The 57,671-nt window shown below is 53.9% G+C and carries 54 protein-coding genes (1 of these 54 running past the window's edge); 26 read left to right on the top strand and 28 right to left on the bottom strand.

What is annotated here, in order from left to right; all coding sequences use genetic code 11:
- Window positions 1–202: 202 nt before the first annotated feature.
- Window positions 203–1,063, top strand: a complete 861-nt coding sequence (gene tesB, locus JWF83_RS08255) for an acyl-CoA thioesterase II (RefSeq protein WP_413649699.1) — start codon at window positions 203–205, stop codon at window positions 1,061–1,063.
- A 131-nt stretch (window positions 1,064–1,194) separates the two neighbouring features.
- On the opposite strand, the gene amtB is transcribed toward tesB, so the two are convergent.
- The 5 genes from amtB to JWF83_RS08230 form a co-directional block, all read right to left on the bottom strand.
- Complete coding sequence (gene amtB, locus JWF83_RS08250) at window positions 1,195–2,481, bottom strand: ammonium transporter AmtB (protein WP_413649698.1); 1,287 nt, start codon at window positions 2,479–2,481, stop codon at window positions 1,195–1,197.
- Between the two features lie 34 nt (window positions 2,482–2,515).
- A complete protein-coding gene (gene glnK, locus JWF83_RS08245) occupies window positions 2,516–2,854 on the bottom strand; it encodes a P-II family nitrogen regulator (RefSeq protein WP_009114005.1) in 339 nt (112 codons plus the stop codon).
- A 265-nt stretch (window positions 2,855–3,119) separates the two neighbouring features.
- A complete protein-coding gene (locus JWF83_RS08240; protein ID WP_413649696.1) occupies window positions 3,120–4,889 on the bottom strand; it encodes a SmdB family multidrug efflux ABC transporter permease/ATP-binding protein in 1,770 nt (589 codons plus the stop codon).
- Complete coding sequence (locus tag JWF83_RS08235) at window positions 4,882–6,651, bottom strand: SmdA family multidrug ABC transporter permease/ATP-binding protein (protein WP_413649695.1); 1,770 nt, start codon at window positions 6,649–6,651, stop codon at window positions 4,882–4,884. Before JWF83_RS08235 ends, JWF83_RS08240 begins: the two co-directional genes overlap by 8 nt.
- 48 nt (window positions 6,652–6,699) lie before the next feature.
- Window positions 6,700–7,161: an Lrp/AsnC family transcriptional regulator gene (locus JWF83_RS08230; protein WP_413649694.1), complete on the bottom strand. Its 462-nt coding sequence runs from the start codon at window positions 7,159–7,161 to the stop codon at window positions 6,700–6,702.
- 112 nt (window positions 7,162–7,273) lie between these two features.
- On the opposite strand from JWF83_RS08230, the gene JWF83_RS08225 reads away from it, so the two are divergent.
- Window positions 7,274–8,314, top strand: coding sequence for a PLP-dependent cysteine synthase family protein (locus tag JWF83_RS08225; protein WP_413649693.1), 1,041 nt, complete (start codon window positions 7,274–7,276; stop codon window positions 8,312–8,314).
- A gap of 96 nt (window positions 8,315–8,410) precedes the next feature.
- On the opposite strand, the gene cof is transcribed toward JWF83_RS08225, so the two are convergent.
- Window positions 8,411–9,232: an HMP-PP phosphatase gene (gene cof, locus JWF83_RS08220; RefSeq protein ID WP_413649692.1), complete on the bottom strand. Its 822-nt coding sequence runs from the start codon at window positions 9,230–9,232 to the stop codon at window positions 8,411–8,413.
- A gap of 99 nt (window positions 9,233–9,331) precedes the next feature.
- Here cof and JWF83_RS08215 point away from each other — a divergent pair, with 99 nt between their 5' ends.
- Both JWF83_RS08215 and queC read left to right on the top strand, forming a co-directional pair.
- Window positions 9,332–11,032 (top strand): SgrR family transcriptional regulator, encoded by a 1,701-nt coding sequence (locus JWF83_RS08215; RefSeq protein ID WP_413649758.1) that lies wholly within the window; start codon window positions 9,332–9,334, stop codon window positions 11,030–11,032.
- Between the two features lie 119 nt (window positions 11,033–11,151).
- A complete protein-coding gene (gene queC / locus JWF83_RS08210; RefSeq protein ID WP_413649691.1) occupies window positions 11,152–11,847 on the top strand; it encodes a 7-cyano-7-deazaguanine synthase QueC in 696 nt (231 codons plus the stop codon).
- Between the two features lie 39 nt (window positions 11,848–11,886).
- Here the strand turns inward: queC and JWF83_RS08205 are convergent, their stop codons facing one another.
- The 9 genes from JWF83_RS08205 to bolA all read right to left on the bottom strand — a co-directional run bounded on the left by JWF83_RS08205 (window position 11,887) and on the right by bolA (window position 22,381).
- A complete protein-coding gene (locus JWF83_RS08205) occupies window positions 11,887–12,285 on the bottom strand; it encodes a YbgC/FadM family acyl-CoA thioesterase (RefSeq protein ID WP_413649690.1) in 399 nt (132 codons plus the stop codon).
- A 123-nt stretch (window positions 12,286–12,408) separates the two neighbouring features.
- Window positions 12,409–12,753, bottom strand: a complete 345-nt coding sequence (locus tag JWF83_RS08200) for a ComEA family DNA-binding protein (protein WP_413649689.1) — start codon at window positions 12,751–12,753, stop codon at window positions 12,409–12,411.
- A gap of 143 nt (window positions 12,754–12,896) precedes the next feature.
- On the bottom strand, window positions 12,897–14,762 hold the full coding sequence (ppiD, locus tag JWF83_RS08195) for a peptidylprolyl isomerase (protein ID WP_413649688.1): 1,866 nt from the start codon (window positions 14,760–14,762) through the stop codon (window positions 12,897–12,899).
- 256 nt (window positions 14,763–15,018) lie between these two features.
- Window positions 15,019–15,291 carry a nucleoid-associated protein HU-beta gene (gene hupB, locus JWF83_RS08190; RefSeq protein WP_026111673.1) on the bottom strand — a complete coding sequence of 91 codons (273 nt, stop codon included), beginning with the start codon at window positions 15,289–15,291 and terminating at the stop codon, window positions 15,019–15,021.
- A gap of 215 nt (window positions 15,292–15,506) precedes the next feature.
- The gene (gene lon, locus JWF83_RS08185; RefSeq protein WP_413649687.1) at window positions 15,507–17,861 is read right to left on the bottom strand and encodes an endopeptidase La; all 2,355 of its coding nucleotides are present in this window, start codon (window positions 17,859–17,861) and stop codon (window positions 15,507–15,509) included.
- Between the two features lie 188 nt (window positions 17,862–18,049).
- A complete protein-coding gene (clpX, locus tag JWF83_RS08180; RefSeq protein WP_413649686.1) occupies window positions 18,050–19,324 on the bottom strand; it encodes an ATP-dependent protease ATP-binding subunit ClpX in 1,275 nt (424 codons plus the stop codon).
- Window positions 19,325–19,454: 130 nt separating this feature from the next.
- Window positions 19,455–20,078: an ATP-dependent Clp endopeptidase proteolytic subunit ClpP gene (clpP, locus tag JWF83_RS08175; RefSeq protein WP_413649685.1), complete on the bottom strand. Its 624-nt coding sequence runs from the start codon at window positions 20,076–20,078 to the stop codon at window positions 19,455–19,457.
- Between the two features lie 347 nt (window positions 20,079–20,425).
- Entirely contained in the window at window positions 20,426–21,730 is a 1,305-nt protein-coding gene (gene tig, locus JWF83_RS08170; RefSeq protein ID WP_413649684.1) for a trigger factor, read from the bottom strand.
- A gap of 336 nt (window positions 21,731–22,066) precedes the next feature.
- Window positions 22,067–22,381, bottom strand: a complete 315-nt coding sequence (gene bolA / locus JWF83_RS08165; RefSeq protein WP_413649683.1) for a transcriptional regulator BolA — start codon at window positions 22,379–22,381, stop codon at window positions 22,067–22,069.
- Between the two features lie 299 nt (window positions 22,382–22,680).
- Here bolA and JWF83_RS08160 point away from each other — a divergent pair, with 299 nt between their 5' ends.
- The 9 genes from JWF83_RS08160 to JWF83_RS08120 all read left to right on the top strand — a co-directional run bounded on the left by JWF83_RS08160 (window position 22,681) and on the right by JWF83_RS08120 (window position 33,233).
- Entirely contained in the window at window positions 22,681–23,259 is a 579-nt protein-coding gene (locus tag JWF83_RS08160) for a lipoprotein (RefSeq protein ID WP_413649682.1), read from the top strand.
- 105 nt (window positions 23,260–23,364) lie between these two features.
- On the top strand, window positions 23,365–24,840 hold the full coding sequence (gene ampG / locus JWF83_RS08155; RefSeq protein ID WP_413649681.1) for a muropeptide MFS transporter AmpG: 1,476 nt from the start codon (window positions 23,365–23,367) through the stop codon (window positions 24,838–24,840).
- A 444-nt stretch (window positions 24,841–25,284) separates the two neighbouring features.
- Window positions 25,285–26,211: a cytochrome o ubiquinol oxidase subunit II gene (gene cyoA / locus JWF83_RS08150; protein WP_413649680.1), complete on the top strand. Its 927-nt coding sequence runs from the start codon at window positions 25,285–25,287 to the stop codon at window positions 26,209–26,211.
- A 4-nt stretch (window positions 26,212–26,215) separates the two neighbouring features.
- Window positions 26,216–28,198, top strand: coding sequence for a cytochrome o ubiquinol oxidase subunit I (cyoB, locus tag JWF83_RS08145; protein ID WP_413649678.1), 1,983 nt, complete (start codon window positions 26,216–26,218; stop codon window positions 28,196–28,198).
- Window positions 28,198–28,812: a cytochrome o ubiquinol oxidase subunit III gene (locus JWF83_RS08140; protein ID WP_413649677.1), complete on the top strand. Its 615-nt coding sequence runs from the start codon at window positions 28,198–28,200 to the stop codon at window positions 28,810–28,812. Before cyoB ends, JWF83_RS08140 begins: the two co-directional genes overlap by 1 nt.
- A complete protein-coding gene (locus JWF83_RS08135) occupies window positions 28,812–29,147 on the top strand; it encodes a cytochrome o ubiquinol oxidase subunit IV (RefSeq protein WP_413649676.1) in 336 nt (111 codons plus the stop codon). The genes JWF83_RS08140 and JWF83_RS08135 overlap by 1 nt, the downstream gene beginning before the upstream one ends.
- Window positions 29,148–29,160: 13 nt before the next feature.
- On the top strand, window positions 29,161–30,048 hold the full coding sequence (gene cyoE, locus JWF83_RS08130) for a heme o synthase (protein ID WP_413649757.1): 888 nt from the start codon (window positions 29,161–29,163) through the stop codon (window positions 30,046–30,048).
- Between the two features lie 189 nt (window positions 30,049–30,237).
- Window positions 30,238–31,602: an MFS transporter gene (locus JWF83_RS08125; protein ID WP_413649675.1), complete on the top strand. Its 1,365-nt coding sequence runs from the start codon at window positions 30,238–30,240 to the stop codon at window positions 31,600–31,602.
- A gap of 365 nt (window positions 31,603–31,967) precedes the next feature.
- Complete coding sequence (locus tag JWF83_RS08120) at window positions 31,968–33,233, top strand: hypothetical protein (protein WP_413649674.1); 1,266 nt, start codon at window positions 31,968–31,970, stop codon at window positions 33,231–33,233.
- Between the two features lie 48 nt (window positions 33,234–33,281).
- Here JWF83_RS08120 and JWF83_RS08115 read toward each other — a convergent pair whose 3' ends face one another.
- Window positions 33,282–33,773, bottom strand: coding sequence for a YajQ family cyclic di-GMP-binding protein (locus JWF83_RS08115; RefSeq protein ID WP_413649673.1), 492 nt, complete (start codon window positions 33,771–33,773; stop codon window positions 33,282–33,284).
- 130 nt (window positions 33,774–33,903) lie between these two features.
- Here JWF83_RS08115 and panE point away from each other — a divergent pair, with 130 nt between their 5' ends.
- Entirely contained in the window at window positions 33,904–34,824 is a 921-nt protein-coding gene (gene panE / locus JWF83_RS08110) for a 2-dehydropantoate 2-reductase (protein ID WP_413649672.1), read from the top strand.
- Complete coding sequence (yajL, locus tag JWF83_RS08105; RefSeq protein WP_413649671.1) at window positions 34,778–35,383, top strand: protein deglycase YajL; 606 nt, start codon at window positions 34,778–34,780, stop codon at window positions 35,381–35,383. The genes panE and yajL overlap by 47 nt, the downstream gene beginning before the upstream one ends.
- 135 nt (window positions 35,384–35,518) lie before the next feature.
- On the opposite strand, the gene thiI is transcribed toward yajL, so the two are convergent.
- On the bottom strand, window positions 35,519–36,967 hold the full coding sequence (thiI, locus tag JWF83_RS08100; protein WP_413649670.1) for a tRNA uracil 4-sulfurtransferase ThiI: 1,449 nt from the start codon (window positions 36,965–36,967) through the stop codon (window positions 35,519–35,521).
- Between the two features lie 233 nt (window positions 36,968–37,200).
- Here thiI and xseB point away from each other — a divergent pair, with 233 nt between their 5' ends.
- The 4 genes from xseB (at window position 37,201) to JWF83_RS08080 (ending at window position 41,274) form a co-directional block, all read left to right on the top strand.
- Window positions 37,201–37,443 (top strand): exodeoxyribonuclease VII small subunit, encoded by a 243-nt coding sequence (xseB, locus tag JWF83_RS08095; protein WP_413649669.1) that lies wholly within the window; start codon window positions 37,201–37,203, stop codon window positions 37,441–37,443.
- Window positions 37,443–38,342, top strand: coding sequence for a (2E,6E)-farnesyl diphosphate synthase (gene ispA / locus JWF83_RS08090; RefSeq protein WP_413649668.1), 900 nt, complete (start codon window positions 37,443–37,445; stop codon window positions 38,340–38,342). Before xseB ends, ispA begins: the two co-directional genes overlap by 1 nt.
- 19 nt (window positions 38,343–38,361) lie before the next feature.
- Window positions 38,362–40,227 carry a 1-deoxy-D-xylulose-5-phosphate synthase gene (gene dxs / locus JWF83_RS08085; RefSeq protein ID WP_413649667.1) on the top strand — a complete coding sequence of 622 codons (1,866 nt, stop codon included), beginning with the start codon at window positions 38,362–38,364 and terminating at the stop codon, window positions 40,225–40,227.
- A gap of 72 nt (window positions 40,228–40,299) precedes the next feature.
- Window positions 40,300–41,274: an aldo/keto reductase gene (locus JWF83_RS08080; RefSeq protein ID WP_413649756.1), complete on the top strand. Its 975-nt coding sequence runs from the start codon at window positions 40,300–40,302 to the stop codon at window positions 41,272–41,274.
- A gap of 49 nt (window positions 41,275–41,323) precedes the next feature.
- Here the strand turns inward: JWF83_RS08080 and pgpA are convergent, their stop codons facing one another.
- From pgpA to nrdR, 6 genes are all read right to left on the bottom strand, one after another.
- The gene (gene pgpA / locus JWF83_RS08075; RefSeq protein ID WP_413649666.1) at window positions 41,324–41,830 is read right to left on the bottom strand and encodes a phosphatidylglycerophosphatase A; all 507 of its coding nucleotides are present in this window, start codon (window positions 41,828–41,830) and stop codon (window positions 41,324–41,326) included.
- Complete coding sequence (gene thiL, locus JWF83_RS08070; RefSeq protein WP_413649665.1) at window positions 41,808–42,785, bottom strand: thiamine-phosphate kinase; 978 nt, start codon at window positions 42,783–42,785, stop codon at window positions 41,808–41,810. Before thiL ends, pgpA begins: the two co-directional genes overlap by 23 nt.
- 53 nt (window positions 42,786–42,838) lie before the next feature.
- Window positions 42,839–43,258 (bottom strand): transcription antitermination factor NusB, encoded by a 420-nt coding sequence (gene nusB, locus JWF83_RS08065; protein WP_017800916.1) that lies wholly within the window; start codon window positions 43,256–43,258, stop codon window positions 42,839–42,841.
- Window positions 43,259–43,280: 22 nt separating this feature from the next.
- Window positions 43,281–43,751 carry a 6,7-dimethyl-8-ribityllumazine synthase gene (ribE, locus tag JWF83_RS08060; RefSeq protein ID WP_017800915.1) on the bottom strand — a complete coding sequence of 157 codons (471 nt, stop codon included), beginning with the start codon at window positions 43,749–43,751 and terminating at the stop codon, window positions 43,281–43,283.
- An 89-nt stretch (window positions 43,752–43,840) separates the two neighbouring features.
- Window positions 43,841–44,944, bottom strand: a complete 1,104-nt coding sequence (gene ribD / locus JWF83_RS08055; protein WP_413649664.1) for a bifunctional diaminohydroxyphosphoribosylaminopyrimidine deaminase/5-amino-6-(5-phosphoribosylamino)uracil reductase RibD — start codon at window positions 44,942–44,944, stop codon at window positions 43,841–43,843.
- 3 nt (window positions 44,945–44,947) lie between these two features.
- Window positions 44,948–45,397 carry a transcriptional regulator NrdR gene (gene nrdR / locus JWF83_RS08050; protein WP_413649663.1) on the bottom strand — a complete coding sequence of 150 codons (450 nt, stop codon included), beginning with the start codon at window positions 45,395–45,397 and terminating at the stop codon, window positions 44,948–44,950.
- Window positions 45,398–45,608: 211 nt separating this feature from the next.
- Here nrdR and JWF83_RS08045 point away from each other — a divergent pair, with 211 nt between their 5' ends.
- A complete protein-coding gene (locus JWF83_RS08045) occupies window positions 45,609–46,181 on the top strand; it encodes a DUF3251 domain-containing protein (protein WP_413649662.1) in 573 nt (190 codons plus the stop codon).
- A 69-nt stretch (window positions 46,182–46,250) separates the two neighbouring features.
- Here the strand turns inward: JWF83_RS08045 and secF are convergent, their stop codons facing one another.
- The 5 genes from secF to queA all read right to left on the bottom strand — a co-directional run bounded on the left by secF (window position 46,251) and on the right by queA (window position 51,766).
- Window positions 46,251–47,219: a protein translocase subunit SecF gene (secF, locus tag JWF83_RS08040; protein WP_413649661.1), complete on the bottom strand. Its 969-nt coding sequence runs from the start codon at window positions 47,217–47,219 to the stop codon at window positions 46,251–46,253.
- Window positions 47,220–47,229: 10 nt separating this feature from the next.
- Entirely contained in the window at window positions 47,230–49,077 is a 1,848-nt protein-coding gene (gene secD, locus JWF83_RS08035; protein WP_413649660.1) for a protein translocase subunit SecD, read from the bottom strand.
- A 27-nt stretch (window positions 49,078–49,104) separates the two neighbouring features.
- On the bottom strand, window positions 49,105–49,437 hold the full coding sequence (gene yajC / locus JWF83_RS08030; protein ID WP_052899247.1) for a preprotein translocase subunit YajC: 333 nt from the start codon (window positions 49,435–49,437) through the stop codon (window positions 49,105–49,107).
- A gap of 24 nt (window positions 49,438–49,461) precedes the next feature.
- Window positions 49,462–50,586 (bottom strand): tRNA guanosine(34) transglycosylase Tgt, encoded by a 1,125-nt coding sequence (tgt, locus tag JWF83_RS08025; protein WP_413649659.1) that lies wholly within the window; start codon window positions 50,584–50,586, stop codon window positions 49,462–49,464.
- 109 nt (window positions 50,587–50,695) lie between these two features.
- Window positions 50,696–51,766 carry a tRNA preQ1(34) S-adenosylmethionine ribosyltransferase-isomerase QueA gene (queA, locus tag JWF83_RS08020; RefSeq protein ID WP_413649658.1) on the bottom strand — a complete coding sequence of 357 codons (1,071 nt, stop codon included), beginning with the start codon at window positions 51,764–51,766 and terminating at the stop codon, window positions 50,696–50,698.
- 245 nt (window positions 51,767–52,011) lie between these two features.
- On the opposite strand from queA, the gene JWF83_RS08015 reads away from it, so the two are divergent.
- The 6 genes from JWF83_RS08015 to JWF83_RS07990 all read left to right on the top strand — a co-directional run.
- The gene (locus JWF83_RS08015) at window positions 52,012–52,593 is read left to right on the top strand and encodes an ACP phosphodiesterase (RefSeq protein ID WP_413649755.1); all 582 of its coding nucleotides are present in this window, start codon (window positions 52,012–52,014) and stop codon (window positions 52,591–52,593) included.
- Between the two features lie 196 nt (window positions 52,594–52,789).
- Entirely contained in the window at window positions 52,790–53,392 is a 603-nt protein-coding gene (locus tag JWF83_RS08010) for a peroxiredoxin C (protein ID WP_413649657.1), read from the top strand.
- A 120-nt stretch (window positions 53,393–53,512) separates the two neighbouring features.
- Entirely contained in the window at window positions 53,513–54,502 is a 990-nt protein-coding gene (locus JWF83_RS08005) for a LacI family DNA-binding transcriptional regulator (protein ID WP_413649656.1), read from the top strand.
- A gap of 131 nt (window positions 54,503–54,633) precedes the next feature.
- Complete coding sequence (locus tag JWF83_RS08000; protein WP_413649655.1) at window positions 54,634–55,443, top strand: inositol monophosphatase family protein; 810 nt, start codon at window positions 54,634–54,636, stop codon at window positions 55,441–55,443.
- A gap of 138 nt (window positions 55,444–55,581) precedes the next feature.
- Window positions 55,582–56,943, top strand: a complete 1,362-nt coding sequence (locus JWF83_RS07995) for an MFS transporter (RefSeq protein ID WP_413649654.1) — start codon at window positions 55,582–55,584, stop codon at window positions 56,941–56,943.
- A gap of 38 nt (window positions 56,944–56,981) precedes the next feature.
- A protein-coding gene (locus JWF83_RS07990) for a histidine-type phosphatase (RefSeq protein WP_413649653.1) crosses the window boundary here: on the top strand, window positions 56,982–57,671 show its 5' portion. It continues 597 nt past the right edge of the window; only the first 690 of its 1,287 coding nucleotides appear in the window; the start codon lies at window positions 56,982–56,984; the stop codon falls past the right edge of the window.

The raw sequence follows: 57,671 nt of genomic DNA, 5'->3' as shown, positions 1-57,671 counted from the left end.
ATGTGTTCCGCCAGTTACCGGCCGGAACCGCGCTGCAAAACAGCGTCACAAACCTAAGCCTGGCACAAGTTACTGATTTTTTCCTGTTAACAACTTTTCATCATCCCCCAGTGAAAAAAGAAGAGGATTCCGCTCTATCACAGTTGACGATAACTGGTCGGATCTGCAAACTGATCGCTGAACCATTTTCGAGGATGTCGCTATGAGTCAGGCACTGCAAAACCTGCTAAATCTGCTTAATTTAGAAAAATTAGAACAGGGCCTGTTTCGCGGCCAGAGTGAAGACTTAGGGCTACGTCAGGTGTTTGGCGGCCAGGTTGTCGGCCAGGCGCTGTATGCGGCGAAACAGACCGTTCCCGCCGGGCGTATGATTCACTCGTTTCACAGTTACTTCCTGCGCCCTGGCGACAGTCAGAAAGCGATTATCTACGATGTTGAAACCCTGCGTGACGGCAATAGCTTCAGTGCGCGCCGTGTCAGCGCCATTCAAAATGGTCAGCCGATTTTCTATATGACCGCCTCTTTCCAGGCTGCCGAAAGCGGGTATGAGCATCAGAAAAGCATGCCGTCAGTACCCGGCCCGGAAACCCTGCCGTCGGAAACCGATATTGCTCACCAGCTGGTGGAATTTATTCCGCAGAACGCCCGTGAGAAGTTTCTGGCGGAAAAGCCGCTGGAAATGCGGCCGGTAAAATTCCATAACCCACTCAAGGGGCATGTTGATGAACCAGCGCGCCAGGTCTGGTTCCGCGCCAATGGTCAGATGCCGGAAGATCGCGGCATCCATCAATATTTGCTCGGCTATGCGTCTGATTTCAACTTTTTACCGGTGGCGCTGCAGCCTCATGGCAAAGGTTTTCTGGAGCCGGGAATGCAGGTAGCGACCATTGATCACTCCATGTGGTTCCACCGTCCTTTCGATCTGAACCAGTGGCTGCTGTACAGCGTGGAAAGTACGTCCGCATCCGGGGCGCGCGGTTTTGTACGCGGCGAATTCTACACCGAGGAGGGTACGCTGGTGGCTTCGACCGTGCAGGAAGGGGTAATACGCCTGCGCAGTTAATCACGCCAGATATCCGGGGCGCTGGTGTGAAATAGCGTGGCCAGAGCAACAAAAAGGGCGATATCGTTGATATCGCCCTTTTGCATTTATAATTTTTTTAGCACACTGCTCTCTTCGAGCTATTTCACAGATTACTGGTTGTAAGCGTTTTCGCCGTGGCTGTTAACATCCAGACCTTCACGTTCCTGATCTTCCGGAACACGCAGACCTACAATCATGTCAGCCAGTTTGAAGCCGATAAAGGCAACCACACCAGTCCAGACGATAGTCACGCCCACACTGAACAACTGTACCGCAACCTGGTGACCCATGGTTACGCCTTGTGCGTAGCCCACGCCGCCCAGTGAAGAGGAAGCAAACACACCGGTCAGAATACAACCGACGATGCCGCAGACGCCGTGCACACCGAACACATCACACGGGTCATCAACACGCAGCCATTTCTTCAGGATGGTGACACCCCACAGACCAGCGATACCACCGGCGATACCGATAATCAGAGCACCACCGACGCCGACGTAACCACATGCCGGGGTAATCGCAACCAGACCGGCAATCACACCAGAGCTTGCGCCCAGCAGTGACGGTTTGCCACGGAACATCCACTCACCAAAGGTCCAGGCCAGCACCGCACCCGCGGTAGCCATTACGGTGTTAAGGAATGCCAGCGCCGCGATTTCGTTCGCCGCACTTGCCGAACCGGCGTTAAAACCGAACCAGCCGACATACAGGATTGCAGTACCGGTAAATACCATTGGCAGGTTGTGTGGTTTAAAGGCTTCTTTGCCGAAACCAGCACGTTTGCCCAACAGGTAAGCACCCACCAGACCCGCCACAGCGGCGTTAATATGTACCACCGTACCGCCAGCGAAGTCCATCGCGCCGTCAGCAGCCAGGTAGCCGCCGGCCCACACCATATGTGCGATAGGCAGATACGCCAGCGTCAGCCACACCGCAACGAAAATCAGTACCGCGGAGAAGCGGATACGTTCGGCGATAGAACCCACAATCAGGCCCACGGTGATACAGGCAAATGAAGCCTGGAACGCCACGTGGATATACTGATAGAAGGTGCCGGTTAAGGCCGTCAGTTCGATATTTTTCAGCATCGCCCAGTTGAAGCCGCCGAAGAAGGCGTTACCTTCACTGAAAGCAAGGGAGTAGCCATACAACATCCAGAGTACGCAAACCAGAGAGAAGGTCACCGCAACCTGAGTCAGCATGGAAAGCACGTTTTTACCGCGAAGCAGGCCGCCGTAAAACAGCGCAATCCCGGGTATGGACATAAAAAGCACCAATGCGGTGCAAATCATCATAAATGCGTTATCAGCTTTATCTGCAACGGCAGGTGCAGCCATCGCGAGCGATGGTAACAATGCCAGGCCTGCCAGACCCAACTTAGTCAGTACTTTATTCATTTTATTCCATCCCTTCACAATTCAGAGCCCGAAATTACAGCGCGGCTTCGTCAGTTTCGCCGGTACGTATACGGATAACACGCTGCAGTTCTGCAACGAAGATCTTACCGTCGCCAATTTTGCCTGTATAGGCAGCTTTGCTTATCACATCAATGACTTCATCGAGCTGATCGTCTGCAATAGCAATATCAATTTTTACTTTTGGCAGGAAATTCACGCTGTACTCTGCACCGCGATAAAGTTCTGCATGACCTTTCTGGCGACCGAAACCCTTCACCTCGGTGACGGTCAGGCCCTGAATGCCGATTGAAGACAATGCTTCACGCACATCTTCCAGTTTGAACGGTTTGATTACCACGGTAACCAGCTTCATAGGATCCCCTCCGAGTAGATAATTTGTTTGCCACACCCGACACGAGTTGATTAAAGCAAAGCCTGTGCCACAAATTAAAAACGCGAAAATTTCAGGGGATTAGCCAGACGGCGACTGATGCGCAGCTGTGATGCGGCGAGTGGTCCCTTGCGGGGCGCGGTTTCGCCGACAGAAAAAACGCACCATAAAGGTGCGTTACGCGTTAACAGAGTGCATCAATATAGACGTTTCTGAAAAAATTGAGCAAAAAAGGTGCAAACCGGCTTTAGGCTTCCGCTGCGATGCCCGACGTAAGTTCATCGCCAACCAGCTGCAACTGATACATCTGCCAGTAACGCCCCTGCTTAGCCAGTAATTCGCGATGGGTGCCCTGTTCGACGGCCTGACCACGATGCAGCACCATGATTTTATCCGCTTCGGTAATCGTCGACAGACGGTGTGCAATTACCACCAGGGTGGTTTGCTGACGAATCGCGCGCAGCGCGCGCTGGATAGCCTGTTCAGTACCGGAATCGATATTGGCAGTTGCCTCATCGAGGATCAGGATTTGTGGCGACGCCACCAGCACCCGCGCCATCGCCAGCAACTGCTTCTGTCCTACCGACAAATTATTGCCCTGCTCACCGAGACGCGTATGAATGCCATCCGCCAGTCCGGCAGCCAGTTCGGCCAGCTGTACCGTCTCCAGCGCCTGCCAGACCTGCTGCTCGCTGATATCCCGCCCAAGCGTGACATTGGCGAAGAAGCTGTCGGCCAGCACCACCGGGTCCTGCTGCACCATCGCCACGCCCTGACGCAGGCTCTGATGACTGAGGCTGCTTAGCGGACGACCATCCAGATAGATCTCCCCGTGCGCTAACGGGTAGTAACCCATCAGTAAATTGGCGAGAGTACTTTTACCACTGCCGGTATGGCCGACCAGCGCGACAAAATGGCGTGAGGGCACCTGCAGATTGATATCACTCAGCACATTACGGTCGCCACGATAGGCAAAGCTAAGATTATTCACCGCAATGCTGCCGCTGGTTAACGGCCGCTGGTCATCGCCATATTGCTGACGCGGCGCATCCATCAGTTCAAAAATGCGCTCGCCAGCCACCACCGCCTGCTGCAGCATCGACTGCTGGGTCGTGAGTTCGATCAGCGGCTCGTTAAGCCGTCCGAGATAGTTAATAAAGGCATACAGCACCCCGACTTCAATACTCCCGACCTGAGAAAAGCCAAACAACAACATCAGGCCGCACAGAATCATCGCCGAGAACAGACTCAGCAACGGCCGCAGCAGAAAACCATCCAGCCGCAGCGTCTGCATGCGGGCCAGATAGTGCGAGCGGCTGGCTTCGCCCATGCGTTCGCCAAAGCGCGCCTGTTGGCGAAACTGCTGGATCACGCTCATGCCGTTAATCACTTCGTTAAAACCGTTATTGATATCCGCCAGATAGCTGCGTACGCGGCGCACAATCGGCGTGCTGTAGCGCTGATAGATCAGCATTACGGTGATCACCGCCGGGAAGATGGTGATCGCCACCAGCGCCATGCGCCAGTTCAGACTAAACATCGCCACCAGCATCGCGCCAATCAGCGCCGCGCTGCGCAGTACCGTCGCCACCACGGTCACGTAAAGATCGCGCACCACTTCGGTATCGTTAGTGACGCGCGAGATAATCTGCCCCACCGGCTGAGTATCAAAGGCGCTCAGCGGCTGACGTAATGCCGCATCCATCACGTCACTGCGCAAACGCTGGACCACGCCCACCGCCGCCTGGTTAAACAGCAGCGACTGAGAGTAGTGCAGCGTCGCCGCCAGTATCTGCAACAGAATATAGCCGGCCACCAGCCCGCTCACTAGCGCCAGCGGCATCTGATGTTTAGCCACCATATTATCAATAAAGTAGCTGACCAGAATCGGCCCCAGCACTTCTGCCGCCGCGGCAATCCACAGCAGCAGCACCGCGATGCCCAGCGATTTGCGCCACGGCTTACCATAGGCGAGCAGGCGTTTAACCGTGGGCCACAGCTGCGACAGACTAGTCATGGGGAACTCCCTTTTCGTTCTCATCTTCTTCCAGCGCCGCTTCCAGCTGCTGATAGCGATACATATCGCTATACCAACCCGATTGTCCGGCTAATTGCTCATGACTACCGCGTTGCGCCACGACACCGTGCTGCATCACCAGGATTTCATTTGCTTCGGTCAGTGCCGACAAGCGATGGGCGCTGATAATCACCGTGCGTCCTTCACCCCAGCTGCGTAAATTATGCAGAATCTGATGTTCGGTGCGGCCATCCACTGCCGATAGCGCATCGTCCAGCAGCAGGATCTCGGCGTTCAGCAACAGCGCGCGGGCAATGGAAATACGCTGCTTCTGGCCGCCGGAAAGCATCACGCCACGCTCGCCTACCTCGGTGTCATAGCCCTGCGGCAGACGCAGAATATCCTCATGAACGCTGGCCAGACGCGCCACCTGCTCAATGTCACTCTGGCTGGCATTGGGACGACCGAGCGCAATATTATTCGCCACGGTATCGGAAAACAGGAAAGGCGTTTGATTCACTACCGCCAGGCGGCTGCGCCAGTTGTCGATGCGTAACTGCGTCAGCGGGATACCGTGGTAACGGATATCCCCCTGCGCGCAGTCAAAATGGCGCTGAATCAGACTTAGCAAGCTGCTTTTACCGGAGCCGGTCGGGCCACACAGCCCTAACATTTGCCCCGGTTTAAGGTTGAGATTGATATTACGCAGCGACGGCTGCCGGCTGCCGGGATAACTGAACTCCCGAATAGCCACCTGCAGCAGGCCGCGCCCTTCCGGCAGCGTTTTTTCGCCATCGGCCACCGTCGGCACTTCGGTCAGCAGCGTCTGAATACGGCTCCATGCCGCGCTACCGCGCTCAACGATATTAAACATCCATGCCAGCGCCAGCATCGGCCAAATCATCAGGCCAAGGTACATGACAAAACTGGTCAGCTGACCGAGCGTCATCTGGCCATGCCATACCAGCCAGCTGCCGCCGCCAATCGCCAGCAGATTCGACATGCCAATGGCAATATAGATGGTGGGATCGAAGCGCGCGTCAACACGCGCCACGCGCATATTCTTCTCCCCGGTATCACGGGCAATGGCGGAGAATTGGGCGGACTGATGATCTTCCAGGCCAAAGGCTTTGATCATGCGAATACTGGTCAGGCTCTCCTGGGTTTGATCGTTCAGCGAGGAGAACGCCGCCTGCGCCAGTTTGAAGCGGTTATGCAGTTGATCGCCGTAGCGTTTAATCACCAGCGCCATTACCGGCATCGGCAATAACGCCAGCAGGGTTAGCTGCCAGCTAATCTGGGTGCTCATCACGATCAATACCGCCAGCCCCATCACCAGGGAGTCCACCAGCGTCAGAACCCCTTCACCGGCGGCGAACACCACCCGATCGACATCATTGGTGGCACGGGCGATCAGATCGCCGGTGCGATGACGCAGGTAAAATTCGGGGTGCTGACGGCTAAGCTGCCGGTAAAAATCCTCGCGCAGTTCCACCGCCAGTTGATAGGAAGCGCCGAACAGCAGCACGCGCCAGACATAGCGTAGCAAATAGACCACCACCGCGGTCGCCAGCATGATGCCTATCCACATCAGGATCTGCCCGGCACTCATCTGCCGTTGCGTGACGCCATCAACGATTTCACCGACTACCTTCGGCGGCAACAGTTGCAAAATCGCTATCACTATCAATAAAGAAACCGCGCCCAGATAACGACGCCATTCCCGGGCAAAATACCAACTTAATTGGCTAAACAATCGCACGCAATATGTCCTGAATAAGCTCGAATGAGGTTAAAATTTCTCATTAAATTAAGGATTCACCGGCAAAGCCGTGGTGTATTTTATCTCTTCCATGGCAAAACTCGAAGTGACATCGATTAATCCCGGAACGCCGTTCACTAAACGTTTGTAAAACGCGTCATAGCATTTCATATCCGCCACCTGAATACGCAACAGGTAGTCGTATTCACCGGCCATGCGATAAAACCCCATCACCTCTGGCAGGCTTTGCACCACCGCAACAAACTGTTGATACCAGGCGCTACTGTGCTGCTGAGTCTTGATTAGCATAAAAGCGGTCAGTGACAAACCAATTTTCTCGCCATCCAGCAGCGCAACTTTGCCACGGATTATGCCGTCATCTTCCAGTTTTTTCAGTCGTTTCCAGCACGGCGTAGTGGTGAGATTAACCGCATCGGCCAGCACCTGCAGGGAAAGAGTGCAATCCTGTTGCAGCATCTCCAGCAGTTTTCGATCAGTTTTATCTAGCATGTGCTGACTCCGGAGAAAATATTTCTCTAATTTCGCCATTATACAGGAAAGAAGGCAAACTTTTTTTCCCGTGAATGCCTTAGTCTTAATCGACTATTCTCAGGAGCCGATCATGACCAGCCAGTGGGTAAAACACGCAATTAACGAAATTAATGCCGACTTTCAGCGTTCAGCCGATACACATCTGATCCGTCTGGCGTTACCTGACTATCCCGGTATCTGGCTCTACCTGAAAGATGAAAGCACCCATCCTACCGGCAGCCTGAAACACCGACTGGCGCGCTCGCTGTTTTTATATGGCCTCAGTAACGGCTGGATCAAACAGGACCGGCCGATCATTGAAGCCTCGTCGGGCAGTACCGCCGTGTCAGAGGCCTATTTTGCCCGCCTGGTCGGTTTGCCGTTTATTGCGGTAATGCCCGCCAGTACCGCCAGACGTAAGGTTGAACAGATTACTTTTTATGGCGGTCAATGCCACTTTGTCAGTGACCCCTGCCAGCTGTATGCCGAATCCGAGCGACTGGCGCGCGATCTTGATGGCCACTTTATGGATCAGTTTACCTATGCCGAACGTGCGACCGACTGGCGCGGCAATAACAATATTGCCGACAGCATTTTCCGCCAGATGGCCAGCGAACCCTTCCCGATCCCGGACACCATTGTGATGAGCGCCGGTACTGGCGGTACCTCGGCCACCATTGGCCGCTATCTGCGCTATCAGGGACATGATACCCGGCTGCTGGTGGTGGATCCGGAAAACTCGGTGTTTTACGACTACTGGCAGCAACGGGATCCACAGTTAACCAGTGCGGTCGGCAGCCGGATCGAAGGTATTGGTCGCCCGCGTGTCGAACCGTCATTTATTCCGGATGTGATTGACGCGATGCTGAAAGTGCCGGATGGCGCCAGCATCGCCAGTATGCTGTGGCTGGAAAAAATGCTGGGACGTAAAGTCGGCGCCTCAACCGGCACCAATATCTGGGGTGCGCTGCAGGTCGCTAAAGAGATGCGTCAGCAGGGACGGCAGGGGGCGATTGTTACCCTGTTGTGCGACAGCGGCGAACGCTATCTCGACAGCTATTATCATCCTGAGTGGGTGCGCGAACATATCGGTGATATCAGCAGTTGGCAGCAGAGCATCGGCAGCCATTAATCGCTGCCGGTTCACTGACAGCGGCGGAATAGGTTCCGCCGCTGGCGAGCGGGCATAAAAAAACCGGACATTCCTGTCCGGTCAGCTGAAAAGACCTCAGAATTCGGGGGAATAATTAAGGTGTGGTGTCGTCAGCCAGTGGTTAAGATAATGCGACACGCCCTGTGTCGCGCAATGTCCGATAACCGGCAGATGCGGCAGTTCATGTTTCAGCTGATGCATTGCGTTACCCATAATAAAACCACGCCCTACCCCGGCCAGCATTTCACGATCGTTCATCGCATCGCCAAAAGCCATGCAATCAGCCATCGTCAGCCCCAGATGGCTGCTGAGAAAATTCAGCGCAGTGCCTTTATTGCAATTCAGCGGCAGCACCTCCAGACACTCCCAGGCTGAGAAGCAGAGGTGCGCCTGCTCGCCGAGGGCTGCGCGCAGCTGGATTTCCAGCCGGCGCAACTCGCTATGGTCGGCAATAAAGCAGATTTTAGTGATCTGATCCGCCGGAATACGCCGTACATCGGTCAGGTGATAACTGAAACCGCTGACCAGATGCGCCAGCAAAATCTCCGGCAACTCGCTGGCGGTAAACCAGCCGTCGTCATTAAACACATGCATAGTGGCCGTGGTATCCCACTGCGTATCGGTCACCTGCCGGGCAATGGCCGGCGCCAGATCGCAACCATACAGTTGCTCGCCATTTACCGTATTGATACGCGTGCCATTGCCGGTGATCAGCCAGGCATCCAGCGCCAGGTCGGCCACCAGAATTTTCATTTCCAGCAAATGTCTGCCGGTGGCGAATGCGAGGATAACTTGTTTTTCCTGTAACGCGCGTAGTGCCGCGACCGTTTCAGCCCCTAACTGGTGATTGGGCAGTAATAGGGTGCCATCCATATCAAAAGCAGCTAAACGCGACATCTTATCTCCCGGCGGTGGCTTATTTATCAGACGCCAGTATCGCCTGGCAATTACGGAACTAATAGTGAATACTTTGTGAAAACACTGCCGGGTTTCGCCATGCGCCAGCTCAATCACCTGAATCAGTTCGCCCGCCTGTGGCAGCACAGCAGCGGTGCGCCGCAACAGACCAGCGTCGCTGAAATGGCCGGGCGCTGCTTTTGCAGCGAGCGCCACGTCCGTACTCTGCTGCGCCAGTGGCAACAGGCGCAGTGGCTTGACTGGCAGGCCCGGTCCGGGCGCGGTAAACGTGGCACCCTGCGTTTTTTACAAACGCCGGAGCATCTGCGCACCGGCTTGCTGCAGCAGCAGTTGGATCGCGGGCAGACTCAGCATGCCCTGCAACTGGTACAGCTGGCACCGGAACAACTGGGACAGCTATTGCAGCCGTTTATGGGCGGCCAGTGGCTGAATGACGCGCCGACGTTGCGCATTCCTTACTATCGCACGCTGGATGAGCTCCACCCCCTGACGCTGAGCGGGCGTGCGGAGCAGCATCTTTGCCGCCATATTTATGCCGGTCTGACCCGCTTTGATAAAGACCAGGTGGTGGCTGACCTGGCGCATCACTGGGTATGCAGCGACAATCAGCGCGAATGGTTTTTCTTTTTGCGTCCGCAACTCCACTGGCACAATGGCGAGCTGATTAGCGCCGCCCAGCTGCAGCAGCGACTGCAACTGATCCTCGACAGCGACGCCGGAAGTAAACTGCTGGCCAGCGTGAAATGCGTCTCACTGGCGCATGCGCTCTGTCTGCGCTTTGAACTGCATAGCGCGGATCACTGGCTACCCCACCGTCTGGCCAGTGTACTGTGTCTGCTGCCTCATCCGCTAGATGAAAAACTGGGAGCCGGGCCTTACCGGCTCAGCCACTTCACCCCGGCGCTGGTGCGAATTGAGAGCCATGGCTGGTACCATTTGCGGCTACCGCTAATGCAGGCTATTGAGTACTGGATCACGCCACAACTGTTTGACAGCCAGACGGGAACCAGCTGTCGTCACCCGGTACAGATTGCGATTGGCGCGCGCGAGGATCTGGCGCTGCTGCGCCCGGTAAGTAACAGTATCAGCCTCGGCTTTTGTTATCTGGCGATTAATCAGGGACGCGCGCTAAATCCGGCTCAGGCGGCAAAACTGATGCGCCTGATACATCAGGCAGAAATCATCGGGCAATTACCGATCGAAGAGGGCCTGATCACCCCGAGCCGCGAAATGCTGCCAGGCTGGCCGCTGCCTGACTGGCCCGCAGAAGATGATATCGCGCTGCCAGCGCAACTCAGCCTGCACTATCATCTGCCAGTGGAGCTGGATGCGATGGCGCATAAATTACAGGAGCTGCTGGCCAGCCATCATTGCCAGCTGCAACTGCATTTTCACCCTGCCAAAAGCTGGGCAGGCTATGCCGATCTGGCCGACGCCGATATACTAATGGGCGACCGGCTGATTGGTGATGCACCGGAATTTACCCTTGAGAGCTGGCTGCGCCTCGACCCGCTATGGCCAGCGATTCTGCCTGAGGCGCGTTATCAGCAACTGATGGCCGGTCTGCGGCAGATTCAGGCTGAAGAGCAGCAGTCAGTGCGCTTTACCGGACTGCAACAGACTTTCCGCCAGCTGATGAACGATGCGGTAATCACGCCGCTGTTTAACTATCGCTATCAGGTAAGCGCGCCACCGGGAGTGAAAGGTATTCATCTGAATGCCTGGGGCTGGTTTGATTTTACCCGCGCCTGGGTGCCGCCACCGGTGGTGATTGAGTGAGGCGGCGCCAGGCAGTACCCTATGGCCGCGGCTGCCTGAAGCGTCGGCTGGTATAACTCCCGCCGCCACATAAGGCAAGCGTGGGGCAAATAACAGACAAAACATTAACAAAGGCAAATATGAAACGTGCAGTAGTGGTTTTTAGCGGTGGACAGGATTCAACAACCTGCCTGATACAGGCACTTCAGCAATATGACGAGGTGCATTGCGTCACTTTCGATTACGGCCAGCGCCATCGCGAAGAGATCGCCGTTGCACAGGCGCTGTCACAGCAGCTGGGGGCGCGTGCGCACAAAGTGCTGGATGTCACCCTGCTGAATGAGCTGGCAGTCAGCAGCCTGACGCGCGATAACATTCCGGTGCCGGTTTATGACGCCAGCGCCAGCGGGTTACCCAGCACCTTTGTACCGGGACGCAATATTCTGTTTCTGACGCTGGCGTCAATTTATGCTTATCAGGTAGAAGCAGAGGCGGTGATCACCGGCGTCTGCGAAACCGATTTTTCCGGCTACCCCGACTGTCGCGATGAGTTTGTGCAAGCACTGAACCATGCCGTCGAACTGGGCATGGCGCGCAAGGTACGTTTTGAAACGCCCCTGATGTGGCTGAATAAAGCGGAAACCTGGGCGCTGGCCGATTACTGGCAGCAGTTGCCGCTGGTGCGCCAGCAGACCCTGACCTGCTATAACGGTATTCAGGGCGATGGCTGTGGCGCCTGCGCCGCCTGCCATCTGCGGGCGAAAGGTTTAAGCGACTACCAGCAGCACGCCGAAGCAGTGATGGCCAGTATGCTGGCAAAAACCGCGCTGGCATAATCCGCTGCCGGGCCGTGCCCGCCGGCACGGCTTAGCTATTTATTCGGTGAGCATCGATTCCAGCCGCGCTTTCAGCTCCCCCTCCAACGGCAGAGCTTTGCTGGTACGCAGGTCAATACAGACAAATGTGAGCGTGGCATCCGCCACCTGCGTGCCGTCCGCCAGCGACACATTCTGGCTCAGTGTCCCACTTTTACCACTCAGTTGCAGCAGCTGGCTGTCGATAGTCAGCACCTCTCCCAGCACGGCCGGACGGCGGTAGTTAATATTGATATTCACCACCACAAACGCCATCTGCTGCTGCGTCATCCAGTGGAATGCCTCTTTTCTTTCCAGCCACTCCCAGCGCGCCTCTTCGAGAAACTCGAGGTAGCGTGCATTATTCACATGTTGATAAACATCCAGATGGTAGCCGCGAACCTTAATCGTTGTCTGCATAGCCTCGTTGCCCCGGTTATCTCGTGCCGCCAAAAGAAAAGGCCATACCAACTGGTATGACCTCTACAGGTTAGCAGCCTGCCCGGGTGCTTTCGCGGGGAAAATGCATGCTTGCGAGAGCGATCACAATTTCAGCCGCCCGGCATTGCGCTCCACCAGCGCACTACCGATGCCCGGAACTTCCTTCAGCTGATCCACCGCGCTAAACGGACCATACTGTTCGCGATAACTGACTATCGATTCGGCTTTCTTTATCCCCACGCCGTTCATTGCCGCCGCCAGCTGCTCCGCGCTGGCGCTGTTAATACTCACCACCGTCTGCTCACTCAGCGCCACACTGCTGTTCTCAGCCAGCGTTTCCGGTTTGGTCTGCACGCTGCTGTGAGGCCCGGCGGCAAAGGCGGCTGACAGGGTGCTGAGCCCGAGCATTAGCGTAAGAGCGATGGCATTAAGCCAGTGTTTAATCATGCTGTTGTTCCTCCATGTTGTGACAGCACGGCTAACTTACGCGCATTGCGGTGAGGGAAACAAATGGCAAACTTCAGAAATGGAAAAGGCCGCGAAAGCGGCCTTTAGAGTTGCAGCGTGTTGCATTTGCGCTACGAGGCAGGTTACTGCTGCGCCGCGCTACCATACTTGATTTTGGCTTCTTTACGCAGGTTGCTCATCAGTGCTTCAAACGCAATTTGCGCATTATTCTGGGTAACCCCCTGAATCATCGCCTGCCGTTGCTGTTCAGGTATGGTGCCGGCATGAACCTGATCCAGTGATAACAGCAGCACATTGCCCTGCATATCCTCACTGACGCCGTAAGAGGCTTTATCTTTCGCCGGTTGCGGCAGGCTAAACGCCGCCTGAGTCACCGCATCCTGACCATTACGCGTCAGGGTTTTCGCCGCACCAAAGCTCAGACCGGCGGCTTTAAACGCCTCATCCTTGCCAGCCTTCAGCTCGGCAATAATGCTATCCGCGTTGGCTTTCGCCTGTTTTTCCGCTTTATTGTGCTTAATGCTGTCGACAATCTGCGCCTGAACCTCAGCAAAAGGTTTGACCGCTTCCGCTTTATGTTCACTGATACGCACAATAAAGGCCCGGTCGCCATCAACGGTAATGATATCGGAATTGCTGCCCGGCGCGCCGTTTTCACCGACTAAGCCGCCGTTGAAAATCGCCTGCTCTACCGGTTTGAAATTCAGTTCGGCTGGCAGGTTATCACGGCTAAACCAGCCGGTTTCCACCGCTTTAACGCCCGCGGCCTGTTCGGCACTGGCCAGCGACTCGTTATCATTACTCGCCGCATCACTCACTTTCTGCTGCAGTTTGTAATAGGCGTCGATACCTTTTTCCTGCTTCACTTTATCAGCAATCGCATCACGCACTTCAGCCAGCGGTTTAATCTGCTCTGGCTGAATATCGTCGAGGCGCACAACCAGGAAACCGACGGAGGATTTGATCACCCCGGAAAGCTGGCCTTTGCTGGTCAGATTGGCGTCTGTCAGCTCGTCAGGTGTGGTCGACGGCTCCAGCCAGCCCATATCACCGCCCTTACGCGCAGAGATAGGATCGGCAGATTTCTCTTTTGCCAGCGTGGCAAAGTCAGCGCCTTTTTTCAGTTCATCGACCAGCGTCTGGGCTTCCGCTTCGGTTTTGGTCTGAATGATGCTGTAGCGATTGCGCTGCGGCTGGCCGTAATCCGCTTTATGTTCGTCATACCAGCTCTGGATCTCGCTGTCGCTGGCGGACTCCTGCATGCTGGCCGCATCCAGCTTGATATAGCTCACGCGGAACTGTTCCGGCGCCATAAAGCTGTTTTTATGCTGCTCGTAGTAGTTTTTGCTCTCTTCGTCGCTGACCTGCTGCTTCGCCGCCAGCTGACCGACGTCGATAGTGGCAGTACGCACCACACGTTGCTGCGATACCAATGCCGCCAGCGAGTCCGACTCATTGCTCAGCATAAAGTCGGTGTCAGTCAATGCCTTGATCAGCTGCTGGGTGGTCAGCTGCTTACGCAGCGCCTCAGCGTACTGATCGGCGGAGAAACCCATATTGCTAATCAGGTTCAGGTATTTCGCATTGTCGAATTTACCGTCGGTCTGGAACGCGGGCTGGGTGAAAATTGCCTGTTTGATTTGCTCATCGCTGATAGCCAGTTTCAGATCTTTGGCATACTGGTCGAGTAACATCTCGTCAATCAGCTGTGACAGCGCCTGCTGGCGTATCTGCTGCATATATCCTTCGTTACTGGCCAGCTGTGAAAACTGATCGCCCAGCATCTGCTGCTGGCGGCTGCGCTCATTGGAGAACGCACGCTCCAGTTGTGTCCGGCTGATTTCATGTCCGTTAACCTTGGCGGCATAATCACCGTTGCCACCCACTAAAAAGTTGCCGACGCCGGTCAGCACGAATGACACGATAATCAAAGCCAAAATAATTTTGAGCGCGACATGGTTCGACGCCGCGCGTAAATTGTCCATCATGGTATGCCAACACTCCGCTGTATGTAGTGTGAATGTAAACCTTACGCTTGCGTCCGCATCCTCGCGGGCGATCTACGTCGCTGCCTTTCAGGCCTGCAGCTATCGGCCTGCTTTTGACACGCGCATACCGCGTTTGTCACGTATCACGATAAAAAAAGGCACATCATTTGCCTGATGTGCCTGGTATGTTACATGAGAACGCTTTGTCAGTCCTCAATCCACCGAAGAAATTGCTTCAATGGAGGCTTAACCACTCTTAGTTGACAGCGTCTTTCAGCGCTTTACCGGCGCGAAAACCAGGTACTTTACCCGCTGGAATAGTAATTTCTTTACCGGTCTGTGGGTTACGGCCAGTACGCTCTGAACGTTCACGTACCGAGAAAGTACCAAAACCAACCAGCGCGACTTCATCGCCTGCTTTCAGAGAATCGGAAACGGAAACCATAAAAGCATCTAATACACGTCCAGCCGCTGCTTTAGAAATGTCAGCATTTGCAGCAATTTTGTCGATCAACTGTGACTTATTCACTCTATTCATCCCCTCTTTATTATTCACATCGTACCCGAGCATCCAGGCCCTGTACGCACGCGCAGCAAGTTATATCAAGCCTGATGGGTCGAAACAACGTTTAATAGTGAACGTTGTTACCTCGACCAGCCATCTAAATTAGCGACACAAAAAAAAGCTGGCAAGTCCCATTTGACCTGCCAGCCACACTTTTTGACTGTTTTTGCCAAAAAACGCTATTTAGCGGTCACAACCTGCATGCCATAAGGGGCATTTTGCAATGCCAGCGCCAGAACTTCCTCGATGCGCTTCACAGGATGGATTTCCAGATCGGCAATTACGTTGTCAGGAATCTCTTCCAGGTCACGTTTATTTTCGTCAGGAATTAACACCGTCTTGATACCGCCACGGTGTGCCGCCAGCAATTTCTCTTTCAAACCACCGATTGGCAGAACCTGGCCGCGCAAGGTGATCTCGCCGGTCATCGCCACATCAGCACGCACCGGGTTACCGGTCAGGCAAGAAACCAGCGCGGTGCACATCGCAATACCGGCGCTTGGGCCATCTTTCGGCGTCGCGCCTTCCGGTACATGGACGTGGATATCACGTTTTTCGTAGAAGTCGCCGTTAATACCCAACTTCTCCGCGCGCGCGCGTACCACGGTCAATGCCGCCTGGATTGACTCCTGCATCACTTCGCCGAGTGAACCGGTGTAGGTCAGTTTGCCTTTACCCGGTACGCAGGCGGTTTCAATGGTCAGCAGCTCGCCGCCCACTTCCGTCCACGCCAGGCCGGTCACCTGACCTACGCGGTTTTCGTTTTCCGCACGGCCATAGTCGAAACGCTGCACGCCGAGGAAATCCTTCAGATTATCGCCATTGATCGCGATATGTTTGAGGTTCTTATCCATCAGCAACGCTTTCACTGCCTTACGGCACAGCTTCGACAGTTCACGTTCCAGGCTACGTACCCCCGCTTCACGGGTATAGTAACGAATAATGCCGATAATGGCGCTGTCATCTACCGAAATTTCATGTTGTTTCAGTGCGTTACGCTCAATTTGCTTCTGCAGCAGATGCTGTTTGGCAATATTCAGTTTTTCATCTTCGGTATAGCCGGAAAGACGAATCACTTCCATACGGTCCAGCAGCGGCGCCGGAATGTTCATGGAGTTTGAGGTCGCCACAAACATCACATCGGAAAGATCGTAATCCACTTCCAGATAGTGATCGTTAAACGCGATATTCTGTTCCGGATCCAATACTTCCAGTAACGCGGAAGCCGGATCGCCACGCATGTCCGACGACATTTTGTCGATCTCATCCAGCAGGAACAGTGGGTTTTTCACGCCAACTTTCGCCATTTTCTGGATCAGTTTGCCCGGCATAGAACCGATATAGGTACGACGGTGACCACGGATTTCCGCTTCGTCACGCACGCCGCCCAGCGCCATACGCACATATTTGCGTCCGGTGGCTTTGGCAATTGACTGACCGAGTGAGGTTTTACCAACACCCGGAGGCCCTACCAGGCACAGAATCGGGCCTTTGATTTTGCTGACACGGCTCTGCACCGCTAAATATTCCAGAATGCGCTCTTTGACACGCTCCAGACCGAAGTGATCGGTATCCAGCGTCTCCTGCGCTTTCAGCAGGTCTTTTTTCACCTTGCTGCGCGCATTCCATGGTACCTGCACCATCCAGTCGATATAGCCACGCACCACGGTCGCTTCTGCTGACATCGGCGACATCATTTTCAGCTTCTGCAGCTCAGCTTCGGTTTTTTCACGCGCCTCTTTCGGCATTTTCGCCGCGTCAATTTTGCGCTTCAACGCTTCATTTTCGTCAGGCGCGTCGTCCATTTCACCCAGTTCTTTCTGAATCGCCTTCATTTGCTCATTCAGATAGTACTCGCGCTGGCTCTTTTCCATCTGTTTTTTAACCCGGTTGCGGATGCGTTTTTCCACCTGCAACAGGTCAATTTCAGACTCCATCATCGCCATCAGATATTCCAGACGTTCATTAACGTCGGACATCTCCAGCACAGACTGTTTATCAGCCAGTTTCAATGGCATATGCGCCGCAACGGTATCGGCCAGACGTGCGGCGTCGTCAATGCTATTCAGTGACGTCAACACTTCCGGTGGGATCTTTTTATTCAGCTTGATGTAACCCTCAAACTGATTGATCGCCGTACGCACCAGCACTTCCTGCTCGCGCTCTTCAATTTCGGGTGAAACCAGGTATTCCGCCTGAGCAGTAAAGTGGTCACCGTTATCAGCCAGCGTAGTGATATGCGCACGCTGTAAACCTTCCACCAGCACTTTTACCGTGCCATCGGGCAGCTTCAACATTTGCAAAATAGATGCAACGGTCCCTACCGAAAAGAGATCGTTGATGCCAGGTTCATCCGTTGAAGCCTCTTTCTGTGCAACCAGCATGATCTTTTTATCGTGATCCATGGCGGCTTCTAAGCACCGAATCGATTTTTCCCGACCAACAAACAACGGAATTACCATGTGCGGATAAACCACTACGTCGCGCAACGGCAACACAGGGATTTCAATGCGTTCAGAACGCTCAGGATTCATAGAGCTCTCTCTTTGTTTAATGTCCGCCAGGGTGATGGGAACCGCATAGTGCAGTGAAGTGCAGTCGACCCACAGGTATCTGAGTATATGGGGATGAATGTCAGACATTCAATGTAAAGCGCGAGAGAAAAACAAAAGGGGAAAGAATTTTCCCCTTTTATGATAACTAACTGGATTGACTTGGTTATTTATTCGCCAGAAGCCTGTTGCGCTTCGTGCTTACCATAAATCAACATCGGATCGGTTTGTTCATCGATCACTGATTCATCAATCACAACTTTCTCGACGTCATCCATTGAAGGCAGATCGTACATGGTATTCAGCAACGCCCCTTCGACGATTGAACGTAGCCCACGGGCGCCGGTTTTACGCGACATCGCCTTTTTGGCAATCGCGGTTAACGCTTCCTCGCGGAACTCCAGCTCGACACCTTCGAGATTAAACAATGCCTGGTACTGCTTGGTCAGGGCATTCTTCGGCTCGCGCAGGATCTGGATCAGCGCCTCTTCACTCAATTCATTCAGCGTCGCCACCACTGGCAGACGACCGATAAATTCAGGAATCAGACCGAACTTGATCAAATCTTCCGGTTCCACCTGCGCTAACAGTTCGCCTTCCGTTGCTTTCTGCGACTTGCCTTTCACCGTGGCGCCAAAACCGATACCGGAGCCGGTCTCCACACGCTGTGAGATCACTTTATCCAGGCCGGCAAACGCACCGCCGCAGATAAACAGAATCTTCGAGGTATCCACCTGCAGAAACTCTTGCTGCGGATGCTTACGACCGCCCTGCGGCGGCACGGCGGCAACCGTACCTTCGATCAGCTTCAGTAATGCCTGCTGCACACCTTCACCGGAGACATCACGCGTAATCGACGGGTTGTCCGACTTACGGGAGATTTTATCAATCTCATCGATGTAAACGATGCCGCGCTGGGCTTTTTGCACGTCGTAGTCGCATTTCTGCAACAGTTTCTGAATAATGTTTTCAACGTCCTCACCCACATAACCCGCTTCGGTCAGGGTGGTGGCATCGGCCATGGTAAATGGCACATCTAACAGACGCGCTAAAGTTTCCGCCAGCAGCGTTTTACCGCTACCGGTCGGACCGATCAGCAGAATATTACTTTTGCCCAACTCGATACCATTACTGGTATCACCATTGCGCAGGCGCTTATAGTGATTGTAGACCGCAACGGCCAGCACTTTTTTCGCCTTCTCCTGACCGATAACATAATCATCGAGGTGATGGCGGATTTCGTGCGGCGTAGGCAATGCACTGCGTTCACGATGCGGGGCCACTTCTTTAATCTCTTCGCGAATGATGTCGTTACACAGATCGACACACTCATCGCAGATATACACTGACGGCCCGGCAATCAGCTTGCGCACTTCATGCTGGCTTTTGCCGCAAAAAGAGCAGTACAGCAGCTTTCCTGAACCGTCTTTGCGCTTATCTGTCATCAGTTAACCTCTTCTCTTTATCCTGGTCCGCATACTTTGCGGCGATGGCAGCGCCTTGCACTGCCCTCGTTTATTGCAACTCTCGACCGGCGTCTCACTAACTATAGCCTGGCGCCGCAGACTTTAAGCCTTATTCGCGATGCGTCAGTACGGAATCAACTAAACCATACTCTACAGCTTCACTCGCGGAGAGGAAACGATCGCGTTCAGTGTCTCTTTCTATTTCTTCAAGAGATTTGCCCGTATGGAAGGCCATCAGTTCATTCATACGCCCTTTCACCTTCAGGATCTCGCGCGCATGGATTTCAATGTCGGTCGCCTGGCCCTGATAACCGCCTAACGGCTGGTGGATCATCACGCGCGAGTTTGGCAGGCAGTAACGCTTGCCTTTTGCTCCGGCGGTCAGCAGGAAGGCGCCCATTGAACAGGCCTGACCCATACAAATGGTGCTGACATCCGGCTTAATAAATTTCATCGTGTCGTAGATCGACATGCCGGCGGTAATCACGCCGCCAGGAGAGTTAATATAAAGATGAATGTCTTTTTCCGGATTCTCCGCTTCCAGAAACAGCATCTGCGCCACTATCAGGTTAGCCATATGATCCTCGACCTGACCGGTGAGGAAAATAATGCGCTCTTTCAGCAGGCGCGAAAAGATGTCGTAAGAACGCTCTCCGCGCGAAGTTTGTTCAACCACCATTGGCACTAAAGCCATATGGGGTGCAGTTTGTTCACGTTCGCCACTGTATGACATTACCGTCTCCTGGATAAATTTCATTTGGCAACACTCTGTACCGATTCTACTTGAGTGAGCGAGGGAACTCTATGTTCCCGTGACTCACCCGCCGACGCCATCCGGACGGTCAATCAGTCAGCGTAAAAATTACGGGTTATACAGAACAGGATCTGGGGATGTTGCCCCACTCTTTCAAGCATAACAACGTTTTCATCAATCGCTAACCAGGAAAAACAGCATAGTTGATAATTCGTCGGTTAATTAAGCAAATAACAGCCAAAAGATCGCGTTTGAAGGAAAATAAAAAAACAAAAGGCCCGCAACCTTGCGGTTGCGGGCCCCGGTTAACCCACTACAGGCGTGGATCAGGCAGAAGCCGTCTGATTCATCAGATCCTGGAAACCAGTGGTTTTTTCGGTCACTTTTGCTTTTTCCAGAACCGCTTCAACAGCCTGTTCTTCCAGAGCAACGTTACGCATATTGTTCATCAGCTCATTGTTTTTGCTGTAGAACTCGATCACTTCCTGCGGATCTTCATACGCAGAAGCCATCTCTTCGATCAGCGTTTTCACGCGATCTTCGTCGGCTTTCAGCTCATGGGTACGAATCACTTCGCCCAGCAGTAAACCAACCACTACGCGACGTTTTGCCTGCTCTTCAAACAGTTCACGCGGCAATTCAAACGCTTGTTTCTCATTACCACCGAAACGCTGTGCAGCCTGACGGCGCAGCACATCGATTTCATTGTCGATCAGCGAAGTCGGGACGTCGATTTCGTTGGCGTTAATCAGACCGTCGATAGCCTGAGTTTTCACCCGGTTACGTACCGCGCCTTTCAGCTCGCGTTCCATGTTTTTACGCACTTCGGCGCGCAGACCGTCAACGGAGCCATCTTCAACGCCAAAACGTTTGATGAACTCTTCGGTGAATTCTGGCAGCTCGCGCTCTTCCACTTTCTTCAGAACGATTTCAAACTTCGCCGCTTTCCCTTTCAGGTTTTCAGCGTGGTAATCTTCCGGGAAGTTAACGTCGATGGTGAAGGTTTCGCCCGCTTTGTGGCCAACCACACCCTCTTCGAAGCCTGGGATCATCCGACCCTGGCCCATGGCCAGAACGAAGTCAGAGGCTTTGCCGCCTTCAAATTCTTCCCCGTCTACCGAGCCGTTGAAATCGATAGTTGCACGATCTTCAGCGGTGGCTGCAGCGTCGGTCTCTTTCCAGGTCGCCTGCTGCTTACGCAGGGTGTCCAGCATGGTATCGACGTCAGCATCGGTCACTTCAACCACTGGCTTCTCAACTTCGATCGCGTCCAGACCTTTCAGTTCGACCTGCGGGTATACTTCGAATTCTACGGCGAAAGTGAAATCTTCACCGATTTTGTAGTCGCCCGGCACATATTTAGGCGCGCCAGCCGGACTGATTTGTTCTTTAATGATGGCGTCAACAAAGTTGCGCTGCATCAGATCGCCCAGCACATCCTGGCGAACAGAAGCACCATAACGCTGTGCAACAACGCTCATTGGTACTTTGCCTTTACGGAAGCCATCGATACGTACTTTTTTAGCCACGTCGACCAGCTCTTTTTTAACAGCGTTCTCGATGCTGTCAGCAGCGACAGTAATCGTAACGCGACGGCCCAGGCCCTGAGTGGTTTCTACTGAAACTTGCATCTTGTTACCTCAAAAAAAATCACGTGCTCGGTCAACTTCAGACAATGCATCTGCCGCTGATGGCGAGCGGATGCACTCTCCGACAACCGGGACGGCCTCTGTTGTCAGAACCGCATTCCCTGTTACCAGAAGCGTCCCGAAGACATTCCGGAAAAATAGACGCAGCATTATAGCGGCATCACCGTACTGAGTCGAGAACGCAAACTCGCTCAAAGACAGCGCTTTTTTACAAATTCCGACTTCACTCGCAAATAACGGCTTATGAAACCGCCAGCCGCGGGCGGATAAACGACAAAACGGCCCGCAGGCCGTTTAGGTTGTTGGTCGCAGCAGGCGTCAGGCCAGCGTGCCGGCGCCGCGGCAGTTTGGTGACGCGAGTACCGTATCCTGCAACCCTTTCCACTCTTTAACAGTATAAGTATGCAGCGCCAGCGCGTGCACACTACCCGCCAGTTCATCGGCCAATACGCCATATATCGCGCGGTGACGCATCAGGAAGCGCTGATTGGTAAAGCTGTCACTGACGATGATCACTTTAAAGTGACTCTCGGAGCCGGCTGGCACGTTGTGACGGTAGCTTTCGTCAAGCACTTCCAGATGAACCGGACTGAACGCCATGCGTAACTTTTCTTCTATTTGTCCGCGAATCATAACCACACTCCTCTACGGCAGCGAACTGCGCCCCATCCCTTTAAATAATAGCCGGTTTTTTCCCCAGGCCGCGGATTAGCGATGAAAATTTCTTAAGCTGTTCTTTTCTCTGGCCGCAATCTTCTGCCACCGCGCGGGCGCTGTTTTGCCGTTTCGCTGTCGCCCTGGCGCTGCAGGGAGTCTGAAAAAAGCGCAAGGTGATGAATTTACGCGCCATCGGGGCTTCCCTCCGCGCCAGCCAATGATATGATGACCGAAGTTTTGTCAGCAACATAACTTAGGCGAACGAGAAAATAAGCATGTTAAAAAAATTATTATTTCCGCTGCTGGCCGTCTTTATTCTGGCTGGCTGTGCAAGCAACAGCAACACGTTAGATGTTTCTCCAAAAATTCAGCTGCCACAGCAAGATCCCGGCCTGATGGGCGTTACCGTCAGCATTAACGGTGCCGACCAGCGTAGTGACCAGGCTCTGGCGAAAGTGAATCGCGATGGCCAATTGATTACCCTGACCCCTTCACGCGACCTGCGCTTCCTGCTGCAGGAAGTGCTGGAGAAACAGATGGGCGCACGCGGGTATATGATTGGGCCAAATGGCGCAGTTGATCTGCAGATCGTGGTCAACAACCTGTATGCCGACGTAACCCAGGGTAATGTGCGTTACAGCATTACCACCAAAGCTGACATCTCAATTATTGCCACCGCGAAAAACGGCAATAAACAGGTGAAGAACTATCGTCAGACTTACAGTGTTGAAGGGGCCTTCGCCGCTAACAACACCAAAATCACCAACGCGGTTAACTCCACGTTGGGCGACGTGATTGCCGATATGGCGCAAGATACCAGCGTCAGCGCCTTTATCAAACAGAACGCACGTTAATCGCTGTAGGGGCGGCGTTGATGCCGCCCATTCCGACGATTTGCCTCAATGCAGAGGCGGCCTCAATGCCGCCTCTGCAGATAATTGCCCCGCCTCAAGGACTGTATGGCCAATAACACCCTGCGCTTTTTCGCTCAACGTAACGCCGCCCTCCTGCTGATATTAGGCTTCGCCTCTGGATTACCCCTTGCTTTAACCTCCGGTACGCTGCAGGCGTGGATGACGGTAGAAAACGTTGATCTGAAAACCATCGGTTTTTTTTCGCTGGTCGGTCAGGCGTATGTGTTTAAGTTTCTCTGGTCACCGATGATGGACCGCTACACCCCGCCGTTCTTCGGGCGGCGCCGCGGCTGGTTATTGATTTCACAACTGCTGTTAATTGTTGGCATTGTGGCAATGGGCTTGATGGATCCGTCGCGCAACCTGACGCTGCTGGCGGCGCTGGCGGTGCTGGTGGCATTTTGCTCCGCCTCGCAGGACATTGTATTTGATGCATGGAAAACCGATGTGTTGCCGGCGGAAGAGCGCGGCAGCGGTGCGGCGATTACGGTATTAGGCTACCGCCTGGCGATGCTGGTATCGGGTGGGCTGGCGCTATGGCTGGCCGATCGCTATCTCGGCTGGCAGGCCACCTACTGGCTGATGGCGGTAATGATGGTGCCGGGGGTGATTGCCACCCTGTGCGCCAGCGAACCCACAGACGTCATGGCTAAACCGCGCAGTCTGGAACAGGCGGTAATGGAACCCCTGCGTGATTTCTTCAACCGCAACAACGCCTGGTTAATCCTTTCCTTAATCGTGTTGTATAAGCTGGGGGACGCTTTTGCCGCCAGCCTGACCACCACCTTTTTAATTCGCGGCATCGGCTTTGATGCCGGTCAAGTGGGCCTGGTAAATAAAACTCTCGGCCTGCTGGCCACTATCGTCGGCGCGCTGTGCGGCGGTATCTTAATGCGTCGTCTGACGCTATTCCGCGCCTTAATGCTGTTTGGCATGCTGCAGGCGGTCTCCAACCTCGGCTACTGGGTCCTGTCGGTGACCGATAAACAGCTGTTCAGCATGGCCAGCGCGGTGTTTGTCGAGAATTTGTGCGGCGGCATGGGTACGGCGGCGTTCGTTGCTCTGTTGATGACGCTATGTAACAAATCTTTCTCGGCAACCCAGTTTGCCCTGCTTTCCGCGTTATCGGCCGTCGGTCGCGTCTATGTGGGTCCGGCAGCCGGCTGGCTGGTGGAACTTTGGGGCTGGCCGACGTTTTATGCGTTCTCGGTGGTCGCCGCGCTGCCGGGCCTGCTGCTGCTGGCCGGTTGTAAACGCACGCTGGAATATACCCAGGACACCGCCAGCTTTCTGCCGCGCACCGCTTATCGCAGCGGATACCGCTGGGCGTTGCGGGCGCTGACGCTGGGTTGTGCACTACTGGGGATTTGGCTGCTACTATTAGCGGTGAGCGCCATCGGTTGGCTACAGGATGGCGCCATGCTGACCCCCCTGTTTGAATTCGGGATGGGGCTGGCGCTTTGCGGCATTGTTATCGGTTCACTGCTTGATTACCTGGCACTGCGCCACTCACCACGGTAAGGCGTTTCTGCCGATGCTTCGCCGTCGGGTTGTTAGCTGAATTGTTATCAAGGGGGTAAATTTTCCCCATTCAGCTTAATTAAAAAAACCTACTACAATAAAGAATACGGTCCGGAGGCCGATATTACAAACCGGTGAGTAATTATTTTTGTATAATTAATATCTCTTAAATGATGCGAGGTTGTTAAATGTTTGCGGATTATTTTCGCTGTTTATATCAGCGCGGATTTTTCCTCAGAAAAAACAGGCCAATTCTGTTATATTAATGACAACTCCTTGTGCTCGTTAATAATTTGTCATTTTGAGTAACATTTGTGACACCCTTAGCAAAAGGTGTCAACACCAGCCTGACACAATCTTAAGCTGGTTTACAGTACCGAAACCTTCCCGTAAAATGCCGCCACACTTAAACGACAATAGAGCCCTTGTCATTGAGGTCGTTAAATGAGACTCAGGAAATACAATAAAAGTTTGGGGATTTTGTCATTAATTGCAGGCAGCTTATTGCTAAGTGGCTGTGATAGTGCCTTGTTAAATCCCAAAGGACAGGTTGCATTGGAGCAACGTTCGCTGATACTGACCGCCTTCGGTTTGATGTTGATCGTCGTTATTCCGGCAGTCTTGATGGCTGTGGTGTTCGCCTGGAAATACCGGGAGTCCAACACAAAAGCAAAATACAGCCCTAACTGGTCACACTCGAATAAAGTGGAAGCTGTGGTCTGGACGGTTCCAATCCTGATCATCGTGTTCCTTGGCATTCTGACGTGGAAATCAACCCACGCATTAGAACCTGGCAAACCGTTAGCCTCTGATGTGAAGCCCATTGAGATCGATGTCATCGCGCTGGACTGGAAATGGCTGTTTATCTACCCTGAACAGGGTATTGCAACCGTAAACCAGATCGCATTCCCGGCGAACACACCGGTGAACTTTAAGATCACCTCTAATTCCGTAATGAACTCCTTCTTCATTCCTACCCTTGGTAGCCAGATTTACGCTATGGCGGGTATGCAGACTAAACTGCACTTGATTGCGAATGAACCCGGCACCTTTGACGGCATGTCTTCCAACTTTAGTGGTAAAGGCTTCTCTGGCATGAAATTTAAAGCCATCGCCACCGCCAACACCGCTGACTTTGAGCAGTGGGTAGCGAAAGCGAAACAGTCGCCAAACACCCTGGCCACGATGGATGATTTCGAAAAAGTCGCTGTACCTGGCGAAAATCACCCAGTTGAGTTCTTCTCTGCCGCCAACCCTGAATTGTTCGGGCAAGTGATTGGCAAATTCAAGATGAGCCACGGGAAGATGGACATGTCTGAGCACCAGGGCATGGACATGAGCGAAACATCCCATGCTGGAGCCGAGGAATAAAACGATGTTGGGAAAATTAACACTTGACGCAGTACCGTTACACGAACCGATTATCGTGATTACGGTTGCCGCCATCATTCTTGGTGGTCTGGCAGTGGCTGGCGCAATCACTTACTTCGGTAAATGGAAATATCTGTGGACGGAATGGCTGACTTCAATCGACCATAAACGTCTCGGTATCATGTATATCCTGATGGCTTTCGTCATGTTACTGCGCGGCTTTGCCGATGCGGTGATGATGCGTAGCCAGCAGGTGCTGGCTTCGGCTGGCGAGGCTGGCTTCCTGCCGCCTCATCACTACGACCAGATCTTTACCGCCCACGGCGTGATTATGATCTTCTTCGTTGCGATGCCATTTGTGGTCGGCCTGATGAACATCGCTGTTCCTCTGCAGATTGGCGCACGTGACGTGGCTTTCCCGTTCCTGAACAACCTCAGCTTCTGGCTGACGGCGGTAGGCGTGGTGCTGGTTAACCTGTCTCTGGGCGTGGGCGAGTTTGCTCAGACCGGCTGGCTGGCTTATCCACCGCTGTCTGGCGCGGAGTACAGTCCGGGGGTCGGGGTCGATTACTGGATATGGAGTCTGCAGTTATCCGGTATTGGTACGACATTAACCGGGATTAACTTCTTCGTTACCATCATGAAAATGCGTGCCCCAGGCATGACCATGTTCAAGATGCCAGTCTTTACCTGGGCGTCACTCTGTACCAACGTGCTGATTATCGCCGCTTTCCCGGTATTGACCGTGACGCTGGCGTTGCTGACCCTGGATCGCTATCTGGGCTTCCATTTCTTTACCAATGAAATGGGCGGCAACATGATGATGTACGTCAACCTGATTTGGGTTTGGGGTCATCCGGAAGTGTATATCCTGGTTCTGCCTGTGTTCGGTGTGTTCTCCGAAGTGGTGGCGACCTTCTCGAAAAAACGTCTGTTTGGTTACACCTCGCTGGTATGGGCAACGGTGGTCATTACTATCCTGTCCTTTATCGTATGGCTGCACCACTTCTTCACCATGGGCGCCGGCGCGAACGTTAACGCCTTCTTCGGTATTATGACGATGATTATCGCCATTCCGACCGGGGTTAAAATCTTTAACTGGCTGTTTACCATGTACCAGGGCCGCATTGTGATGAACTCTGCGATGCTGTGGACGGTTGGCTTCCTGGTCACCTTCTCTGTCGGTGGTATGACCGGCGTGTTGCTGGCGGTTCCGGGTGCTGACTTTGTTCTGCATAACAGCCTGTTCCTGATTGCACACTTCCATAACGTTATTATCGGCGGCGTGGTGTTCGGTATTTTCGCCGGTGTGACTTACTGGTTCCCGAAAGCATTCGGTTTCACCCTGAACGAAACCTGGGGTATTCGCGCATTCTGGTTCTGGATTATCGGCTTCTTCGTTGCCTTTATGCCGCTGTATGCGCTGGGCTTTATGGGGATGACCCGTCGTCTGAGTCAGGATATCGATCCTAAGTTCCACACCATGCTGGTTATTGCAGCTTGTGGTGCGGCGCTGATCGCCCTGGGCGTGGTTTGTCAGGTAATTCAGTTCTGGGTTTCTGTACGTGACCGTGAACTGAACCGTGATGTGACCGGTGACCCATGGGGTGGTCGTACCCTGGAGTGGTCAACGTCTTCTCCACCGCCATTCTATAACTTTGCGGTGATTCCGGAAGTTCACGAACGTGATGCCTTCTGGGAAATCAAAGAGAAAGGTGAAACTTACAAAAAGCCAGCTCATTATGAAGAAATTCATATGCCGAAGAATAGCGGCGCGGGTGTTGTCATTAGCTTCTTCCTGTTGATCTTTGGTTTTGCTGCAATCTGGCATATCTGGTGGCTGGTTGGTCTGTCATTTATCGGCGCCATCGCCAGCTGGGTGATCAAGAGCTTCGATGAAGATGTTGATTACTATGTACCGGTTGCGGAAGTCGAGAAAATCGAGAATCAGCACTTTGACGAAATTACCAAAGCAGGCCTGAAATAATGTCAACTGAAACTCTGAGTAAGTCACACGAAGCCCATGCAGAGCATGGGCATCACGATGCGGGAGCCAATAAAGTCTTTGGTTTCTGGATCTATCTGATGAGCGACTGCATTATCTTCGCAACCCTGTTTGCGACCTATGCAGTTATGGTTAACAACACCGCAGGCGGTCCGGCAGGTAAAGATATTTTTGAACTGCCTTTCGTACTGGTTGAAACCGCGCTGCTGTTACTCAGCTCCATTACCTATGGCTTTGCCGTTATCGGGATGGGCAAAGGCAGCAAATCGGTAGTTAACGGCTGGCTGGCGCTGACCTTCCTGTTCGGCCTCGGCTTTATCGCGATGGAGATTTACGAATTCCATCACCTGATTGCCGAAGGTTTTGGTCCGCAGCGCAGTGGCTTCCTGTCTGGCTTCTTTACGCTGGTCGGTACCCACGGTCTGCATGTGACCTCCGGCCTGATCTGGATGCTGGTACTGATGTATCAGATCTCCCGTCGCGGCCTGACCAGTACCAACCGTACCCGTATTATGTGCCTGAGCATGTTCTGGCACTTCCTTGACGTGGTATGGATCTGCGTATTTACCATTGTTTATCTGATGGGAGCCATGTAATGAGTCATTCTGTTAACCAACATGGTCATGATGCCGCTCACGGTAGCCTGAAGTCTTATATGATCGGCTTTGTGCTGTCGATCATTCTGACTGCTATCCCGTTCTGGATGGTCATGGACGGTGCCGCCTCTCATAGCACCATCCTCGCGGTGGTTCTGGTTTGTGCCGTGGTACAGGTCATAGTGCATCTGGGCTACTTCCTGCACCTGAACACCAAAACCGAAGATGGATGGAATATGATTGCCTTTGTGTTTGCGGCACTCATTATCCTGATCGTTGTTGTTGGCTCGATATGGATCATGTGGAACCTCAACTACAACATGATGGCCCACTAAAGAGTCGCCTGTGATGATTAAGCAATACCTGCAAGTAACGAAACCAGGAATTATTTTCGGAAATTTAATTTCTGTCATCGGGGGATTCCTGCTGGCCTCTAAAGGCAGCATCGATTATTCCCTGTTTCTCACCACCCTGGTCGGTGTTTCGCTGGTGGTCGCATCGGGTTGTGTTTTTAACAACTACATCGACCGCGACATCGACCAAAAAATGGAGAGGACGAAGAATCGGGTGCTGGTTAAGGGCCTTATCTCTCCGACAGTAAGCCTGGTGTATGCAACCGTTCTGGGTATTGCTGGCTTTGCATTGCTGTACCTTGGCGCTAACCCGCTGGCTATGTGGCTGGCGGTGATGGGCTTCGTGATTTACGTCGGCGTATACAGTCTGTATATGAAGCGTAACTCGGTGTATGGCACGCTGATTGGCAGCCTCTCCGGCGCGGCGCCGCCGGTGATTGGCTACTGCGCGGTGAGCAATGAGTTTGATGCCGGCGCCCTGATCCTGCTGGCAATCTTTAGCCTGTGGCAGATGCCGCACTCCTATGCGATTGCCATCTTCCGCTTTAAAGATTACCAGGCGGCGAATATTCCGGTTCTGCCGGTAGTGAAAGGCATCTCGGTGGCCAAAAACCATATCACGGTGTATATCATCGCGTTTATGGTGGCGACACTGATGCTGACGCTGAGCGGATACGCTGGCTACAAATATCTGGTGGTTGCCGCAGCGGTCAGCGTGTGGTGGCTAGGAATGGCGTTAAGAGGTTACAAGACCTCAAACGATGGTGTTTGGGCGCGTAAACTGTTTATCTTCTCAATTGTCGCCATCACCTCCCTGAGCGTGATGATGTCAGTAGACTTTATGGCCCCGGCCTCGAAGGATTTACTGACTTACGTCTGGTAACCACCAACAACATCACCAGGGGCGCGCATACCCAGAGTAGAGCGCGCCCTTTCTTTTTGTTACCACTGCTTAAAAACTAATGTTTTACCCGCCCTGCCCAGGCCCTTAAAATACCCGCTGCAGATTAAGAACCTATTCCATCAGGCTATTTAACCATGCCTGATGGAATAGACTCTCACTGAGGTTGTAATGAACGACAATAAAATGACTCCGGTTGAGCTGCGCGCGACCTGGGGTTTAGGGACGGTCTTTTCCCTGCGGATGCTGGGAATGTTTATGGTGTTACCGGTTCTGACCACCTATGGCATGGCGTTGCAGGGGGCAAGCGAAGCACTCATTGGCTTCGCCATCGGCATTTACGGCCTGGCGCAGGCGGTGTTTCAGATCCCTTTCGGCCTGCTCTCCGACCGTATTGGCCGTAAACCGCTGATTGTCGGTGGTCTGTTAGTGTTTGTGCTCGGCAGCGTGATTGCCGCCTGCACCACCTCTATCTGGGGGGTGATCCTTGGTCGCGCCTTGCAGGGTTCCGGCGCCATTGCGGCGGCGGTGATGGCGCTGCTTTCCGATTTAACCCGCGAGCAGAATCGTACCAAGGCCATGGCGTTTATCGGCATCAGTTTTGGTGTTACTTTTGCCATCGCCATGGTGATAGGGCCGATTGTTACCCATGCCTTCGGTCTGCATGCTCTGTTCTGGATGATTGCACTGCTGGCAACGCTGGGTATTGTCATCACCCTGCTGGTGGTGCCCACCTCACCGCACCATGTATTAAATCGCGAATCAGGGATGGTTAAAGCCAGTATTCGCGAAGTACTGGCCAATTCACGCCTGTTAAAACTTAACTTCGGTATTCTTTGCCTGCATATCCTGCTGATGTCGAGCTTTGTCGCCCTGCCCGGCCAGTTTGAACAGGCCGGTTTCCCGGCGGAACAACACTGGAAAGTCTATCTGGTGACGATGCTGGTCGCCTTTGCCGGCGTGGTGCCGTTTATTATTTACGCTGAAGTAAAGCGCCGGATGAAGCGGGTATTTATTGGCTGCGTGGCGCTAATTCTGATCGCCGAGATCGTGATGTGGGGCGCCGGCGGGCACTTCTGGACCCTGGTATTTGGCCTGCAACTGTTCTTCCTCGCCTTTAATCTGATGGAAGCGATTCTGCCGTCACTGATCAGTAAAGAGTCGCCGCCGGGCTATAAAGGCACCGCCATGGGGGTTTACTCCACCAGCCAGTTTATTGGCGTGGCGATTGGCGGCAGTGTTGGCGGCTGGGTTTATGGCAACGTCGATGCGCAAAGCGTATTTCTGCTCGGCGCCGTGCTGGCAGCCGTATGGTTATTTGTCAGCTTTAGCATGCAGGAACCGCCATACGTCAGCAGTCTGCGAATCACCCTACAGGATGCTCAGGGCAGTTTTGACAAGGTGGAGCAGCGTCTGAAGGCCCAGCCAGGGGTCAGCGCGGTGTTTATCGTGCCGGAAGAGAAAAGTGCCTACGTGAAGATCGACAGCAAGGTGACCAGCCGCGTGGAGCTTGAGGCGCTGGTGGCTTCGGCGTAATAAGGTGTGAAAGGTAATGGGTTTGCAATAATAAGTTGAATTGAATGCTGTAAATAATCCGCTGCAACTGCCTCTGAATGAAAAGTGACCGCTCAGGCGGTCACCTGACCCGACAATAAAATAGCGCATTTCATTCCCCCGACCAGATCGCTGATACCCGCGCTGCGTTTCGTCTGCTTACGGCTAATAACTGCTGCCGTTAACTTTCCTGCCATTCTGCCTGATAACAATTTAATTTTGAGATCATCGCTTTATTGTAGTGACGCTACAGCTGGTCACGCAAAATCACCTGATAACAACATTAAGATCCGAACATAATTTTATTAATAACCAAGCCAACACCAGTGAAAATACAGGAGTTTGAATTGTACAGTAATATTAACCGGCAGATGACAACTTACGTGCCGCCTGCCCCGCCCGTTCTCCCCGCGCAGTCACAAATATCTGCGATATCCACAGATACCCGCGCAATCAGCAATACCCAGAAAACGCCCACCTCTTTATTATCCCCGCCACCACCTATATATTCCCGATCAAATTCGGAGTGCGTACGGGGGATTTCGGAGCAAAAGCTGGCTCAGCAGCCGCGCCCGGCGTCCGTGCCGTTAGTTAAGCAGAAAGAGCCGGAGATTGTTGATGCCAGACCTTTTCCTGCCGTTGCCGGCTTTTCGACTGGCCCATCGACTACTGGAAAACAAAAAATTATCCCGCAGTCGCGAATCTCGTATGCTAACGCTATGACAAAGCAGCCGTGGCAGCAGTTAAGCCAAAACCAGCAACCGGCATTAAACGCGCCAGAACATCGGCCGTCAGCTTTGTCGCAACGAAAAAGGATGTCTGAGGCTATTAAGGCAAACCAGGCCGCTTCGCTTCCATACCCTGACAGCATAGCCTTAAGCAAACTCAGCGCGGGTGAAGCGGGTACAATGGATATTAACCAGCTGAATATCACCAGTGCACTGATTAAACACCCGAACTTTTATTCACTGAATTTTAGCAAGCTGAATAATCACCATACCAGCGAAAAAATAGATAACTACACCGCAAATAAACATATTGTGGTTATTACCGGCAACTCGGGGATGTCATACAATAAAAACAGCGTCGGTAATCAGCTTTCCGATATGGAAAAAGTCAAAAACGAACTGCGGCAGATTTATGACCATGCGATAGAAAAATCAGCTCAGGGTAGTAAGGACAAGATACTTATCGCATGCGGTGGCACCGTGGACGGTGGAATTTGCAATCTGGCGGCGGAGATTGCCGCAGAAAAAAATCTGACCATATTTGGTATCACCTCATCGCAAGCCGTCGACTATCAATGCCTGTCGGATCGGTACCACAAAGTCTTTGTCATCAAAAACGAGACATGGGAAGTCCCCGGTCAGGATGGCATTTCGCTTTTCGCCAGAATGGCGGCAAACAAAGCAGAACTCAACAGAACAGGTGAAATGCATGCCATAGAAGGTGGAGAAATCACCGTCAGGGAGTTGAAGGATGCCGGTAAATTGGGGGTGAAGCCTGTACTGCATCTGGGGTTCGCTGCGGATCCTGCGCAGATCAGCAAACGCCAGCATACGCCGGGCTTTGATCCGACTCCGGTATCAACCTGGGCGAAGACCCTTAAATAACCCACTAATGCTGGCGGCATCCGCTGATACCGCCGGCATAACATAAAATTAATCTCGGAAATTTTTAAACTGGAACGGCTGCCCCAAATCGCCACCCCGCACTAACGCCATCGCACTCTGCAAATCGTCGCGTGACTTACCGGTCACCCGCACTTCATCGCCCTGAATCTGCGACTGGACTTTGATTTTGCTGTCTTTAATCAGCTTAACAAGCTTCTTCGCCATCTCAGTCTCGATGCCCTGCTTCATTTTGGCTTCGACACTCCAGCTTTTACCGCTATGCTCAATCTGTTCTGCTACTTCCAGTGACGCACCTTCAATGCCGCGCTTCAGCAGCTTCTCGCGTAAAATATCCACCAGCTGTTTAACCTGGAAATCCGATTCACTGATGACCTTGATTGATTCGTTTTTCTCATTCAGCTCAAAGCTGGCGGTGACATTACGAAAATCGAAGCGGGTAGACAGCTCACGGTTGGCATTTTCCACCGCATTGCGTACTTCTTGCATGTCGATTTCAGAAACGATATCGAAAGATGGCATGATTTCTTCTCCAGATTCTAAAGTGACATGCATAATACTCGCTTGTAACGGTCAAATAAAACCGCCAAAGCTATAATTAAGCCTGTGCTGCTAACTGGCACAGCGATAAACCCGCATGCGGGGAGGAACAATGAAAATTACCGTTCTGGGTTGCGGTGCGTTGGGGCAGATTTGGTTGTCTGCTCTCGATCAACAGGGACACGATGTGCAGGGATGGTTGCGCGTACCACAGCCCTACTGCTCTGTGAACGTGATCGGTCTCGACGGCAAGGTGATTAACCAAACCTATATTGCCAACGATCCGCTGTTTCTGGCCGAAACCGAACTGCTGCTGGTAACGCTAAAAGCCTGGCAGGTATCGGAAGCGGTGCGAAATTTGCAAACGCTGCTGCCGAAAAGCTGCCCGATATTGCTGCTGCATAACGGCATGGGCACCATAGACGAACTGAGAAATCTGCCGCAGCCGATTCTGCAGGGCGTCACCACCCATGCGGCGACGCGGGATGGCACGGTAATTATCCATGTCGCCAATGGCGTTACCCATATTGGCCCCGGTACGCCGGAGAGCGCCAGGCTGAGCGAGCTGGCCGACATCCTGCACCATGCCCTGCCGGATGTCGCCTGGCATAATCATATGGCGTCGACCAGCTGGCAAAAGCTGGCGGTCAACTGTGTTATCAATCCGTTAAGCGTGCTCTATGACTGTCGCAACGGCGAGCTGCTACCGTATCGCGATGAGATCGCCCGCTTGTGTGACGAGATTGCCACGGTGATGGAGCGTGAAGGACAGCATACTTCGCGCGACAGCCTGATGGATTATGTGCTGGCGATTATCGACAGTACCGCCGGCAATACGTCGTCGATGCTGCAGGATATTCGCGCTCAGCGCCGCACTGAAATTGAATATATCACCGGTTACCTGCTGCGCCGGGCACGGGCACAGGGTATTGCCACGCCGGAAAACAGTCGTCTGTATGAATTGGTTAAGCGAAAGGAGCAAGATTATGAGCGCGAGCGCATCGGTGCTGGTTTGCCTGGCACATGGAACTGAGGAGACGGAAGCGGTCACCACCATTGATTTACTGGTGCGAGCCGGTCTGAAGGTGACCACCGCCAGCGTGGAGAGTAATGGCGAGCGCGAAATTATCTGTTCGCGCGGCGTACGCCTGCTGGCCGATGCGCCGCTGGTCGCAGTGGCGGATAATGATTTTGCCGCCATCGTGCTGCCGGGCGGGCTAAAGGGCGCGGAGACGTTTCGCGACAGTCCGTTGTTGGTTGAAAGCGTGCGTCAGTTCCATCTCTCCGGACGCATCGTCGCCGCCATCTGTGCTGCTGCCGGTACGGTACTGGTACCGCACGACCTGTTCCCGGTCGGCAATATGACCGGTTACCCGGGCCTGAAAGAGACAATTCCGCCGGGCAAATGGATGGATAAACGGGTGGTATGGGATCCGCGCGTCAACCTGCTGACCAGTCAGGGGCCGGGCACCGCCATCGATTTTGCTCTGAAGCTGATCGATCTGATCGTCGGTAAAGAGAAAGCCCATCAGGTGGCATCACAACTGGTGCTGGCGGCGGGGATTTTTGATTATCGCGAGTGGGTGGAATAACGTATCTGACGCACGTTATTGTTGCCGCCTGGTCGGTCACGGCCTGCGCGCCGCCACCGCCGCGTACGGCGGGTACGTGGCGATGGCGAGCGCAGCCCGGGGCCGCAATGGCAAATAAACCCGCGCGGAGCGATGTTACGGGCGGTAAACCTTCACATTGGTATAACCCTGCTCATGCAGATACAACGCCTGCAAGCGGCTCATCACCCCACGGTCGCAGTACAGCAACCAGGTTTTACTCTGATCAAGGTCGCCAAACTGGCTGCTGAGTTTATAGAACGGCAGCGACTGCACGTCCATCCCGTCAATCTTCAGCGGTTTGTCGTCCTGCTCATCAATAGAACGAATATCCAGCACCACATCGTTACCGGTGAAAGAGTCAACGGTTTCGACTTCAACCACCTCTTGCTGGGTTTTCTCGGCGATTTCGCGGATATCGACATTGGTCGCTTCCGACACCACGCGGTCAAGAATAGCGAAATCAAAATTCTGCTCTTCAGCTTCGATTCTGGCTTTCACTGCTTTTACCGTCGGGCTTTTTGAAATCACGCCGCAATACTCCGGCATGGTGCGGGCAAAATCTTCGGTACCAATCTCACGCGCCAGGCGAATAATGTGCTCTTTATCGTGCGAAATCAGCGGGCGCAGCACCAGAGTGTCGCTGACATTATCAATCAGGCGCAAATTGGTCAGCGTCTGGCTGGAAACCTGCCCCAGCGCCTCACCGGTGACCAGCGCCTGCACATCATAGCGCTCGGCAATACGCGAAGCGGCACGCACCATCATACGCTTCAGCACCACCCCCATCTGCCCGTCATCGACCTTTTCGAGGATCTCGCCAACCACCGGTTCAAAATTAATGGCGACAAAACGCACCCGGTGCGAACTGCCAAAGCGGTTCCACAGATAATGCGCTACCTGGCGCACGCCGATTTCATGCGCGGCGCCACCGAGATTAAAGAAGCAGTAGTGCACGCGGCAGCCGCGACGCATCAGCATATAGCTGGAAACGCCGGAATCGAAACCACCGGAGATCAGCGACAGCACATCTTCCTGCGTCCCGATCGGGAAACCGCCAATACCTTCAAAGCGGCCGGTCACCAGGATCAGACGATCATTTTCAATCTCGAGATTAACCGTCACTTCAGGCTGATTCAGCTTTACCTGCGCGCTGGCAACGTGCTGGTTAAGCCCGCCACCGACATAGCGCTCTACATCCTGTGAGCTAAACTCATGCTGACCGCGACGTTTAACGCGCACACAGAAGGTTTTGCCGACAATGCGCTCACGGTTCAGCGCCAGCGTCTGTTCAAAAATATCGTGAACATCCTTCCAGGCGCGGTCTTCTACCGCCAGGATATGGTGAATACCCGGAATACGCGTCAACAAATCCACCAGAGTGGCACGCAGATTTTCGTTTTTGGAGCGCACTTCAATATGATCCCAGTGGCGCACGACGGCCAGTGAATCATCATGGTGCTTAAGAACGTTACGAATATTCCCCGTGAGAATTTTGATAAAGCGCAAACGCACAGATTGGCTTTTAATCGTGATTTCAGGGAACAATTTAATGATAAACTTCATGGCGGCACAGGTTCGTTGGACAATTAAGTGCTAAAAATCGCAACACTTAGCTGTTAAAATCAATGTATTGCAAAGTGGCCTGAGCCCCTTGCATCCGAGGCGCAAAAGTATATCACCTTTGACTGGCGACTGCTTCAGCAACCGCCGCCCATATCATTATTTTGCTAATTAATTCCAGTCGGCTACCATATCCGATTGCATGATGATGAAAAACCACTGAGCAGATACGTATTATGCCGAAAAAATCCGAACAGCCCGCCAGCTTTGAAACCTCACTGCAGCAGCTTGAACAGATAGTCACGCGTCTGGAAAGTGGCGATCTGCCGCTGGAAGAGGCGCTAACTGAATTCGAGCGTGGCGTACAGCTGGCGCGTGCGGGCCAGCAGAAGTTACAGCAGGCGGAACAGCGCGTGCAGATTTTACTGAGTGACGACAAAGACGCCGAACTGACCCCTTTCACACCGGATAGTGAATAATGGATTTCGCCAGGTTACTCAACACGTATCACGATCGCGTGAATAGCGCGCTGACCCGATTATTAGCCCCACTCCCTTTTCAGAGTTCTCCTCTGGTTAATGCTATGGAATATGGCGCATTATTAGGGGGCAAAAGATTACGCCCGTTTCTGGTTTACGCCACCGGCGAAATGTTAAAAGCCGATGCGGCCAGCCTTGATGCTCCGGCAGCGGCGGTAGAATGTATTCACGCATATTCTCTGATTCACGACGATCTGCCAGCCATGGATGACGACAACCTGCGTCGTGGCCAGCCAACCTGCCATATCAAATTCGGTGAAGACACAGCAATCCTCGCGGGAGACGCCCTGCAGACGCTGGCATTTTCGATCCTGGCTGATGAGCCGATGCCGGGCGTAAATGCGACCGATCGTATTGCGATGATTTCCGAACTGGCGCGGGCCAGCGGCGTGGCGGGAATGTGCGGTGGTCAGGCGCTCGACCTGGCAGCAGAAGGGAAACAGATTGATTTAACGGCGCTGGAACAGATCCATCGCCATAAAACCGGTGCGCTGATCCGCGCCGCGGTGCGTTTAGGTGCGCTGACGGCTGGCGAACGCGGACGTAATGCCCTGCCAGCACTCGATCGCTACGCCAGTGCGGTAGGTTTAGCTTTCCAGGTACAGGACGATATTCTGGATGTCGTCGGTGATACCGCGGTGCTGGGGAAACGACAGGGCGCCGACCAGGATTTAGGTAAAAGCACCTATCCAGCGTTAATGGGGCTGGAAAATGCCCGTGCAAAAGCCTGGGATCTGTATCAGGAATCCCTCAGTGCTTTGGACACGCTTGCTGCGCAATCTTTCAATACAACGTCATTACAGGCGCTGGCAAGCTTTATAATTGAACGCGATAAATAACTTCCACGATGAGTCTCTGATGAGCTTTGATATTGCAAAATACCCAACATTAGCCCTGGCAAGCTCGGTGCAAGAGTTACGCTTATTACCGAAAGAGAGCCTGCCTAAGCTGTGTGATGAGCTGCGGCAATATTTGCTCGACAGCGTAAGCCGCTCCAGCGGACATTTTGCTTCCGGGCTTGGCGTGGTAGAGCTAACGGTCGCCTTACACTATGTCTATAACACGCCTTTCGATCACCTGGTGTGGGACGTGGGTCACCAGGCTTATCCGCACAAAATTCTCACCGGGCGCCGTGACCGTATCGGCACTATCCGGCAGAAAAATGGTTTGCATCCTTTCCCGTGGCGCGATGAGAGCGAATTCGACGTACTGAATGTCGGTCACTCTTCAACATCGATCAGTGCCGGACTGGGGATGGCGGTGGCTGCCGAAAAAGAGGGCAAAGGCCGCCGTACCGCTTGTGTGATCGGCGATGGCGCGATTACCGCCGGTATGGCGTTTGAGGCCATGAACCACGCGGGCGATATCAAATCTGATCTGCTGGTGGTGCTGAACGACAACGAAATGTCGATTTCGGAAAACGTCGGCGCTCTGAATAACCGTCTGGCGCAGATTCTCTCCGGTAAAACCTATGCGCGCCTGCGCGAAGGCGGCAAAAAAGTGCTGACCGGACTGCCGCCGATTAAGGAGCTGGTAAAACGCACCGAAGAGCACCTGAAAGGTATGGTAGTGCCGGGCACCTTGTTTGAAGAGCTCGGCTTTAACTATATCGGCCCGGTGGATGGCCATGATGTGCTGGCGCTGGTACAGACGCTGAAGAATATGCGTAACCTGAAAGGGCCGCAGTTCCTGCATGTAATGACCAAAAAAGGCAAAGGATACGCGCCTGCCGAGAAAGATCCGATTAGCTGGCATGCGGTACCGAAATTCGATCCGGCCAGCGGTCTGTTGCCAAAAAGCGCGGAAGGTCTGCCCAGTTACTCGAAAATTTTCGGCAACTGGCTGAGTGAAACCGCCGCCGATGACAGCAAATTAATGGCGGTCACGCCGGCAATGCGTGAAGGTTCCGGCATGGTGGCATTTTCCCGCGACTATCCGGCGCAATATTTTGATGTGGCGATTGCCGAACAGCATGCAGTTACCTTTGCCGCCGGTCTGGCGATTGGCGGCTATAAGCCGGTGGTGGCCATCTATTCCACCTTCCTGCAACGCGCCTACGATCAGCTGATCCATGATGTGGCGATTCAGAAGCTGCCGGTGCTGTTTGCCATCGACCGCGGCGGCATTGTCGGCGCCGACGGACAGACCCATCAGGGCGCGTTTGATATCGCTTATCTGCGCTGCATTCCGGGGATGGTGATCATGACGCCAAGTGATGAAAACGAATGTCGCCAGATGCTGTACACCGGCTATCACTACGCTGATGGCCCAAGTGCGGTACGTTACCCGCGCGGCAACGGTACCGGCGCGCAGCTGGAACCACTGGCGGCGCTGCCGTTAGGGAAAGGGGTGAAAAAACGTGCCGGTGAAAAGCTGGCGATTCTGAACTTCGGCACCCTGCTGCCGGAAGCCGCCGCCGCCGCCGAAGCGCTTAACGCCACGCTGGTCGATATGCGTTTTGTTAAGCCGCTCGACGAAGCGCTGATCCTCGAACTGGCTGCCAGTCACGACTCGCTGATTACCCTCGAAGAAGGTGCCATCAAGGGCGGTGCCGGTAGCGGCGTCAATGAACTGTTAATGGCCAAACGCCGCCCGGTGCCGGTGCTGAATATTGGTCTGCCTGACTTGTTTATTCCTCAGGGTACCCAGGACGAAATTCGTCATGATTTTCAGCTGGATGCTGAGGGTATTCGCCAGCAAATCGAGCGCTGGCTGGCGCTGTAGGGGGGCCATTTATGGCTCCTGTGCCTATAATTGCACTGGCGGCGACCAAACTCCGCCCCTACAGGAGCCATGATGAAAACGATCCAGTTAGGCAGTACTGACCTGCAGGTTTCCCGCCTCTGCTTAGGTTGCATGACCTTTGGCGAACCCGATCGCGGGAATCATGCCTGGACACTGCCGGAACAGAGCAGCAAGCCGCTGATTAAGCAGGCACTGGACGCCGGCATCAACTTCTTCGATACCGCTAACAGCTACTCCGATGGCAGCAGCGAAGAAATTGTTGGCCGGGCGTTACGCGCATATGCGCGGCGCGACGACATTGTCGTCGCGACTAAAGTCTTTTTCCCACTGAGTAATCTGGCCGGCGGCCTGTCGCGTAAAAATATTCTGCAATCGATTGATGACAGCCTGACACGGCTGGGGATGGATTACGTCGATCTGCTGCAGATCCACCGCTGGGATTATCACACCCCGCTGGAGGAGACGCTGGAAGCACTGCATGATGTGGTGCAATCCGGTAAGGCGCGTTATATCGGCGCCTCTTCAATGTATGCCTGGCAGTTCGCTAAAGCGCTGTACACCGCCGACCGCTATGGCTGGACGCGGTTTGTCAGTATGCAGGATCAGTACAATCTGATTCAGCGTGAAGAGGAGCGCGAGATGCATCCCTTGTGCCTGGCCGAACAGATTGCGGTATTGCCGTGGAGTCCGCTGGCGCGCGGGCGGCTGACCCGGCCATGGGGCGAAACCACCGCGCGTTCGGTATCCGATGAGTTTGGCAAATCGCTTTACAGTCAGAGTGCAGAGAATGATGCGGCTATTGCCGCACGGGTAGCGGCGATTGCCGGCGATAAAGGCGTCAGCCGCGCGCAAGTGGCGCTGGCGTGGATGTTAACTAAACCGGCGGTTACCGCACCGATTATTGGCGCTTCGCGCGCCGAACAACTGGACGATCTGCTGCAAGCGGTGGATGTTGAACTGAGCAGCGAGGAGATCGCCGAACTGGAAACGGCGTATCAGCCGCACCATGTGGTGGGATTTACCTGAGCGCGCTGGTGTCCGGTACCGGGGGCGGCATCTATCTATGCCGCCCGTATTACAACGGCCAGTGATGTCCCAGATAATAGAGGATCGCCGCAGAGATAATCCCGGCGATAATATCGTCGACCATAATCCCCATGCCGCCATGCACATTGCGGTCAAACCAGCGAATCGGCCATGGCTTCCACATATCAAGGATGCGGAAAATGACAAAACCGGCGGCCACCCACTGCCACTCTTTTACCGGCAGCGCCATCAGCGTGATCCACATACCGATAAACTCATCCCAGACGATGCTGCCATGATCGTGCACGCCCATATCTTTAGCGGTACGGTGACAGAGATAGACGCCCAACGAGATGCCCAGCATGACCAATAGCGAGTAGATTTGCAGCGGTAAAAAGGTCATTAGCCACCAGAACGGGATCGCCGCCAGCGACCCCATGGTGCCCGGAACCCAGGGGAACAACCCGCTACCAAATCCGGTCGCCAGCAGATGCCAGGGATTGCTCATCTTCAGGCGACTTTTGGCTACATCTTTATCGCGCGTCAAAATGGTCAAATCCTTTTACATTGAACTCCACCACCTTACCCTGCTCCAGCAGCGTCAACCCTTCCGCGGCGGGGGCCATCTGGCCAATACAGGTGTAAGGCACGCCAAGGTTACCGAGCGCCACATCCAGTGCGCCACGGTTGATTTCCGGCACGGTAAAGCACAGCTCATAATCTTCGCCACCGGCTAATGCCCAGCGCAGCGCCTGTGGCCGATCGAAATGTTCCACTAAGGTGGTCGAAAGCGGCAGCGCCTCAAGATTAATTCGCGCGCCGCAGTCGCTGGCCTTCAGCACATGGCCAAGATCGGCGATCAGACCGTCGGAAATATCGATAGCCGAACTGGCTAAATCACGCAACGCCTGACCTTGCAGAATGCGCGGCATTGGCCGTAAATGGCGCTTAATCAGCGCTTCGCAGGCTGCCGGATCGGCAATACGGATATGGTGCTGAAGTAATGCCAGCCCCGCAGCGCTGTCGCCAAGGCTGCCGGTCACGAAAATCCAGTCGCCCGGTCGTGCGCCGGAACGTTTCAGCGCGCGTCCAACCGGCACCAGACCATGGATACCCAGCGTCAGACTGCGCGGGCCGCGCGTGGTATCACCGCCGATCAGCTGCATATCGTAGTAATCCAGCAGATCAAACAGGCTGTCGCTAAAGGCCTTTAGCCAGCCTTCATCGATGGCCGGCAAGGTAATCGCCAGCGTCAGCCAGGCCGGATCCGCGCCCATTGCCGCCAGATCGCTGAGATTAACCGCCAGCGCTTTGTAGCCTAAATCGGCAGGATGGATATCACGTAAGAAGTGGATGCCTTCAACCAGCGTGTCGGTACTTATTGCCAGGGTCTGTTTTTCCGGCACATTAAGTAACGCGCAGTCGTCGCCAATGCCTTTTTCCACATCGCGACGAGAGCTTGTCACACGGTTAAAATAACGCGCGATAAGTTCGAATTCGCCACATGCCATAAATGCGTTCCGCTCAGACTTAAAGAAAAGGCCGGAGAACCGGCCTGAGGTGATTACTTTTTGTTGGGGCGAATATAGGGACCGGCTTTATCCAGCACGCCGTTGACGAATTTGTGGCTGTCATCAGCACCAAATACTTTCGCCAGCTCGATACCTTCATTGATGGCCACTTTATACGGCACATCCGCACGCTTGCTCAGTTCAAACAGCGAAATACGCAGGATGGCGCGTTCTATCTGACCCAGCTCTTCCAGCTGACGTGACAGATAAGGCTTCATCAGACCGTCGAGGTATGCGCTATTGGTCGCAACGCCGCCCACTAACTCACGGAAATAGTTGATATCAACGTCTTTGACGTCTTGTTCCGCCAGAAACTGGTATTCGACATCAGCGATGTCGTTTTTCGACAGTTGCCAGGAGTAAATCGCCTGGACAGCGCACTCACGGGCACGACGACGTGCAGCAGGTTTCACAAAATTCCCCTTACAAAAAAAATCAGGCTTTGATGGCTTTCAATACATTAATCATTTCGAGTGCAGTCAGCGCCGCTTCGGCGCCTTTGTTACCCGCTTTGGTGCCCGCACGCTCAATGGCCTGCTCGATGTTTTCGGTAGTCAGAACACCGAAGGCCACCGGGATGTCGCTGTTCATTGCAACATTCGCCAGACCAGAGCTGGCTTCACCAGCAACATATTCGAAGTGCGCAGTGCCGCCACGGATCACCGTACCAAGTGCGATTACCGTGTCGTGTTTACCGGCTTTCGCCAGTGCACGCGCGGTAAGAGGTAACTCATAAGCACCCGGAACCCAGACAACGGTGATGTTTTCATCTTTCACCTGGCCGATACGTTTCAGCGCGTCAATGGCGCCGCTGAGCAGGCTTTCGTTGATGAAGTTGTTAAAACGCGCAATAACAATCGCAACGCGCGCATCAGGAGTGGCAACTGCAGCTTCAATAATCTTCATATTCGTCCTTTCAGGGTTCTGTTTGGCCCCGCAGGGGGGCGGATTCTATCATACTCTTTGTCGGTCTGCTTCCGCTTTTCCGCAGACCACTAACGCGGGCTCAGTGTCAGACGCAAGTCTGCGCCAACCTGACGCACATCGCTAAAAGAAAACTCTGGTGCATCAGCCAGTTGCGTTAAGCCAGGCAACTGGCACAGACCACGGGCGCTATCGCCCAATAATTTTGGCGCCAGATAGACAATCACCTCGTCGACCACACCTGCCGTCAGCAGTGCGCCCGCCAGGCTGGCGCCGGCCTCCACCCACAGGGTATTGACTTGCTGCTTGCCCAACAACATCAGTAACGACACCAGGTCCACGCGCTGATTCAGCGCTGGCACCTTCAGTTGTTCAACACCCTGCGGCCAGTACTGTGTATCGGGTTGCAGCCGCGCCAGCAGCGTATTCCCCGGCTGGCTAATCAGGCGATGCTGTGGCGTCACGCGGTTTTGACTGTCGATAATTACCCGCAGCGGCTGACGTAAATCCGCAGCGGCATAAGCCTTTTGCGTCACGCTATCCAGTTCCTGCCAGCGTACCGTCAGTGAAGGATCATCTGCCAGTACCGTCGCGCTGCTGCTGAGTATCGCCGAACTTTGCGCACGCAGGCGCTGTACGTCCCGGCGCGCTTCCACTGAGGTAATCCACTGGCTTTCACCGCTGGCCATGGCGGTGCGGCCATCCAGCGAAGCGCCCAGTTTCAGCTGTACCCAGGGAAAACCGCTGCGCATACGTTTTAAAAAGCCGCGGTTGATGGCTTCGGCTTCATCCATCATCAGGCCATGACTGACCTCAATACCGGCCTGCTGCAAACGGTACAGGCCCCGTCCTGCCACTTGCGGATTGGGATCCTGCATCGCGGCGACTACCCGCCGCACGCCGGCATTAATCAGCGCATCACAACAGGGCGGCGTGCGGCCAAAATGGCTGCATGGCTCCAGCGTCACATAGGCGGTCGCCCCTTTGGCCAGATCGCCGGCCATCCGCAGCGCATGCACTTCCGCATGGGGTTCACCGGCACGCTGATGCCAGCCTTCACCAACAATATGACCATCGCGCACAATCACGCAGCCGACGTTTGGATTAGGCGTTGTGGTAAATCTGCCCCGGCGCGCCAGTTCCAGCGCACGCGCCATATAGAATTCATCACGCATGATCTAATCCTGTAGCCGGGCGATCTCTTCGCCAAATTCCCGAACATCTTCGAAACTGCGATACACCGAGGCAAAGCGGATATAAGCGACTTTATCCAGCTTCTTCAGCTCGTCCATCACCAGGTTGCCGATCATTTTACTCGGCACTTCGCGTTCGCCGGTGGCGCGTAACTGAGTTTTAATATGGCTGATAGCATTTTCCACATCATCGGAGTTCACCGGACGTTTCTCCAGCGCCTTCATCAGGCCGCTGGTGAGCTTATCTTCATTAAACGGTTCACGAATATCATTGCTTTTTACCACCCGCGGCATCACCAGCTCTGCCACTTCAAAAGTGGTAAAACGCTCATGACAAACCAGACACTGGCGACGACGGCGCACTGAAGCGCCCTCACCGACCAGACGGGAGTCAATCACTTTGGTATCCACTGCAGAACAGAATGGGCAATGCATGACGCTTCCTGATATTAGCCAAATTGGTCAACAGTGTAGCGCGAAGTGTCGGTTAACAAAATAACCGCCTGTGGCATTCCGGCTGTTTCGCGCCAGTTTGCAACAAATACCAATTACGCGGAACGCTTCAAAGGGTTAGCGATAAAATCCGCTATGCTTAAGCGCAGAAGGTCGTCACACTGTTTGCATCTCAGTGCAGGGAGCTAAAAGCATGAAAAAAACCACCACTTTAACCCTCAGCATGCTGACATCGCTGTTACTGCTGACGGGTTGCGCCACGCCACAGCCATCGGCGGTAAATAAGTTACATAACGAAGTCGGCAAACTAAATCAGCAGATGCGCCAGCTGACCGATCAGGCGACAGTGCTGGAACAACAAAGTCAGCTTAATAGCGGTTCCGCACAGGGGGCCTGGCTGCTGCCTGGCGCCAATACGGCGGTGTTACTGCAAAGCAATGCCGGTGAGCTGCGCTTATCATTAAGCCATGTAGAAGCCGAAGCCAGTGGCACCCGGGCCTTACTGCATATTCGTGCCGCCGGGGAACAACCGCTGGTGCCGCTGACGGCAAAAATTGAGTGGGGAGAACTGGACCCGACCACCGGTAAACCGCTCAGCGCGGACAGCCAGTCGCAGGAGATCACCCTGCCCGCATCGCTGTTGCCAAAAGCCGAAGCCACCGTGCCTCTGCGTTTAAGCGGCATTCAGCCGGAACAACTGGGCTATGTTCGGGTGCATGATGTTGTGCCGCAAGTCGCAGTCGGCCCGCAGGCGGCGCAACCATAAAAAAACCGCCTGCAACAGGCGGTTTCAGATCACAGCAGAGGGCGGCATCAACGCCGCCCCAGGGATACATCAAGGCAAAATCGACGGCTGATCCGCACCCTCTTTTTCCACTTTCTGCTGCAGCATGTGCTCACGCTTCATGCCCAGTTTCAACGCCAGCGCCGAAGCGACGTAGATGGAAGAGACGGTACCGATAGAGACACCAATCAGCATGGTCAGCGCGAAGCCTTCCAGCAGTGCACCACCGAAAATAAACAGCATCAGCACAACCACCAGCGTAGTGGCAGAAGTCATGATGGTACGGCTCAGCGTCTGCGTCAGCGAGACGTTGATGATTTCGTAAGGCGTACCGCGACGGATCTTGCGGAAGTTCTCACGAATACGGTCCGAGACCACGATACTGTCGTTCAGCGAGTAGCCGATAACTGACATCAGGGAGGCAATAATTGTCAGGTCAATCTCGATATGGAACAGCGCGAGAATACCCATGGTGATGATAACGTCATGCGCCAGTGCCAGTACCGCACCCAGCGCCAGTCGCCACTCAAAGCGGAAACCAACGTAGATCAAAATTGCAATCAGTGCCGCCAGCAGCGCCATGCTGCCAGCCTGTGCCAGATCGCTACCGACACTTGGCCCGACAAACTCAATGCGTTTTACCGTCGCATTTTGTTGCGTCGACTGATTAACAATCGTCAACACCTTACTGCCCAACTCCTGGCCAGCATTGCCTTCGTGTGGCGACATACGCACCAGCACATCACGGCTGCTGCCGAAGTTCTGCACCTGAGGTTCAGTAAAACCAGCTTTCTGCAACGCCCCACGCAGGGCATCCAGTTCGGCAGGTTTTTCCAGGGTAATTTCAATGACGGTGCCGCCGGTAAAATCCAGCCCCCAGTTAAATCCGCGCACGCCCATAATGATCACTGACGCGATCAACAGCAGCCCGGAAATGGTGAAGGCCAGTTTATCCCAGCGCATAAAGTCATGAACTTTACGCCCGTAGTTTAGTTGTTCAACGCTATAGTCCTGTGCCACAACGCACTCCTCAAATAGACAGCTTGTTGATGCGTTTGCCGCCGTACAACAAGTTGACGATGGCACGCGTACCGACGATGGCAGTGAACATTGAGGTCACCACGCCAATGGCGGTAGTGATCGCAAAGCCTTTAATCGAACCGGTACCCACAGCGTACAGAATGATGGCGGTAATCAGCGTGGTTACGTTAGCATCGATGATACTGGAGAACGCGCCTTTATAGCCTTCATGGATAGATTGCTGAATGGAGCGACCATTCTTCATCTCTTCCTTAATACGTTCATTAATCAGTACGTTAGCATCGACCGCCACCGCCAGCGTCAGCACGATACCGGCAATACCCGGCATGGTGAGCGTCGCACCCGGCAACAACGACATAATCCCGACAATCAGCACCAGGTTGGCAATCAGCGCGGAAGTCGCGATCACACCGAACTTACGGTAGTACACCACCATAAACACGATAGAGGCCACCAGCCCCCACAAGCAGGCTTCCAGACCCTGAGTAATGTTCTGTGCGCCCATGGTTGGACCAATGGTGCGCTCCTCAACGATCTGAATCGGCGCAATCAACGCACCGGCACGTAGCAGCAACGACAGTTGGCGTGCTTCGTTCGGATTGCTAATACCGGTAATCCGGAAGCTGTTACCCAGACGAGACTGGATATTGGCCACGTTAATGACCTCTTCCTGTTTCTCCAGGATCGCACGGCCGTTGGCGTCTTTCTTACCGCTGTCTTTGTACTCAACAAACAGCGTAGCCATTGGCTTACCGATATTGTCCTTGGTGAAGTTGGACATAATGTTACCGCCCGCGCCATCCAGTGAAATATTCACCTGCGGTTGGTTGTACTCATCGGTACTGGAGGTGGAATCGGTAATATGATCGCCGGTAAGAATCACACGTTTGTACATGACCACGGGCTGATCATCACGGGTGTTTTTCACTTCCGAATCGCCCGGCACACGGCCACTGGCCGCAGCAGACTGATCCACACTGGTATTAACCAGACGGAATTCCAGTGTAGCGGTCGCACCGAGGATCTCTTTCGCCCGCGCTGTATCCTGAATACCCGGCAGTTCAACCACGATACGGTCAGAACCCTGACGCTGAACCAGCGGTTCGGCGACGCCCAGTTGGTTAACACGGTTACGCAAAATAGTGATGTTCTGCTGCACCGCATACTCACGGGCTTCACGCAGACGCTCGTCGCTCATTACCGCGCGCAGGGCATTGCTGCCACTGCTGTTGATCACCAGATCGCGATGGCGGCCGGTTAAGTAGCTCACCGCATCGTCACGAGTCGCGGCGTCACGGAAACGCACTTCAACACCGTAGTTATCAATTTTACGCACATTGGTGTAAGCAATAGATTTGTCGCGCAGGTCACTACGCAGACTATCGGTATTCTGCTCTTGCAGTTTACCCAGCGCGGTATCCATGTCGACTTCCATCAGGAAGTGAACGCCGCCACGCAGGTCGAGACCGAGTTTCATCGGCTCTGCCGCCAGCATACTCAGCCACGCTGGCGTTGCTGGCGCGAGGTTGAGTGCGACAACGTAATTCTCGCCAAGAACCTTCATAATCGCTTCACGGGCGCGCAGCTGCACATCCGTATTAGCAAAGCGTGCCAGAATGGCACCATTTTCCAGCGCAATGGATTTGCTCTGGATATTGTCCTGTTTTAGTGCTTCCTGGATCTGACCCAGCGTTTGCTCACTGGCGGCGCCACCGCGCGCACCAGTGATCTGAACAGCCGGATCCTCACCATAGAGGTTGGGAAGTGCGTACAACAGACCGACGAGTATCACGACGATCAGCATGATGTACTTCCACAAAGGATAACGGTTTAACACGGCAGTTCCCTTAGGGAAAAACAAAAATTACAGCGCCTTCATCGTACCTTTCGGCAGAACGGCAGCCACGAAATCACGTTTGACCACAACTTCCGTCGTATCATTCAGCGCAATCGCTACATAACCGGTTTCAGCAACTTTGGTCACGCGACCAACCAGACCACCGGTGGTCAGCACTTCATCACCTTTGGCGATGGAATCCATCAACTTCTTGTGCTCTTTCGCACGCTTTTGCTGCGGACGCAGGATCATGAAGTAGAAAATCAGACCAAACACCACCAGCATGATGACCAGAGAATAAGGACTTCCCTGAGACGGCGCGCCAGCCGCAGCTACTGCGTCAGAAATGAAAAAGCTCATTAAATTTCCCTCATTGTTTAATTATCAGACGGTTAAAGGCGGAACTGCCTTCCCCTTCCGTTCATAGAACTCGGTAACAAAGCGCTCTAATTTACCCTCTTCGATAGCCTGGCGTAAACCCGCCATCAAACGCTGGTAATAGCGCAGGTTATGAATGGTATTCAGACGTGCGCCCAATATTTCGTTACAACGGTCAAGATGATGCAAGTAGGCACGGCTGTAATTGCGACAGGTGTAACAATCACATTCGGCATCCAGCGTGGTGGTGTCATCTTTATACTTCGCATTACGGATTTTCACTATGCCATCGGTGACAAACAGATGACCGTTACGCGCATTCCGCGTTGGCATCACGCAGTCGAACATATCAACGCCGCGACGAACGCCTTCCACCAAATCTTCTGGTTTGCCGACGCCCATCAGGTAGCGTGGTTTGTCTTGCGGGATCTGCGGACAAACATGCTCCAGAATACGGTGCATGTCCTCTTTCGGCTCACCGACCGCCAGGCCGCCCACAGCGTACCCATCAAAGCCGATCTCTACCAGTCCTTTGACAGAGACATCACGTAAATCTTCGTAAACACTGCCCTGAATAATGCCGAACAACGCGTTCTTATTGCCAAGGGAGTCAAACCGGTCACGACTACGTTGCGCCCAGCGCAGCGACATTTCCATCGAGCGTTTAGCATAATCCCAGTCAGCCGGGTATGGCGTACATTCATCGAAGATCATCACGATATCGGAACCGAGATCGTACTGAATCTCCATCGACTTTTCCGGATCGAGGAAAATAGGATCGCCATTGATTGGGTTGCGGAAATGCACACCGGCTTCAGTGATCTTGCGGATATCGCCAAGGCTGAACACCTGGAAGCCGCCGGAGTCGGTCAGGATCGGTCCTTTCCACTGCATAAAGTCATGCAGATCGCCATGCAGCTTCATAATCTCCTGACCCGGACGCAGCCACAGGTGGAAGGTATTGCCGAGAATAATCTGCGCGCCGGTATCCTGCACTTCTTCCGGCGTCATGCCTTTTACCGTACCGTAGGTACCGACTGGCATAAAAGCAGGCGTCTCAACGACACCGCGATCAAACACCAGACGGCCACGGCGCGCGCGCCCGTCGGTAGTATCAAGTTCAAACTTCACATAGCCTCCATCAGAGAAACAGTCTGATGTATTAGATAAAAGCAGCGCCAGTTAAACCGGACGTCTGCACGTGATATCAGGGATCAGACCAGGCTGAACCCTGCAAAATTTAGTTGCCGACCACTTCGCTGACCGCCTGCGGATTACGGCTGATAAACATCGCATCGCCATAACTAAAGAAACGGTACTGTTCTGCCACCGCCTGCTGATAGGCATGCATGGTATGGCGGTAACCGGCAAAGGCGGAAACCAGCATAATCAACGTCGACTCTGGCAGATGGAAATTGGTCACCAGCGCATCAATCACCTGGTAGTGATAACCCGGGTAGATAAAAATTTTGGTGTCATCGAAGAACGGGGCAATCAGCGCATCCTGTGCCGCCTGCGCTGCGCTTTCCAGCGAACGCACGGAAGTGGTTCCGACTGCCACCACGCGATTACCGCGCGCTTTACAGGCCAGCACCGCATCCACCACCTCTTGCGGCACCTCGGCGTACTCGGCATGCATAATATGGTCTTCGATGGTCTCCACCCGCACCGGCTGGAAGGTGCCAGCGCCGACATGCAGGGTGACAAATGCCATTTCAACGCCCTTCTCCCGCAGCGCCGCCAGTAGCGGTTCGTCAAAATGCAGCCCGGCGGTTGGTGCGGCTACCGCTCCCGGACGCTGACTGTAGACGGTCTGATACAGCTCGCGATCCGCATCCTCATCGGGGCGATCGATATACGGCGGCAGCGGCATATGGCCGATGGCGTTGAGGATATCCAGTACCGCCCGCGGATCGTCAAATTCAATCTCAAACAGCGCATCGTGACGCGCCACCATGGTGGCGTTAACGCTTTCGTCTTCACCCAGCAGCAGTGCTGCGCCCGGCTTCGGCGCTTTGGAGGCACGCACATGGGCCAGTACGCGCTTATCGTCCAGCATCCGCTCAACCAGCACTTCAATTTTGCCGCCGCTGGCCTTGCGTCCGAAGATACGCGCCGGGATCACCCGGGTGTTATTGAACACCAGCAGATCGCCCGCATTGAGTTTGCCCAGTAAATCGGTGAAGACACCATGCGTCAGTTCACCGCTCGGCCCGTCAAGGGAGAGCAAACGACAACCGCTGCGCTGTGGCTGCGGGTAATGGGCAATCAAAGATTCAGGTAACTCAAAAGAAAAATCGGCAACGCGCATGGTAAACATCTTCAGGAGTGAAACAGGCGGCATAGTCTAGCCGAAAAGCCCTGAATTCTAAACAACTGCGTGGGGCCAGCGGCAGGCGCGCTTGCGGGAGCCATAAATGGCGCCCCTGCGGCGCTTGCAGGTATTCTGCCGTAATCAGGGTATTTATGCCGTCCTGGCCAATGGTTTGCGCCATCGTAATGGCGGTATTCAGGCCGCCGATACCAATAATTTGCCAAATGGTTATACTGGCGACCATGAACTTCCTTGCTCACCTCCACCTGGCCTCACTGGCCGACAGTTCGCTACTGGGTAACCTGATGGCGGATTTCGTGCGCGGCAATCCCTATAACGACTGGCCGGCCGCGGTCGCTGACGGTATTTCGCTGCATCGCCGTATTGATGTGATGACCGATTCGCTACCCGAGGTGCGTGCTGCGCGGCAATTTTTCCGCGCCGAAACCTACCGCGTGGCGCCCATTACCCTCGATGTTATTTGGGATCATTTCCTCGCGCGCCACTGGCAGCAGGTGCAGCCGGAAATTTCCTTGCCAGCTTTTTTGGCTCAGGCGCAATCTGTGATCCAGCCCGAATTAGCCTCCACACCGGAACGGTTCCAGAATCTTAACCGCTACTTATGGACCGACCGCTGGATGGAGAAGTACGCGGATGCGCAATACTTAGAAAATGTATTGCATGGGATGGCGGCCCGCCGTCCGCGGCTGGCGGCGCTTAGCGATTCCTGGCAGGATTTCATCACGCATTATCATCAATTTGCCACACTGTTCTGGCAGTTTTATCCGCGCATGATGGCGCAAGCGGCCGCGCGGCAACTGTAAGCCAGCCAGACAACACGTCATACTTGCCCTTTTGACAAAAAGGGTTATTGTATGAGCACATCTTGATGTTTTTTGATTTTTCGATAGGTGCAGCCTATCCGATTAATCGGTGTTATGCACTGGTTCCCAATGGCACCAGGCATCTATACTTGCTGGCGTCTCATCACATTAACCTCACACTTTTACAGGAGTGAACATGGTCCTGGTAACTCGTCAAGCCCCTGATTTTACTGCAGCAGCTGTTCTGGGCAGCGGTGAAATCGTAGAAAACTTCAACTTTAAAAAACACACCGCTGGTAAAGCCACCGTTGTGTTCTTTTGGCCAATGGACTTCACCTTTGTATGCCCGTCTGAGCTGATTGCTTTTGACAAGCGTTACGAAGAGTTCCAGAAGCGTGGAGTAGAAGTTGTTGGTGTTTCCTTCGATTCAGAGTTCGTGCATAACGCATGGCGTAAAACTCCGATTGAAAATGGCGGCATCGGCGAAGTTAAATACGCGATGGTTGCTGACGTTAAGCGCGAAATTCAGAAAGCTTACGGCATCGAACATCCGGACGCAGGCGTTGCGCTGCGTGGTTCGTTCCTGATCGACAAAAACGGCGTGGTTCGTCACCAGGTGGTGAACGATCTGCCACTGGGTCGTAACATCGACGAAATGATTCGTATGGTTGACGCACTGCAGTTCCACGAAGAGCACGGTGAAGTTTGTCCGGCGCAGTGGGAAAAAGGCAAAGAAGGTATGGGCGCATCGCCAGAAGGCGTCGCTAAATACCTGTCTGAAAACGCTATCAATCTGTAATTCAGGTCGGTTGCAAAAAAGCTCGCTGCGGCGGGCTTTTTTTTTGTCTGCGATCCACACCGGTATGACAATAGCGCATGCTGAGTTAAGATTTGCAGCAGTCAATCTCAGGAGAGCGTCATGGCGGTGGATAAAACTTGGGTCACTGCGGCCGATGTGGCACGCCATGCCGGGGTCTCACGCTCCGCGGTTTCGCGTACCTTCACGGCGGGCGCCTCGGTTTCTGAGCCAACGCGTCAGCGGGTGCTGGCTGCCGCCAGTGAGTTGGGTTATCAGGTTAATATTATTGCCCGCACCATGATCACCGGCAGCAGTAACTTTATCGGTATTGTTACCGCCGGCTTTGATAATCCGTTTCGCAGCAAGCTGCTGGCGCCGCTGGTGCATCACCTGGCACTACAGGGCTTTATGCCGCTGTTGATGAACGCCGACGATCCACAGCAGCTGGAGCCTTCGCTGCGCCAGCTGTTAAGTTACCACGTGGCAGGCGTGATCCTCACCTCCGGCGCCCCGCCGCTGTCCCTTGCGGAAGAGTACCTGGCGAAAAAAATTCCGGTCACGCTGATTAACCGCCATGCCGCGCTGGTCGGCGCCGATCGCGTCAGCAGCGATAATGCCCAGGGCGCACAGCTGGCGGCAACGCATCTGCGGGCGCAGGCGGCGAAAAACATCGCCTTTATCGGTGAAAATGCAGCGAACTTCAGTACCCGGCAGCGTTATGAAGCATTTTGTAGCGCCCTGCCCGACCAGCATATTGAGACGCTTTTCTGCCCGCTGGGCGGTTACCAGGCTGGCTGGGATGCCGCGGCGACACTCCTGCTGAAGCAGCCGCAACTTGATGCGTTTTTCTGCGCCACCGATATGCTGGCGATGGGGGTTATTGATTATCTGCGCGCGCAACAGATCCCGCCGGGTATGATTAAAGTGATGGGATTCGACGATATTCCGCAGGCGGCGTTTGGCGCCTACCAGCTGACCACTCTGGCACAGGATACCGACCAGCTGGCAAGCCATGCGGTTGATTTACTGATCAAACGCATCGAAGACTTTTCCCGCCCGGGGGTACAAAAAACCATCCCGGTGAAACTGATTGTCCGTCAGTCCGCCTGAATGAAAGATCTGTTTTATGCGGTAGCGATCACGGAATATTATTTTCACTACCACCATTATCTCTTCCAGTTACGCCTTTGTGCGTTTTTTTAGCTCCCTTAATGCACACGTGTGCAAACAATGAGGTCAATATGGAATCCCTTACGCCACTTGAGATCGACGCGCGCTACCACTTCGCTTGTGAAGTGGCCCAGGCGGCGGCTAATCGTGCTTATGGCTTTTATCAGCAACGTAATCAGCTGGAGGTCGAACATAAAGGTCATGACCTGCAGGATGTGGTCAGCATCGCCGACCGCACGGTGGAAGAACTGGCGCGCAGTATGATTGCCGGGCGCTTTCCCGCCGATGATTTTCTCGGTGAGGAGAGCGGCGGCGGCAATGAACACGCCCGCTGTACCTGGGTGGTCGATCCGATTGATGGCACCAGCTGCTTTCTTAATGGCCTGCATAACTGGTGTGTATCCATCGGCGTGATTGTCGATGGCGAACCGGTGATCGGGGTGGTTTATGACCCGAACCATCGCGAGCTGTTTCGCGCCCGCGCCGGCCAGGGCGCTTTTGTTAATGATGCTCCGATGCGGGTGCATGCCGGTGAAAATGTCCGCGCCGGGGTAATGGGCGTCGGCACCTCGCATCGCGTTACGCCGGAAACGTTTGTACCGTTTATCAGCGCGCTGTTGCATGACGGCGGCATGTTTATTCGTAACGGCTCCGGTGCCCTGATGACCGCATGGGTGGCCGCCGGACGTCTGATTGGCTATTACGAGCCGCATATGAACGCCTGGGACAGCCTGCCAGGGATCGTGCTGGTGCGTGAAGCCGGCGGCGTCACCAATGATTTCCTCGCTAACCACGGTCTGCTTAACGGCAATCCGGTGCTGATGGCCAGTAAAACGCTTTACCCACAATTAACCGCAATGATCAGCCAAAAAATAACCTAATCATCAATACGGATACGCTTTCAATCTGATTATGTACTCTACAGACTAATAATATTCAGCCAGATAAAAAACCGTTCAGGGATACGAACAACATAATTCAGAAAGAGCCTGCCTCCGTGCTCAACGGGAGTTAACACTATGTCTGCAATATTGAGTTTCTTTAAAGCGGCCCGGCCTGTCGCGGCTGAAGGCCATTTCAATGCAAAGAAGTTTACTTTTTTGCGCTGGCAGACCTTTCTGGCAATGACGGTGGCTTATGTCACCTTCTATGTCTGCCGTCTGTCATTTACCGTCGCTAAAAGTGCGCTGGTCGATTTAGGTATTTCCCCCACCGAACTGGGGATGATCGGTTCGGCGCTATTTTTTAGCTATGCCATTGGTAAGCTGGTCAACGGTTTTCTTGCCGATCACGCTAACGTGGTGCGTTTTATGAGTCTCGGTTTACTGATCAGCGCCGGGATGAACTTTATGATGGGCACCACCACCAATGCGCTATTGCTTACCCTGTTCTGGGGCATCAATGGCTGGGCGCAATCAATGGGGGTTGGTCCCTGTGTGGTCTCGCTGGCGCGCTGGTACGGAAATAAAGAGCGCGGGACCTTTTATGGTATCTGGTCAACGGCGCATAATATCGGTGAAGCGGTGACCTATATGGTGATTGCCACAGTGATCGCCGGTTTTGGCTGGCATTTCGGCTACTTTACCACGGCCATGCTGGGTGTGGTCGGGATCGTGGTGATCCTGCTGTTTATGCAGGATTCGCCGCAAAGCGCAGGTTATCCACCGATTAGCGTGATTCGTAACGATCCGGTTGAGCCAACGGAGCGTGAAGGCTCCGTATTAAAAAATCAGCTGCTTTCGCTGCGTAATCCGGCGCTCTGGACGCTGGCGCTGGCCTCAGCCTTTATGTATATCGACCGTTATGCGGTTAACTCGTGGGGGATTTTCTTCCTGCAACAGGCCAAACAGTACAGTACGGTAGAGGCCTCCGGCATTATTGGGGTGAATGCGATCGCCGGGATTGTCGGCACCATCCTGGCCGGGATCCTTTCCGACCGCTTCTTCCCGCGCAATCGTAGCGTGATGGCCGGATTTATTAGCCTGTTAAATACCGCCGGTTTTGCCCTGATGATCTGGCTGCCGCGTAATTACTATACCGATATTATTGCCATGGTTATTTTCGGCGCCACTATCGGTGCCCTCACCTGTTTCCTTGGTGGCTTAATTGCCGTCGATATTTCATCGAAAAAGGCGGCCGGAGCGGCATTAGGCACCATTGGCATTGCCAGCTACGCCGGCGCCGGATTAGGCGAATTTATTACCGGGGTGATTATTGATAAAACCGCAGTGATCGACAGCGGCAAAACCTTATATAACTTTCACAGTCTGTCGATATTCTGGGTCAGCTGTGGCCTTATTTCCGCGCTGCTGTGCTTTATTACCGCCGCGATTGTCGCCCGTCGCCACCTGTTACAACAAAAAACGGTATTAATTCACTAACCGTCATTACCGCGATATTAACGATTAAGGAACGGATTATGTTAATAAAACAGACGGCATCGCTACGCCTGTTATTGACCAGCTTACTGGCATTACTGAGTTTCAGCGCCGGCGCGCAACCGCAATATATTCTGGAAAAAGTAGTGGAAATCAGTCGTCACGGCGTACGGCCGCCAACGCCATCCAATACCCAGGCCATGGCGGCCGGAACCGCGCGCCAGTGGCCGCAGTGGCTGACCGCAGAGGGTGAGCTGACCGGCCACGGCTACAGCGCTGCGGTCATCAAAGGACAGTATAACGGCAGCTACTATCGTCAATATGGCCTGCTGACCCGCGGCTGCCCGGAACCGGGCGCGCTATTTGTCTGGGCCAGTCCGCTGCAACGCACCCGGGCCACGGCGAAGGCGCTGACCGACGGCGCCTTTCCCGGCTGCGGCGTGGCAATCCACTCGCTGGCCACTGACAACGATCCGCTATTCCAAAGCGACCAGATGGGGCTGGCGAAACTGGATGCGGCCAAAGCCCGCGCCGGAATTCTGACCGCCATGGGTGGCAGCCTGTCGGCAGCTGAACAGCAACTGGCGCCAGAAGTCGCACGACTAAAGGAAGCCGTTTGCCAGCCTGCCAGCCCCTGCCCGGCGTTCGACAAACGCTGGCAGATTAAGCAGGAGGACGATGGCCGCTTTACCGTTTCCGGCCTCAGCACGCTGGCCAATATGGCCGAAACC

Source organism: Pantoea sp. B65 (assembly GCF_047308185.1).
Lineage (GTDB): Bacteria > Pseudomonadota > Gammaproteobacteria > Enterobacterales > Enterobacteriaceae > Erwinia.
This window is presented reverse-complemented; position numbering and strand designations above follow the sequence as displayed.

Excerpts from the sequence above, each read along its gene's own strand:
- queA (WP_413649658.1), bottom strand. The coding sequence starts at position 51,766 with ATGCGCGTTGCCGATTTTTCTTTTGAGTTACCTGAATCTTTGATTGCC.
- yajL (WP_413649671.1), top strand. The coding sequence starts at position 34,778 with ATGAGCGCGAGCGCATCGGTGCTGGTTTGCCTGGCACATGGAACTGAG.
- JWF83_RS08160 (WP_413649682.1), top strand. The coding sequence starts at position 22,681 with ATGTTAAAAAAATTATTATTTCCGCTGCTGGCCGTCTTTATTCTGGCT.
- ribE (WP_017800915.1), bottom strand. The coding sequence starts at position 43,751 with ATGAAGATTATTGAAGCTGCAGTTGCCACTCCTGATGCGCGCGTTGCG.
- JWF83_RS08240 (WP_413649696.1), bottom strand. The coding sequence starts at position 4,889 with ATGACTAGTCTGTCGCAGCTGTGGCCCACGGTTAAACGCCTGCTCGCC.
- ppiD (WP_413649688.1), bottom strand. The coding sequence starts at position 14,762 with ATGATGGACAATTTACGCGCGGCGTCGAACCATGTCGCGCTCAAAATT.
- cyoB (WP_413649678.1), top strand. The coding sequence starts at position 26,216 with ATGTTGGGAAAATTAACACTTGACGCAGTACCGTTACACGAACCGATT.
- amtB (WP_413649698.1), bottom strand. The coding sequence starts at position 2,481 with ATGAATAAAGTACTGACTAAGTTGGGTCTGGCAGGCCTGGCATTGTTA.
- queC (WP_413649691.1), top strand. The coding sequence starts at position 11,152 with ATGAAACGTGCAGTAGTGGTTTTTAGCGGTGGACAGGATTCAACAACC.
- JWF83_RS08000 (WP_413649655.1), top strand. The coding sequence starts at position 54,634 with ATGGAATCCCTTACGCCACTTGAGATCGACGCGCGCTACCACTTCGCT.
- JWF83_RS08230 (WP_413649694.1), bottom strand. The coding sequence starts at position 7,161 with ATGCTAGATAAAACTGATCGAAAACTGCTGGAGATGCTGCAACAGGAT.
- JWF83_RS08045 (WP_413649662.1), top strand. The coding sequence starts at position 45,609 with ATGAAAAAAACCACCACTTTAACCCTCAGCATGCTGACATCGCTGTTA.
- cyoE (WP_413649757.1), top strand. The coding sequence starts at position 29,161 with ATGATTAAGCAATACCTGCAAGTAACGAAACCAGGAATTATTTTCGGA.
- JWF83_RS08005 (WP_413649656.1), top strand. The coding sequence starts at position 53,513 with ATGGCGGTGGATAAAACTTGGGTCACTGCGGCCGATGTGGCACGCCAT.
- ribD (WP_413649664.1), bottom strand. The coding sequence starts at position 44,944 with ATGCGTGATGAATTCTATATGGCGCGTGCGCTGGAACTGGCGCGCCGG.
- bolA (WP_413649683.1), bottom strand. The coding sequence starts at position 22,381 with ATGATTCGCGGACAAATAGAAGAAAAGTTACGCATGGCGTTCAGTCCG.
- xseB (WP_413649669.1), top strand. The coding sequence starts at position 37,201 with ATGCCGAAAAAATCCGAACAGCCCGCCAGCTTTGAAACCTCACTGCAG.
- JWF83_RS08215 (WP_413649758.1), top strand. The coding sequence starts at position 9,332 with ATGCGCCAGCTCAATCACCTGAATCAGTTCGCCCGCCTGTGGCAGCAC.
- JWF83_RS08135 (WP_413649676.1), top strand. The coding sequence starts at position 28,812 with ATGAGTCATTCTGTTAACCAACATGGTCATGATGCCGCTCACGGTAGC.
- JWF83_RS08205 (WP_413649690.1), bottom strand. The coding sequence starts at position 12,285 with ATGCAGACAACGATTAAGGTTCGCGGCTACCATCTGGATGTTTATCAA.
- yajC (WP_052899247.1), bottom strand. The coding sequence starts at position 49,437 with ATGAGCTTTTTCATTTCTGACGCAGTAGCTGCGGCTGGCGCGCCGTCT.
- ispA (WP_413649668.1), top strand. The coding sequence starts at position 37,443 with ATGGATTTCGCCAGGTTACTCAACACGTATCACGATCGCGTGAATAGC.
- JWF83_RS08200 (WP_413649689.1), bottom strand. The coding sequence starts at position 12,753 with ATGATTAAACACTGGCTTAATGCCATCGCTCTTACGCTAATGCTCGGG.
- JWF83_RS08125 (WP_413649675.1), top strand. The coding sequence starts at position 30,238 with ATGAACGACAATAAAATGACTCCGGTTGAGCTGCGCGCGACCTGGGGT.
- JWF83_RS08115 (WP_413649673.1), bottom strand. The coding sequence starts at position 33,773 with ATGCCATCTTTCGATATCGTTTCTGAAATCGACATGCAAGAAGTACGC.
- cyoA (WP_413649680.1), top strand. The coding sequence starts at position 25,285 with ATGAGACTCAGGAAATACAATAAAAGTTTGGGGATTTTGTCATTAATT.
- JWF83_RS08225 (WP_413649693.1), top strand. The coding sequence starts at position 7,274 with ATGACCAGCCAGTGGGTAAAACACGCAATTAACGAAATTAATGCCGAC.
- glnK (WP_009114005.1), bottom strand. The coding sequence starts at position 2,854 with ATGAAGCTGGTTACCGTGGTAATCAAACCGTTCAAACTGGAAGATGTG.
- JWF83_RS07995 (WP_413649654.1), top strand. The coding sequence starts at position 55,582 with ATGTCTGCAATATTGAGTTTCTTTAAAGCGGCCCGGCCTGTCGCGGCT.
- tig (WP_413649684.1), bottom strand. The coding sequence starts at position 21,730 with ATGCAAGTTTCAGTAGAAACCACTCAGGGCCTGGGCCGTCGCGTTACG.
- dxs (WP_413649667.1), top strand. The coding sequence starts at position 38,362 with ATGAGCTTTGATATTGCAAAATACCCAACATTAGCCCTGGCAAGCTCG.
- thiI (WP_413649670.1), bottom strand. The coding sequence starts at position 36,967 with ATGAAGTTTATCATTAAATTGTTCCCTGAAATCACGATTAAAAGCCAA.
- cof (WP_413649692.1), bottom strand. The coding sequence starts at position 9,232 with ATGTCGCGTTTAGCTGCTTTTGATATGGATGGCACCCTATTACTGCCC.
- clpX (WP_413649686.1), bottom strand. The coding sequence starts at position 19,324 with ATGACAGATAAGCGCAAAGACGGTTCAGGAAAGCTGCTGTACTGCTCT.
- JWF83_RS08080 (WP_413649756.1), top strand. The coding sequence starts at position 40,300 with ATGAAAACGATCCAGTTAGGCAGTACTGACCTGCAGGTTTCCCGCCTC.
- nrdR (WP_413649663.1), bottom strand. The coding sequence starts at position 45,397 with ATGCATTGCCCATTCTGTTCTGCAGTGGATACCAAAGTGATTGACTCC.
- ampG (WP_413649681.1), top strand. The coding sequence starts at position 23,365 with ATGGCCAATAACACCCTGCGCTTTTTCGCTCAACGTAACGCCGCCCTC.
- JWF83_RS08015 (WP_413649755.1), top strand. The coding sequence starts at position 52,012 with ATGAACTTCCTTGCTCACCTCCACCTGGCCTCACTGGCCGACAGTTCG.
- lon (WP_413649687.1), bottom strand. The coding sequence starts at position 17,861 with ATGAATCCTGAGCGTTCTGAACGCATTGAAATCCCTGTGTTGCCGTTG.
- JWF83_RS08140 (WP_413649677.1), top strand. The coding sequence starts at position 28,198 with ATGTCAACTGAAACTCTGAGTAAGTCACACGAAGCCCATGCAGAGCAT.
- clpP (WP_413649685.1), bottom strand. The coding sequence starts at position 20,078 with ATGTCATACAGTGGCGAACGTGAACAAACTGCACCCCATATGGCTTTA.
- thiL (WP_413649665.1), bottom strand. The coding sequence starts at position 42,785 with ATGGCATGTGGCGAATTCGAACTTATCGCGCGTTATTTTAACCGTGTG.
- JWF83_RS08010 (WP_413649657.1), top strand. The coding sequence starts at position 52,790 with ATGGTCCTGGTAACTCGTCAAGCCCCTGATTTTACTGCAGCAGCTGTT.
- tesB (WP_413649699.1), top strand. The coding sequence starts at position 203 with ATGAGTCAGGCACTGCAAAACCTGCTAAATCTGCTTAATTTAGAAAAA.
- panE (WP_413649672.1), top strand. The coding sequence starts at position 33,904 with ATGAAAATTACCGTTCTGGGTTGCGGTGCGTTGGGGCAGATTTGGTTG.